The organism is Lysobacter sp. DMC104 (assembly GCF_056313665.1).
On record NZ_JBQUZW010000009.1, the window covers coordinates 115,344 to 169,265 of the forward strand.

58 protein-coding genes (2 of these 58 running past the window's edge) are annotated in these 53,922 nt (G+C 71.0%); 26 read left to right on the forward strand and 32 right to left on the reverse strand.

The window, feature by feature from the left end:
* Positions 1 to 70, reverse strand: the 5' portion of a protein-coding gene (locus ACT53R_RS12805) for a hypothetical protein (RefSeq protein ID WP_476172272.1). The gene continues 707 nt to the left of window position 1, outside the view; only the first 70 of its 777 coding nucleotides appear in the window; the start codon lies at positions 68 to 70; the stop codon falls past the left edge of the window.
* Positions 71 to 201: 131 nt separating this feature from the next.
* On the opposite strand from ACT53R_RS12805, the gene ACT53R_RS12810 reads away from it, so the two are divergent.
* From ACT53R_RS12810 to ACT53R_RS12820, 3 genes are read left to right on the forward strand one after another with little or no spacing between them, the layout of a single operon-like run.
* The gene (locus ACT53R_RS12810) at positions 202 to 1,203 is read left to right on the forward strand and encodes a threonine ammonia-lyase (RefSeq protein ID WP_476172273.1); all 1,002 of its coding nucleotides are present in this window, start codon (positions 202 to 204) and stop codon (positions 1,201 to 1,203) included.
* Positions 1,204 to 1,226: 23 nt separating this feature from the next.
* On the forward strand, positions 1,227 to 1,892 hold the full coding sequence (locus tag ACT53R_RS12815; protein ID WP_476172361.1) for a YdcF family protein: 666 nt from the start codon (positions 1,227 to 1,229) through the stop codon (positions 1,890 to 1,892).
* On the forward strand, positions 1,889 to 2,317 hold the full coding sequence (locus ACT53R_RS12820; RefSeq protein WP_476172274.1) for a nuclear transport factor 2 family protein: 429 nt from the start codon (positions 1,889 to 1,891) through the stop codon (positions 2,315 to 2,317). The genes ACT53R_RS12815 and ACT53R_RS12820 overlap by 4 nt, the downstream gene beginning before the upstream one ends.
* Positions 2,318 to 2,335: 18 nt before the next feature.
* Here ACT53R_RS12820 and ACT53R_RS12825 read toward each other — a convergent pair whose 3' ends face one another.
* From ACT53R_RS12825 to bioB, 9 genes are all read right to left on the reverse strand, one after another.
* On the reverse strand, positions 2,336 to 2,539 hold the full coding sequence (locus tag ACT53R_RS12825) for a hypothetical protein (RefSeq protein WP_476172275.1): 204 nt from the start codon (positions 2,537 to 2,539) through the stop codon (positions 2,336 to 2,338).
* Complete coding sequence (locus ACT53R_RS12830) at positions 2,536 to 2,925, reverse strand: MAPEG family protein (RefSeq protein WP_476172276.1); 390 nt, start codon at positions 2,923 to 2,925, stop codon at positions 2,536 to 2,538. Before ACT53R_RS12830 ends, ACT53R_RS12825 begins: the two co-directional genes overlap by 4 nt.
* 27 nt (positions 2,926 to 2,952) lie before the next feature.
* Positions 2,953 to 3,153: a hypothetical protein gene (locus ACT53R_RS12835; protein ID WP_476172277.1), complete on the reverse strand. Its 201-nt coding sequence runs from the start codon at positions 3,151 to 3,153 to the stop codon at positions 2,953 to 2,955.
* Positions 3,154 to 3,231: 78 nt separating this feature from the next.
* A complete protein-coding gene (bioC, locus tag ACT53R_RS12840) occupies positions 3,232 to 4,170 on the reverse strand; it encodes a malonyl-ACP O-methyltransferase BioC (protein WP_476172278.1) in 939 nt (312 codons plus the stop codon).
* Between the two features lie 4 nt (positions 4,171 to 4,174).
* Entirely contained in the window at positions 4,175 to 4,579 is a 405-nt protein-coding gene (locus tag ACT53R_RS12845; RefSeq protein WP_476172279.1) for a hypothetical protein, read from the reverse strand.
* Complete coding sequence (gene bioH / locus ACT53R_RS12850) at positions 4,573 to 5,370, reverse strand: pimeloyl-ACP methyl ester esterase BioH (RefSeq protein ID WP_476172362.1); 798 nt, start codon at positions 5,368 to 5,370, stop codon at positions 4,573 to 4,575. Before bioH ends, ACT53R_RS12845 begins: the two co-directional genes overlap by 7 nt.
* Before the next feature lie 8 nt (positions 5,371 to 5,378).
* Complete coding sequence (locus ACT53R_RS12855) at positions 5,379 to 5,750, reverse strand: DUF7079 family protein (RefSeq protein WP_476172280.1); 372 nt, start codon at positions 5,748 to 5,750, stop codon at positions 5,379 to 5,381.
* 14 nt (positions 5,751 to 5,764) lie between these two features.
* The gene (gene bioF / locus ACT53R_RS12860) at positions 5,765 to 6,973 is read right to left on the reverse strand and encodes an 8-amino-7-oxononanoate synthase (RefSeq protein WP_476172281.1); all 1,209 of its coding nucleotides are present in this window, start codon (positions 6,971 to 6,973) and stop codon (positions 5,765 to 5,767) included.
* 14 nt (positions 6,974 to 6,987) lie between these two features.
* Positions 6,988 to 8,040 carry a biotin synthase BioB gene (bioB, locus tag ACT53R_RS12865; protein ID WP_476172282.1) on the reverse strand — a complete coding sequence of 351 codons (1,053 nt, stop codon included), beginning with the start codon at positions 8,038 to 8,040 and terminating at the stop codon, positions 6,988 to 6,990.
* A gap of 49 nt (positions 8,041 to 8,089) precedes the next feature.
* Here bioB and ACT53R_RS12870 point away from each other — a divergent pair, with 49 nt between their 5' ends.
* On the forward strand, positions 8,090 to 8,857 hold the full coding sequence (locus ACT53R_RS12870) for a double zinc ribbon domain-containing protein (protein WP_476172283.1): 768 nt from the start codon (positions 8,090 to 8,092) through the stop codon (positions 8,855 to 8,857).
* A 119-nt stretch (positions 8,858 to 8,976) separates the two neighbouring features.
* Here the strand turns inward: ACT53R_RS12870 and ACT53R_RS12875 are convergent, their stop codons facing one another.
* Positions 8,977 to 9,261, reverse strand: a complete 285-nt coding sequence (locus tag ACT53R_RS12875; protein ID WP_476172284.1) for a DUF2782 domain-containing protein — start codon at positions 9,259 to 9,261, stop codon at positions 8,977 to 8,979.
* A 95-nt stretch (positions 9,262 to 9,356) separates the two neighbouring features.
* Here ACT53R_RS12875 and polA point away from each other — a divergent pair, with 95 nt between their 5' ends.
* Both polA and ACT53R_RS12885 read left to right on the forward strand, forming a co-directional pair.
* Positions 9,357 to 12,143, forward strand: coding sequence for a DNA polymerase I (polA, locus tag ACT53R_RS12880; protein WP_476172285.1), 2,787 nt, complete (start codon positions 9,357 to 9,359; stop codon positions 12,141 to 12,143).
* A 577-nt stretch (positions 12,144 to 12,720) separates the two neighbouring features.
* Entirely contained in the window at positions 12,721 to 13,200 is a 480-nt protein-coding gene (locus ACT53R_RS12885; protein ID WP_476172286.1) for a DUF421 domain-containing protein, read from the forward strand.
* A gap of 34 nt (positions 13,201 to 13,234) precedes the next feature.
* On the opposite strand, the gene hemF is transcribed toward ACT53R_RS12885, so the two are convergent.
* The 3 genes from hemF to ACT53R_RS12900 all read right to left on the reverse strand — a co-directional run bounded on the left by hemF (position 13,235) and on the right by ACT53R_RS12900 (position 17,140).
* Positions 13,235 to 14,161 (reverse strand): oxygen-dependent coproporphyrinogen oxidase, encoded by a 927-nt coding sequence (gene hemF, locus ACT53R_RS12890; protein WP_476172287.1) that lies wholly within the window; start codon positions 14,159 to 14,161, stop codon positions 13,235 to 13,237.
* A gap of 146 nt (positions 14,162 to 14,307) precedes the next feature.
* A complete protein-coding gene (gene uvrD / locus ACT53R_RS12895; protein WP_476172288.1) occupies positions 14,308 to 16,488 on the reverse strand; it encodes a DNA helicase II in 2,181 nt (726 codons plus the stop codon).
* 61 nt (positions 16,489 to 16,549) lie between these two features.
* On the reverse strand, positions 16,550 to 17,140 hold the full coding sequence (locus tag ACT53R_RS12900) for a TIGR00645 family protein (protein WP_476172289.1): 591 nt from the start codon (positions 17,138 to 17,140) through the stop codon (positions 16,550 to 16,552).
* Between the two features lie 147 nt (positions 17,141 to 17,287).
* Between ACT53R_RS12900 and ACT53R_RS12905 the strand changes: the two genes are divergently transcribed.
* The 4 genes from ACT53R_RS12905 to ACT53R_RS12920 all read left to right on the forward strand — a co-directional run bounded on the left by ACT53R_RS12905 (position 17,288) and on the right by ACT53R_RS12920 (position 21,884).
* Positions 17,288 to 17,989 carry a glutathione binding-like protein gene (locus tag ACT53R_RS12905; protein ID WP_476172290.1) on the forward strand — a complete coding sequence of 234 codons (702 nt, stop codon included), beginning with the start codon at positions 17,288 to 17,290 and terminating at the stop codon, positions 17,987 to 17,989.
* 139 nt (positions 17,990 to 18,128) lie between these two features.
* Entirely contained in the window at positions 18,129 to 20,396 is a 2,268-nt protein-coding gene (locus tag ACT53R_RS12910; RefSeq protein ID WP_476172291.1) for a S9 family peptidase, read from the forward strand.
* A 156-nt stretch (positions 20,397 to 20,552) separates the two neighbouring features.
* The gene (locus ACT53R_RS12915) at positions 20,553 to 20,954 is read left to right on the forward strand and encodes a Coa1/Tim21 domain-containing protein (RefSeq protein ID WP_476172292.1); all 402 of its coding nucleotides are present in this window, start codon (positions 20,553 to 20,555) and stop codon (positions 20,952 to 20,954) included.
* Between the two features lie 90 nt (positions 20,955 to 21,044).
* Positions 21,045 to 21,884 carry a transglutaminase-like domain-containing protein gene (locus ACT53R_RS12920; protein ID WP_476172293.1) on the forward strand — a complete coding sequence of 280 codons (840 nt, stop codon included), beginning with the start codon at positions 21,045 to 21,047 and terminating at the stop codon, positions 21,882 to 21,884.
* Positions 21,885 to 21,950: 66 nt separating this feature from the next.
* Here the strand turns inward: ACT53R_RS12920 and ACT53R_RS12925 are convergent, their stop codons facing one another.
* Complete coding sequence (locus tag ACT53R_RS12925) at positions 21,951 to 22,628, reverse strand: hypothetical protein (RefSeq protein ID WP_476172294.1); 678 nt, start codon at positions 22,626 to 22,628, stop codon at positions 21,951 to 21,953.
* 266 nt (positions 22,629 to 22,894) lie between these two features.
* On the opposite strand from ACT53R_RS12925, the gene ACT53R_RS12930 reads away from it, so the two are divergent.
* Positions 22,895 to 24,685 carry a DUF885 domain-containing protein gene (locus ACT53R_RS12930; protein ID WP_476172295.1) on the forward strand — a complete coding sequence of 597 codons (1,791 nt, stop codon included), beginning with the start codon at positions 22,895 to 22,897 and terminating at the stop codon, positions 24,683 to 24,685.
* 12 nt (positions 24,686 to 24,697) lie between these two features.
* On the opposite strand, the gene ACT53R_RS12935 is transcribed toward ACT53R_RS12930, so the two are convergent.
* Positions 24,698 to 26,152, reverse strand: a complete 1,455-nt coding sequence (locus ACT53R_RS12935; RefSeq protein ID WP_476172296.1) for a S8 family peptidase — start codon at positions 26,150 to 26,152, stop codon at positions 24,698 to 24,700.
* 134 nt (positions 26,153 to 26,286) lie between these two features.
* Here ACT53R_RS12935 and ACT53R_RS12940 point away from each other — a divergent pair, with 134 nt between their 5' ends.
* Positions 26,287 to 27,333 carry a hypothetical protein gene (locus ACT53R_RS12940; RefSeq protein ID WP_476172297.1) on the forward strand — a complete coding sequence of 349 codons (1,047 nt, stop codon included), beginning with the start codon at positions 26,287 to 26,289 and terminating at the stop codon, positions 27,331 to 27,333.
* 39 nt (positions 27,334 to 27,372) lie between these two features.
* On the opposite strand, the gene ACT53R_RS12945 is transcribed toward ACT53R_RS12940, so the two are convergent.
* On the reverse strand, positions 27,373 to 28,056 hold the full coding sequence (locus ACT53R_RS12945) for a YdcF family protein (protein WP_476172298.1): 684 nt from the start codon (positions 28,054 to 28,056) through the stop codon (positions 27,373 to 27,375).
* Between the two features lie 210 nt (positions 28,057 to 28,266).
* On the opposite strand from ACT53R_RS12945, the gene ACT53R_RS12950 reads away from it, so the two are divergent.
* From ACT53R_RS12950 to ACT53R_RS12970, 5 genes are all read left to right on the forward strand, one after another.
* Positions 28,267 to 29,481 (forward strand): beta-ketoacyl-[acyl-carrier-protein] synthase family protein, encoded by a 1,215-nt coding sequence (locus ACT53R_RS12950; protein WP_476172299.1) that lies wholly within the window; start codon positions 28,267 to 28,269, stop codon positions 29,479 to 29,481.
* Complete coding sequence (locus ACT53R_RS12955; RefSeq protein ID WP_476172300.1) at positions 29,478 to 30,260, forward strand: beta-ketoacyl synthase chain length factor; 783 nt, start codon at positions 29,478 to 29,480, stop codon at positions 30,258 to 30,260. The genes ACT53R_RS12950 and ACT53R_RS12955 overlap by 4 nt, the downstream gene beginning before the upstream one ends.
* Entirely contained in the window at positions 30,253 to 31,059 is an 807-nt protein-coding gene (locus tag ACT53R_RS12960) for a glycosyltransferase family 2 protein (RefSeq protein ID WP_476172301.1), read from the forward strand. Before ACT53R_RS12955 ends, ACT53R_RS12960 begins: the two co-directional genes overlap by 8 nt.
* Positions 31,060 to 31,190: 131 nt before the next feature.
* Positions 31,191 to 32,837 (forward strand): NAD(P)/FAD-dependent oxidoreductase, encoded by a 1,647-nt coding sequence (locus ACT53R_RS12965; protein ID WP_476172302.1) that lies wholly within the window; start codon positions 31,191 to 31,193, stop codon positions 32,835 to 32,837.
* A 28-nt stretch (positions 32,838 to 32,865) separates the two neighbouring features.
* Positions 32,866 to 33,243, forward strand: coding sequence for a cupin domain-containing protein (locus ACT53R_RS12970; RefSeq protein WP_476172303.1), 378 nt, complete (start codon positions 32,866 to 32,868; stop codon positions 33,241 to 33,243).
* Between the two features lie 75 nt (positions 33,244 to 33,318).
* Here the strand turns inward: ACT53R_RS12970 and ACT53R_RS12975 are convergent, their stop codons facing one another.
* The 11 genes from ACT53R_RS12975 to ACT53R_RS13025 form a co-directional block, all read right to left on the reverse strand.
* Positions 33,319 to 33,945, reverse strand: coding sequence for a hypothetical protein (locus ACT53R_RS12975; protein WP_476172304.1), 627 nt, complete (start codon positions 33,943 to 33,945; stop codon positions 33,319 to 33,321).
* A gap of 41 nt (positions 33,946 to 33,986) precedes the next feature.
* Complete coding sequence (gene fabG, locus ACT53R_RS12980; RefSeq protein WP_476172305.1) at positions 33,987 to 34,721, reverse strand: 3-oxoacyl-ACP reductase FabG; 735 nt, start codon at positions 34,719 to 34,721, stop codon at positions 33,987 to 33,989.
* A 333-nt stretch (positions 34,722 to 35,054) separates the two neighbouring features.
* Positions 35,055 to 35,324, reverse strand: coding sequence for a hypothetical protein (locus ACT53R_RS12985; RefSeq protein WP_476172306.1), 270 nt, complete (start codon positions 35,322 to 35,324; stop codon positions 35,055 to 35,057).
* Between the two features lie 27 nt (positions 35,325 to 35,351).
* Positions 35,352 to 35,780 (reverse strand): hotdog family protein, encoded by a 429-nt coding sequence (locus tag ACT53R_RS12990; RefSeq protein ID WP_476172307.1) that lies wholly within the window; start codon positions 35,778 to 35,780, stop codon positions 35,352 to 35,354.
* A 55-nt stretch (positions 35,781 to 35,835) separates the two neighbouring features.
* Positions 35,836 to 38,178: an MMPL family transporter gene (locus ACT53R_RS12995; protein WP_476172308.1), complete on the reverse strand. Its 2,343-nt coding sequence runs from the start codon at positions 38,176 to 38,178 to the stop codon at positions 35,836 to 35,838.
* Between the two features lie 148 nt (positions 38,179 to 38,326).
* Positions 38,327 to 38,977: a LolA-related protein gene (locus tag ACT53R_RS13000; protein ID WP_476172309.1), complete on the reverse strand. Its 651-nt coding sequence runs from the start codon at positions 38,975 to 38,977 to the stop codon at positions 38,327 to 38,329.
* Positions 38,977 to 39,888, reverse strand: coding sequence for an LpxL/LpxP family acyltransferase (locus tag ACT53R_RS13005; protein ID WP_476172310.1), 912 nt, complete (start codon positions 39,886 to 39,888; stop codon positions 38,977 to 38,979). The genes ACT53R_RS13000 and ACT53R_RS13005 overlap by 1 nt, the downstream gene beginning before the upstream one ends.
* Entirely contained in the window at positions 39,885 to 40,181 is a 297-nt protein-coding gene (locus ACT53R_RS13010) for an ApeI family dehydratase (RefSeq protein ID WP_476172311.1), read from the reverse strand. Before ACT53R_RS13010 ends, ACT53R_RS13005 begins: the two co-directional genes overlap by 4 nt.
* A complete protein-coding gene (locus ACT53R_RS13015) occupies positions 40,178 to 40,954 on the reverse strand; it encodes a lysophospholipid acyltransferase family protein (RefSeq protein WP_476172312.1) in 777 nt (258 codons plus the stop codon). The genes ACT53R_RS13010 and ACT53R_RS13015 overlap by 4 nt, the downstream gene beginning before the upstream one ends.
* A 51-nt stretch (positions 40,955 to 41,005) precedes the next feature.
* Positions 41,006 to 41,716, reverse strand: coding sequence for a COG4648 family protein (locus ACT53R_RS13020; RefSeq protein WP_476172313.1), 711 nt, complete (start codon positions 41,714 to 41,716; stop codon positions 41,006 to 41,008).
* Positions 41,713 to 41,982, reverse strand: a complete 270-nt coding sequence (locus tag ACT53R_RS13025) for a phosphopantetheine-binding protein (RefSeq protein ID WP_476172314.1) — start codon at positions 41,980 to 41,982, stop codon at positions 41,713 to 41,715. Before ACT53R_RS13025 ends, ACT53R_RS13020 begins: the two co-directional genes overlap by 4 nt.
* Before the next feature lie 229 nt (positions 41,983 to 42,211).
* Here ACT53R_RS13025 and ACT53R_RS13030 point away from each other — a divergent pair, with 229 nt between their 5' ends.
* From ACT53R_RS13030 to ACT53R_RS13045, 4 genes are all read left to right on the forward strand, one after another.
* A complete protein-coding gene (locus tag ACT53R_RS13030) occupies positions 42,212 to 43,645 on the forward strand; it encodes an NAD(P)/FAD-dependent oxidoreductase (RefSeq protein ID WP_476172363.1) in 1,434 nt (477 codons plus the stop codon).
* On the forward strand, positions 43,642 to 44,664 hold the full coding sequence (locus ACT53R_RS13035; protein ID WP_476172315.1) for a chorismate transformation FkbO/Hyg5 family protein: 1,023 nt from the start codon (positions 43,642 to 43,644) through the stop codon (positions 44,662 to 44,664). Before ACT53R_RS13030 ends, ACT53R_RS13035 begins: the two co-directional genes overlap by 4 nt.
* A gap of 199 nt (positions 44,665 to 44,863) precedes the next feature.
* Positions 44,864 to 45,112, forward strand: a complete 249-nt coding sequence (locus tag ACT53R_RS13040) for a hypothetical protein (protein WP_476172316.1) — start codon at positions 44,864 to 44,866, stop codon at positions 45,110 to 45,112.
* 44 nt (positions 45,113 to 45,156) lie between these two features.
* On the forward strand, positions 45,157 to 45,648 hold the full coding sequence (locus tag ACT53R_RS13045; protein ID WP_476172317.1) for a hypothetical protein: 492 nt from the start codon (positions 45,157 to 45,159) through the stop codon (positions 45,646 to 45,648).
* 134 nt (positions 45,649 to 45,782) lie between these two features.
* Here ACT53R_RS13045 and ACT53R_RS13050 read toward each other — a convergent pair whose 3' ends face one another.
* Both ACT53R_RS13050 and ACT53R_RS13055 read right to left on the reverse strand, forming a co-directional pair.
* Positions 45,783 to 47,423 (reverse strand): ATP-binding cassette domain-containing protein, encoded by a 1,641-nt coding sequence (locus tag ACT53R_RS13050; RefSeq protein WP_476172318.1) that lies wholly within the window; start codon positions 47,421 to 47,423, stop codon positions 45,783 to 45,785.
* A 208-nt stretch (positions 47,424 to 47,631) separates the two neighbouring features.
* Entirely contained in the window at positions 47,632 to 48,489 is an 858-nt protein-coding gene (locus tag ACT53R_RS13055) for an ABC transporter permease (RefSeq protein ID WP_476172319.1), read from the reverse strand.
* A gap of 660 nt (positions 48,490 to 49,149) precedes the next feature.
* Here ACT53R_RS13055 and hemB point away from each other — a divergent pair.
* The 5 genes from hemB (at position 49,150) to ACT53R_RS13080 (ending at position 52,346) form a co-directional block, all read left to right on the forward strand.
* Positions 49,150 to 50,142, forward strand: a complete 993-nt coding sequence (gene hemB / locus ACT53R_RS13060; protein WP_476172320.1) for a porphobilinogen synthase — start codon at positions 49,150 to 49,152, stop codon at positions 50,140 to 50,142.
* Positions 50,143 to 50,308: 166 nt separating this feature from the next.
* On the forward strand, positions 50,309 to 51,151 hold the full coding sequence (gene aroE, locus ACT53R_RS13065) for a shikimate dehydrogenase (protein WP_476172321.1): 843 nt from the start codon (positions 50,309 to 50,311) through the stop codon (positions 51,149 to 51,151).
* A 4-nt stretch (positions 51,152 to 51,155) separates the two neighbouring features.
* Complete coding sequence (locus ACT53R_RS13070; RefSeq protein ID WP_476172322.1) at positions 51,156 to 51,506, forward strand: hypothetical protein; 351 nt, start codon at positions 51,156 to 51,158, stop codon at positions 51,504 to 51,506.
* A 7-nt stretch (positions 51,507 to 51,513) separates the two neighbouring features.
* Positions 51,514 to 51,798 carry a hypothetical protein gene (locus ACT53R_RS13075; RefSeq protein WP_476172323.1) on the forward strand — a complete coding sequence of 95 codons (285 nt, stop codon included), beginning with the start codon at positions 51,514 to 51,516 and terminating at the stop codon, positions 51,796 to 51,798.
* A 29-nt stretch (positions 51,799 to 51,827) separates the two neighbouring features.
* The gene (locus ACT53R_RS13080) at positions 51,828 to 52,346 is read left to right on the forward strand and encodes a carbapenem self-resistance protein CarG family protein (RefSeq protein ID WP_476172324.1); all 519 of its coding nucleotides are present in this window, start codon (positions 51,828 to 51,830) and stop codon (positions 52,344 to 52,346) included.
* A 27-nt stretch (positions 52,347 to 52,373) separates the two neighbouring features.
* Here ACT53R_RS13080 and ACT53R_RS13085 read toward each other — a convergent pair whose 3' ends face one another.
* Together ACT53R_RS13085 and ACT53R_RS13090 are read right to left on the reverse strand one after the other, a co-directional pair.
* Entirely contained in the window at positions 52,374 to 53,021 is a 648-nt protein-coding gene (locus ACT53R_RS13085) for a hypothetical protein (protein ID WP_476172325.1), read from the reverse strand.
* 110 nt (positions 53,022 to 53,131) lie between these two features.
* Positions 53,132 to 53,922, reverse strand: the 3' portion of a protein-coding gene (locus ACT53R_RS13090) for an alpha/beta hydrolase (protein WP_476172326.1). The gene runs 241 nt beyond the window's last position; 791 of the gene's 1,032 nt are visible here — the last part of the coding sequence; the start codon falls outside the window, past its right edge; its stop codon occupies positions 53,132 to 53,134.

The following is a 53,922-nucleotide window of genomic DNA, read 5'->3' on the forward strand; positions in this document are numbered from 1 at the left end:
AAGTGTAGGAACTGACGCAACCGGTCAGAATCAGTGCGGAGAACGTCGCAAGCAGACCAAGACGAGACATCGCTTACCCCTGTGGCGCGTGGGCGAAGTGCGGGCTGCCCGATGCAGGCAGCATCCTCCGCACGGTTTGAACCCGTCCTTAAAGGTACCCGGCCCGGCGGAGCACCGCGACCTGCCTGATACGATGTCGCGATGAACGCCGCCGTCCCCACGACGTCCGCCGACGTGTCCACCGTCCCCGCCCTGCCCGGTTTCGCCGATGTCCTCGCGGCGGCCGCGCGGATCGCGCCGCACGCGCATCGCACGCCGGTGCTGCGCTCGCACTCGCTGGACGCGATCGCCGGCTGCGACCTGCACTTCAAATGCGAGAACTTCCAGCGCGTCGGCGCCTTCAAGTTCCGCGGCGCCTGCAACGCGGTGCTGGCGCTTTCCGACGCCGCCGCGGCACGCGGCATCGTCACCCAGAGTTCCGGCAACCACGGCGCGGCCGTGGCGCTGGCCAGCCGCCTGCGCGGCGTGCCGGCCACCGTGGTCGTGCCCGAAGGCGCGCCGGCGGTGAAGCTGGCCGGCATCGCCGGGTTCGGCGCGCGCATCCTCCGCTGCGCGCCGAACATGGCCGCGCGCGAGGCCGCGGCGGCGCAGGCACTGGCCGACACCGGCGGCCATCTGGTGCATCCGTTCGACGACGCCGACGTGATCGCCGGCCAGGGCACCGCCGCCCTCGAGCTGCTGCATGAAGCCGGCGACCTCGACGCGCTGCTGACGCCCGTCGGCGGCGGCGGCCTGCTCTCGGGGTGCGCGCTGGTCGCGAAGACGGTGCGGCCGGAGATTGCCGTGTTCGGTGCCGAACCCGCGGGCGCCGACGATGGCGCCGCGTCGCTGCGCGAAGGCCGCTGCATCACCGACCGCACCGCGCGCACCGTCTGCGACGGCCTGCGCGGGCACCTCGCGCCGCGCACGCTGGCGCTGCTGCAGCGCCATGTCGACGGCATCCTCGTCGTCGACGATGCCGACACGCTCGCCGCGATGCGGCTGCTGTGGGAGCGGCTGAAGATCGTGGTGGAACCGTCATCGGCGATCGCCTTCGCCGCGGTGCTCAAGCATCCGGAGCGCTTCGCCGGCCGCCGCGTCGGCCTCGTGCTCACCGGCGGCAACGTCGATCTCGACACCCTGCCGTGGCAGGCGACGGCGTGAGCCGGAGCGCACCGCCGCCGCTGATCCAGCGCGCCTCCGGTCGTCGCCGGCGTCGCGGCGGCCTCTGGCGCTGGCTGCGCCGTCTGCTGTTGCTGGCGCTGCTGTGGCTGTGCGGCGTTGCGCTGTACATCCTGCACGTCGGCGGCCGCGACGACGCCGCGCGCGACGACGTGCGCGCCGACGCGATCATCGTGCTCGGCGCCGCCGCCTACGACGCACGGCCGTCGCCGGTGTTCGAGGAACGCCTGCGTCACGGCATCGCGCTCTACAAGCGCGGACTCGCGCCGACGCTGATCTTCACCGGCGGCTTCGGCGGCACCGGCGCACGCTTCGCCGAATCGCAGGTCGGGCGTCGTTACGCGCTGCGCCAGGGCGTGCCCGACCGCGCGATCCTGATCGAGACCGCGTCGCACAACACCCGCGAGAACCTGCGCCAGGCCGCCGCGCTGATGGCACCGCGCAAACTCACGCACGCGATCGTGGTCAGCGATCCGCTGCACCTCTCTCGCGCGCTGCGGCTGTGCGAGGACATCGGCATCTCATGCCTGGGCTCGCCCACGCCGACCACGCGCTACCGCAGCTTCGCCACGCGCTGGCGATTCCTGCTCAACGAAGTGTATTTCTTCCACCGCGACGCGGCCGAACGCCTGCTCGCCCGCATCGACGCCTCCCGGAGCCCCGCGCCATGATCATCGACGGCACCCGCGCGCACGATCGCGCCACCACCCTCGTCCTCGACTACTACGCCGCCTTCAACCGCGGCGACCGCGACGCGATGCTGGCGCTGCTGACCGACGACGTCGCCCACGATCTCAACCAGGGCCCGCGCGAGACCGGCCGCGACGCGTTCGTCGCATTCATGGCGCGCATGGACCGCTGCTACCGCGAACAGCTGCGCGACATCGTGGTGATGGCCTCGCCCGACGGGACGCGCGCCGCCGCAGAGTACGTCGTCCACGGCGAATATCTCGTCGACGACGAGGGCCTGCCGCCGGCGAACGGCCAGACCTACGTGCTGCCCGGCGGCGCCTTCTTCGACCTGCGTGACGGCAAGATCGCGCGGGTGACGAACTACTACAACCTGCAGGACTGGATCGCGCAGGTCGGCGGCTGATCCACCGACCGCATCGGCTCAAAGGAAGGAAAGCGCCGCGCAGCGTACACGCGGCGACGCGAACAGACCGAGCCACAGCGCGAGCAGCGTCAGCGCGCCCGTGATCACGCGCACGAAGATCGGCAGATCGTCGAACTGCATCACGATCATCACCGCGGCGGCGAGCAGCCACAGCAGCGTCGCAATGGCCACGACCACGGGTTTCGGCGTGGGGTCGCTCATGCGCGCAGCACCTGCACCCACAACCCGAGCACGCACAGGAAGTTCAGCATGAAGACGAGCCCGCGCAGGCGGACGTTCGTCGTCAGGATCTGCACCATCGAATGCAGGATGCGGCCGGCGATGAAACCCCACGCCAGCGCGATCGACACGCCGTCGACCGGGCCGCGGAGTAGCAGCAGGCAAGCGACGTGGAAGAACAGCGGCCACTCGAACTGGTTGGAGAGGTTCGCGCTGATCCGCGGTTCCCACCGCGCCCACGGATTGCTGCCGTCGGTGCGCCGGCCGATGCCCCAGATCGCCGGCGCACGCGCGACGGTGAGCAGCGCGTAGAGGCACGCCGCCAGCGCGACGTGCGCGGCCATCGGCAGGAGCAGGGGCTGCGTCATCTCATGCTCCGCGAGTCCGGAACGGCGTCAGCCCGGGCCCGGCGGCGCGGCCGGACCGTCTGTCTTGCCCTTGCCGCGACCCAGCAGTTCCAGCGCGCCCTTGCCGATCCAGTACAGGCCGAGGCCGTCGAAGATCACGTTGAAGACGCTGAAGTCGCCGAAGAAGATCGATTGGTGACGGAACAGACCGATCGCGATGATCAGCGCTCCCCAGAACAGATTGCCCATGCGGTTCTCCGAAGTCGGCGCCGGTGTGCGCCGACGGCGACAGCCTAGCGGAATCGGCGATGTCGCGTCGAAACCGTCTCAGTCGCCGCGCCGCCGCACCGGGATCGCGCCGGCGGGGAAGCGGGCGACGTCCTCGCCGCCTTCGCGGATCGGCACGCCGTGGTCGGGCGCCCAGGCGATGGCGGTGATGACCTCCCACGTCGCGGGCAGACGATCATGCGTGCGGAAAGCGTCGTAGGCCGCGGCCGCGGCGGCGAAACGCGTCTTGCCGGTGAGCGTGTGGCGGCGCGCGTCGAGCGCGTTGGTCGCGCCGATCGCGCGCAGTTCGCGCATCAGTGCGGGCAGGTCGTCGTAAGTGGTGACCAGTTCGTCGCGGTCGAGCACGGGATTGCGGAAACCCGCACCGATCAGCGCGTCGCCGAACTGCGCGATCGACGCGAACGGGCTGACGTGCGGCGCCGCCGCATCGGCCGTCGCGAATGCGCTGCGCAACTCGAACAGCGTGTCGGGACCGAACGTCGACACGACGAGCATGCCGCCGGGTTTCAGCACGCGGCGGAAGCCGGCGAACACCGCGGGCAGGTCCTCGACCCATTGCAGGCAGAGGTTCGAGAACAGCAGGTCGACCGAATGATCGGCCAGCGGCAGCGCGCGCGCGTCGGCGCAGAGGCGCGCGGGGATGGCCGCGGCACCCGGCAGCAGGCGCGCGAGCGTGCGCGCGAGACCGCCGCCGGTGTCGGCCTGCGATTGCAGCATCGACAGCGACAGGTCGAGCGCGAGCACGCGCGCCTTCGGCCAGCGCCGCTGCATCGCGCGCGCGCCGCTGCCCGGCCCACAGCCGAGATCGACGACGACCGCCGGTGACTGCGCGTCGGCGGCGCGACCTTCGGCGTAGTAGTCCAGCGCTTCGAACAACCGTGCCTCGATCTCGTGCTGCAGCTTCGCGGCATCGGTATAGCTCGACGAAGCACGCGAGAACGCGCGGCGGACCTGGCGGGCATCGAACAACGGGGACATCGGCTCAACCTTCCATGAAACGCAGCCGCGGCCTGCGCACGCCGGCCAGCACGGCGCGCACCGCGGCGCTGGCGACATGATCCTCGATGCACAGGCGCACCGGCTCGCCGGAGCAGGCCGCGCGCAGTCGTGCGAACAGGGAGCGACGTGCACCGTGCAGTACGTACGCGAGGAACGCCGACCAGAATTCGACTGCCAGCCCGGGCTCGGTGTGCGCGATGCGCACGAGGTCGGTCACGATCGCATCCGGCGGCAACGGCGGCGCGCCGGCACGCTGCACATCGTCGCCGACGGCCAGCAACAGCTGCTGCCCGGCGCGGGAACGCCAGGCGATCACGTTGGCGACCGGCAGCGCCGCGATGCCGTCGCCGGCCTGCCACTGGGTGACGCGGGCGTCGATGGTCAGCATGCCGTGCGCTCCACCGCCTCATCGCCGAGGAACGCACGTAACGCGGCGTCGACCTCGTCGACATGGGTCAGGAACGGCGCATGGCCCGCGTGTTCGACCTGCACGAAACGCGCCGTCGCGTGGCCGGCGACGTCGATCGCCGTGGCCGCGTCGCGCAGCGCGCGCGGGTCGACGAGGCGGTCGCGACGGCCGGCGACCCACAGGCTCGGCACGTGCAGCGTGTCCAGCAGCGGGCGCTGGTCGACCGTTTCCAGCAGGTGCAGGCCGTCGACCAGCACCCGCGCCGCGGGCTCGCCGCGGGCGAAGAGTTCGCTCCGCAGCGCGCGCAGTTCGTCCTTCGCGTGATCGGAGCCGAAGGCTTCCAGCGCGACGAAGCGATCGAGCGTGGCGCGGTAGTCGTCGGCGAGACCACGCGCGAAGTCGCGGAAGATCTCCGCCGACACGCCGAAGCGCCAGCCGTCGCCGCGCACGAAGCGCGGGCTGGCGCACAGCATGACCAGTGTCGGCACGCGCGCGGGATCGCGCGCCGCGGCGTGCAGCGCGAACATGCCGCCCAGCGACCAGCCCAGCCACGGCGCGACCGGCACGCGCGCGGACAACGCGTCGAACACGGCGTCGAAATCGAGCGGCGTGGCGTCGTCGCGGCTCAGGCCGTGACCGGGCAGGTCGACCAGATGCAGCGTGTGGCGCGCGCGCAGGCGTTCGACCAGCGGCGCGAACACGCCGCCGTGCATCGCCCAGCCGTGGATCAGCACCAGCGGCGGACCTTCGCCGCAGGTGGCGATGTGCAGCGCGTCGCTCATGCCGGTGCGGCACCCGTGCGCAAGGCCGTGATCTTCGCCGCGACCGCGGCCCACTGCGCGTCGATGTCGCTGCGGAACCAGTGCGCGATGCCGCGGCGACGGCGACCGCCGCGGGCGCGGATGCGCTCGACCAGCCAGGCTTCGTCGAACGCGTCCCACACGCCGGCGGGCGCCATGAGGTTGGTGAACAGCACCGGATGCACGTCGTGCATCAGCATCGCGTGGAGCTCGTCGAGATCGAACGGCGACGCGGCGAGCGTGGCCGCGATCGCGTCGTGGAAATGCTCGACCTCGGTGTCGAGATACAGCTCGGACAGCGCGATCCAGACCGGGATGCACGCCGCGTCGTCGTCCGCCCTGTGCGCCACGACCACCGCCCGGCTCACGCCACCGCGGCCCCGGAATGGCCGAAGCCCATCTCGACGGCATCACGCGCCCAGCACAGCGCTTCGATCAGCGCGTCGACCTCGGCCTGCGTGTGCAACGACGACAGGGTGATGCGCAGCCGCGAGCGGCCGTCGGGCACGGTCGGCGGGCGGATCGACGGCACCCAGTAGCCCTGGGCTTCGAGCGCGGTCGACAGCGCCAGCGCGCGCTTCTCGTCACCGCACATCACCGGCTGGATCGGGGTGTTCGACGCCACCAGCGGCAGGTCGCGGAACAGCGCCTGCTGGCGGAAATGCGCGACCAGGCTTTGCAGCTTCTCGCGGCGCCAGTGGTCGCGGCGGGCCAGCTTCACCGCAGCCAGCGACGACGCGGCCTGCGCCGGCGGCAGCGCAGTGGTGTAGAGGTACGGGCGCGCGGTTTCGGCGAGGTGGCCGATGATGTCGTCGCTACCCAGCACGACCGCGCCGTAGCCGCCCAGCGCCTTGCCGAGCGTGGCCAGTTGCAGGGTCGAGGCGATCTCGAGACCGGCCTCGGCCACGCAGCCGCGGCCTTCGGGGCCGACGACACCCACGCCGTGCGCGTCGTCGACGTACAGCAGCGCGTGCTGCACCTTCGCCACCAGCGACAGCTCGCGCAGCGGGGCAACGTCGCCGTCCATGCTGAACACGCCGTCGGTGACCAGCATCGCCGCGCCATCGGGCACGGTACGCAGCTGGCGCAGCGCGCCTTCGGCATCGACGTGCGGATAGCGGCGCAGCTTGCAGCCGGCGAGGCGCGCGCCGTCGATCAGGCTGGCGTGGTTGAGCCGATCCTGGACGCAGACGTCTTCCTCCGACAGGAGCGCCTGCATCACGCCGAGGTTGGCGAGGTAGCCGCTGCCGAACAGCAGCGCACGCGGCGCGCCCAGCCAGTCGGCGAGCTCCTTCTCCAGCGCGTCGTGGTGCGCGTGGTGGCCGCAGACCAGGTGCGAGGCGCCGGCGCCGACGCCGTCGCGCGCGGCGCTGGATTGCAGTGCATCGACCACGCCGAACTGCTGCGCGAGGCCGAGGTAGTCGTTGCCGGCGAAGTTGACCAGCCAGCGGCCGTCGACCTCGCAGCGCACGCCGTCGCGGCGGGTGACCGTGCGCCGCTGGCGCTCGCGTCCCTGCATCGTGCGTTGCACGCGGGCGGCGAGGATGCGTTCGGTGAGGCGCGGGCGGGTCATGGCGGGACGCTCGGTCAGGCGGCGCGGATGCAGGGTGGACCGTCGGGCGGCGGCGAACCGGCGTCGACGATGTCCGCATGGAAGGTGTTCGGGGCTTCGACCAGCGGCATCGGCTTCAGGCCGAGGCGCGCGAACAGCGCGAGGTCGCGCTCGGTGTCCGGGTTGCCGGTGGTCAGCAGCTTCTCGCCGTAGAAGATGGAGTTGGCGCCGGCGAGGAAGCACAGCGCCTGCAGCTCGTCGCTCATGGTCTCGCGGCCGGCAGACAGCCGCACCATCGACTTCGGCATCAGCAGGCGGGCGACCGCGATCGTGCGGACGAACTCGAAGGCGTCCAGCTCGGCGGTGCCGTGCAGCGGGGTGCCGGCGACCTGCACCAGCCGGTTGATCGGCACCGAGTCCGGGTGCGCCGGCAGGTTGGCCAGCGTCTGCAGCAGGCCCGCCCTTTGGGAACGTGTTTCGCCCATGCCGACGATGCCGCCGCAGCAGGTCTTCATGCCGACGTCGCGGACGCGCGCCAGCGTGTCGAGACGGTCCTGGTACTCGCGGGTGCGGATGACCTCGTCGTAGAACTCCGGCGCGGTGTCCAGGTTGTGGTTGTAGTAGTCCAGGCCGGCGTCCTTGAGCGCCGCCGCCTGGGTGTCGCTGAGCATGCCGAGGGTGGCGCAGGTCTCCAGCCCCAGCGCCTTCACCTCGCGGATCATCTCGGCGACCTTCGGGATGTCACGGTCCTTCGGCGAGCGCCACGCGGCGCCCATGCAGAAGCGCGAGGCGCCGGCGGCGCGGGCCTGGCGGGCCTTCTCGACCACCGCGTCGGTGTCCATCAGCTTCGTGGCGTCGACGCCGGTGTGGTAGCGCTGCGCCTGCGGGCAGTAGCCGCAGTCCTCGGGGCAGCCGCCGGTCTTCACCGACAGCAGCGTGCTGACCTGGACTTCGCTGGGATCGAAATGCTGGCGGTGGAGGTCGCCGGCCTTCTGCAGCAGCACCGGGAACGGCAGGTCGAACAGCGCTTCCACCTCGGCTCGGGTCCAGTCGTGGCGCGGGACGGCGGAAACACTGACAACAGGCATCGGAAATCCCTGACGGATGCGGCGAAGGAGAACGGGCAGTCTGGAAAGCATGCCCAGCCCTGTCAACCGCCCTGTTTTCCGCCTCGTCCCTGCCGGTGCCCCGGCCCGGGTCGTCGGTCTGGCCGCCGCCCTCGCCCGCCGGTGGTGGCCAGCGCACTGCCTAGTGTGCCGGGAGGCCGTCGAAACGGCCGGCATCGACCTCTGCGCCGCCTGCCGCCGGGCACTGCCCTGGCAGCGCCACGCCTGCCCGCGCTGCGCGCTGCCGCTGGGCGCCCCGGCGCCCGCCTGCGGGACCTGCCTGCGTCGGCCACCGCCGGTGACGGAGACCCGGGCGGTGTTCCGCTACGAGCCGCCGCTGGACCGGCTGCTGCCGCGCCTCAAGTTCCACGACGATCTCGCCGCCGGCCGGCTCTGCGCCGGGCTGATGGCCGACGTTCTGGCCGGCGCGCTCGCCGGCGCTCCGCGCCCGGACGCGCTGGTCCCGTTGCCATTGCACCGGGTGCGGCTGCGCAGCCGCGGCTTCGACCAGACTCTGGAACTCGCCCGGCCGCTGGCCCGGACCCTCGCCCTGCCCCTGCGCGACGACCTGCTGGTCCGCGCCCGCGCCACCGCCCCGCAGTCGCGGCTGGACGCCGCCGCCCGCCGCCGCAACCTGCGCGGGGCCTTCACGGTCCGCACCGCCGGGCCGCTGCCGGCGCACGTCGCGCTGATCGACGACGTGATGACCACCGGCGCGACCCTCCACGCGGCCGCGGACGCGCTGCTGCGGGCGGGTGTCGCCCGGGTGGATGCGTGGGTGTGTGCGCGGGTGGCGTGAACGATGGCGCGAACGGCGGGGTCAACCGCGACGCATGCGGCGAGCCGCGGGAAGGGGTCGATCGGAGAACACCGCCGTCCTCGACGAACCGGCCGACGGGCAAGGCCGGTCGCGCGCATTCACCACTTGAACAGTTCGAAATACACCGTCGGCGCGTTGCGGTCGTGGTCGATGCGGCCGTCGCCGTTGCGGTCGTACAGGAAGTAGGCCGGACCGTGCTTGGGCTTCACCTGCACCATGCGCAGCTGGCCGGCGACGCGGTATTCGGTGATGGCGTCGCCGTTGTCCATGACGCGCTCGGAGGCGACGGCGTCGGGCGGGATGGCGGCATCGGCCTGCGGCGCGGGCGTGGTGGCACAGCCGCCCAGCGCGAGCAGCAGGACGAAGGGAAGGATGGCGCGCATGGCGGGCTCCGCATCGGGGGAACCTCGATCATACGCCCGCGCGGTGACGCACCGGCGCGACCGCACGCACGGAACCACGGGGGTAGAATCGCCCGATGACACGTCTCGTCCTCATCGATGGTTCTTCCTATCTTTTCCGCGCGTTCCACGCGCTGCCGCCGCTGACCAACGCGCAGGGCGAGCCCACCGGCGCACTGTTCGGCGTGGTCAACATGCTGCGCGGCCACCTGAAGGAAAAGCCCGAACACCTCGCGTTCGTCGTCGACGCTTCCGGTCCGACCTTCCGCGACGATCTCGATCCGCAGTACAAGGCCAATCGTCCGCCGATGCCCGACGAGTTGCGCGCGCAGATCGAGCCGATGCTGGAAATCGTGCAGGCGCTGGGCATCCCGATCCTGCGCGTGCCGGGCGTGGAAGCCGACGACGTGATCGGCACGCTGGCCGTGCAGGGCGCGGCGCAGGGCCTCGCAGTCACCATCTCCACCGGCGACAAGGATTTCGCGCAGCTCGTGCGCCAGTTGGACAACGGCGCGGGCATCGCGCTCGTGAACACGATGACCGGCAGCCGCATGGCCGACGACACGGCGGTGATCGACAAATTCGGCGTGCGCGCCGACCAGGTGATCGACCTGCTGTCGCTGATGGGCGACAGCGTCGACAACATCCCCGGCGTCGAGAAGTGCGGGCCGAAGACCGCGGCCAAGTGGCTGGGCGAGTACGGCACGCTGGAGAACGTCATCGCGAACGCCGACGCCATCAAGGGCAAGATCGGCGAGAACCTGCGCGCCGCGCTGCCGCGGCTGCCGCTGAACCGGCAGCTGGCGACGATCAAGCTCGATGTCGCACTCGACCAAGGCCCCGCGGACCTCGCGCTGCGCGCGCAGCATGTCGAGGACCTGCGCCGGCTCTATGCCCGCTACGGCTTCAACCAGGCGCTGAAGGACCTCGACGGCGGCAACGGCGCCTCCGCGCCCGTGGCGGACGATTCGCGCGGCGGCCTGCGCAGCACGCAGGCGGGCTACGCACGCAGCGCGCCGAGCGACGCGGAAACGCCCGATCCTTCGCTGTCCGCGCCCGGCACCTACGAGACCGTGTCGACGCCGGAACAGCTGGCCACGTGGATCGAACGCCTGACCGCCGCCGCCGAATTCGCCTTCGACACCGAGACCGACGCCCTCGACGCGATGCGCGCGAACCTCGTCGGCCTGAGCTTCTCCACCGAACCCGGCAACGGCGGCTACGTGCCGGTCGGCCACACCTATCCCGGTGCGCCGGCGCAGCTCGACATGCGCGAGACGCTCGACGCGCTGCGCCCGCTGCTGGAAAGCCCGACGCACCGCAAGCTCGGCCAGCACGGCAAGTACGACCTGCACGTGCTGCGTCGCCACGGCGTGGACGTGACCGGCTACCACGACGACACCATGCTGGAGAGCTTCGTCTGGAATGCCAGCGCCAGCCGCCACGACATGGACACGCTGGCGAAGCGCTACCTCGGCTACGACACCATCAAGTTCGAGGACGTCGCCGGCAAGGGTGCGAAGCAGATCGCGTTCTCCGACGTCGCCATCGACGACGCCACCCGCTACGCCGCCGAGGACGCCGACATCACCCTGCGCCTGCATCGCGTGCTGTCGGCGAAGCTGTCGGGCGAGCCGGCGCTGGAGAAGGTCTACCGCGAGATCGAGATGCCGCTGGTGCCGGTGCTCACGCGGATGGAGGCCAACGGCGTGCTGATCGACGCCGACGAACTGCGCCGGCAGAGCGCCGAACTGTCGCGGCGCATGCTCACCGCGCAGAAGCACGCGACCGAACTCGCGGGCCGCACCTTCAACCTCGATTCGCCGAAGCAATTGCAGGCGCTGCTGTTCGACGAGCTGAAGCTGCCGGCGCTGGTGAAGACGCCGACCGGCCAACCGTCGACGAACGAGGAAGCGCTGGAGGCGATCGCCGACCAGCACGAACTGCCGCGCATCATCCTCGAATACCGCGGCCTGGCGAAGCTGCGCAGCACCTACACCGACAAGCTGCCGGAGATGATCAATCCCGACACCGGCCGCGTGCACACCAGCTACCACCAGGCCGGCGCCGCGACCGGACGGCTGTCGTCGAACGACCCGAACCTGCAGAACATCCCGATCCGCACCGACGACGGCCGCCGCATCCGCAAGGCCTTCATCGCGCCACCGGGCCGCAAGCTGGTGGCCTGCGACTATTCGCAGATCGAACTGCGGATCATGGCGCACCTGTCCGAGGACGCCGGCCTGCTGCGCGCGTTCGCCGCCGGCGACGACATCCACCGCGCCACCGCGGCGGAAGTGTTCGGCAAGCCGCTGGCCGAGGTCAGCGGCAACGAGCGCCGCGCCGCGAAGGCGATCAACTTCGGCCTGATGTACGGCATGAGCGCGTTCGGCCTGGCGCGCCAGCTCGGCGTGTCGCGCGGCGAGGCGCAGGACTACATCGCGCTGTACTTCAGCCGCTATCCGGGCGTGCGCGACTTCATGGAGCGCACGCGGAAGGAGGCGCACGAGCGCGGCTACGTCGAGACCGTGTTCGGCCGTCGCCTGTACCTGGACAACATCAATGCCCGCAACCAGGGCCTGCGCGCCGGCGCCGAACGCGCGGCGATCAACGCGCCGATGCAGGGCACCGCGGCCGACATCATCAAGCGCGCGATGATCGCCATCGACGCGTGGATCCTGCCGTACGACGCACGGGCGCGCATGCTGATGCAGGTGCACGACGAACTGGTGTTCGAGTGCGACGCCGGGTTCGTCGACACGCTGATCCCGGAAGTCACCGCGCGCATGGCCGCGGCCGCCGAACTGCGGGTGCCGCTGGTGATCGATTCCGGCGTCGGCGACAACTGGGACGAGGCGCACTGACCGGTTGTGGGCGGATGCGCGCGGCCGGCGTGCATGCGTGGGCGGAATTGAACGTCGTCGAGGTCGCTCGGCGATCTCCGTCACGGATCGATTGCCGCCTTCGACGCGACCGTGCGCACCGTCACGGAGATCAGCCGCGACTGCGGCCATCACCGATCGGAATGCCGCGTTCCACGCGCGGCAACATGTTGCGATGCGTTGCGCCCCGCACGGTGCGAGAGACATCGCCGCACCTCCGGGAAAGGCATGACTTCCGGCATGCCATCCTGTCGGTTCTGACAGGTTTTTCAGGGGTTTTCGGCGAAAAATGAACGGCCGATGCACCCGGAATGAATCCGTCCTGAATTCGTCCGGACACGTATCGGAATCTTTACGAACTCGGGCGCGCAGTCGTGGTCAACTATCTCGCGACGGATGCAACGTCCGTCGCCGCCACCCTCTCCCCTGGGGTGGCCCCCGGAACGTAAGACTCTCCCCAAGTCCCGTTCCCCAGCCCCGCCGGTTCCCCCGCCTGCGGGGCTTTTTATTTGTGTTGGCCAACGCCAGACTGCGCGCGTCGCCGCCCGGGGTTCCGCCGATGTCCAGCGTGTTCGCACTGTCCGCACCGTGGTGGGTGTTCGCGTTCCGCGCCGCGGCGGTCTACCTGATGGTGATGGTGTTGGTGCGCGTCTCCGGCAAGCGCGCGGTCGGCCAGTTCACGCCGTTCGACCTGGTGCTGCTGATCCTCATCGGCAACGCGGTGCAGAACGGGCTCAACGGCGGCGACAACTCGCTGACCGGTGCCGCGGTGCTCGCGGGCTGCCTGATCGCACTGAACTACCTCGCCGCATTCCTGTCGGCGAGGCTGCCATGGGCGAGGCGCCTGATCGAAGGTGATCCCGTGGTGCTCGCTCGCGACGGCCACATCTTCCGCGACGTGCTTCGCCGCGAACTGGTGAGCAAGGCCGATTTCAGCGAGGCCATGCGCGAAGCCGGTTGCAGCGAGCCCGAGCACATCCGTCTCGCGATCCTCGAAACCAACGGCCGCATCAGCATCGCGCTGAAGGACGACGACTGATCCGCGCGATCACCGTGTCGCGCGGAAGCCGGCTTCAGGCGAGTTCGGACAGCCAATCGCGCGGACGCAGGTAGTCGAGCAGGCGCGCTTCGTCGCTGCCCGCCTCCGGCGCGTAGCCGTATTCCCAGCGCACCAGCGGCGGCAGGCTCATCAGGATCGACTCGGTGCGGCCGCCCGATTGCAGGCCGAACAGCGTGCCGCGGTCGAACACGAGGTTGAACTCGACGTAGCGCCCGCGCCGGTAGAGCTGGAACTGGCGCTCGCGCTCGCCGTACGGCATCTCGCGGCGCTGCGCGACGATCGGCAGGTAGGCGTCGAGGAAACCGTCGCCGACCGCACGCTGATAGGCGAAGTCGCGCTCGAAATCCTCGTGCAAGTCGTCGAAGAACAGGCCGCCGACGCCGCGGGTCTCGTCGCGATGCTTCAGGAAGAAGTACTCGTCGCACCAGCGCTTGTGCGCGTCGTAGCGCGCCTGACCGCCGAACGGCTCGCACAGCGCGCGCGCGGTGCGGTGCCAGTGCAGCACGTCCTCGTCGACCGGATAGAACGGCGTGAGGTCGAAGCCGCCGCCGAACCACCAGGCGACGGTCTCGCCGTCCTTGAACGCACGGAAGTGGCGCACGTTGGCGTGCGTGGTCGGGATATGCGGGTTGCGCGGGTGGAACACCAGCGACACCCCGACCGCGCGCCACGAGGCGCCCGCGAGTTCGGGCCGCGCCGCAGTCGCCGACGGCGGCAGTTTCGTGCCGGACACATCGGAGAAGCCGATGCCGGCCTGCTCGAACACCGCCCCGTCGCGCAGCACCCGCGTGCGCCCACCGCCGCCCTCGGCGCGCTGCCACAGGTCTTCCTTGAACGTCGCCGCACCGTCGGCGCCCTCGATCGCGGCGCAGATCATGTCCTGCAACCCGGTCAGGTAGTCGCGGACGCGGAGGAAATCGGGATCGGTGGTGTCGGTCATGGGCGGTCACTCATGGCGGAGCGGTGTCGTAGGGCGGGCCCTGGCCCGCCATTGCGGCGTTTCCGTTCGCACCGCACATGCGGCGGAACGGTGTCGAGCATTGTGCGGCACACCGGAAGCGTTGCAATGGCGGGCCAGGGCCCGCCTTACGCGGGCTGCAGGTTCGCGTACGCCAGCACCAGCCACTTGCTGCCGGCATCGTCGAAGTTGACCTGCACGCGGGCATGGGCGCCGCTGCCTTCGATGTCGGTGACGACGCCGGTGCCGAACTTCGCGTGGCTCACGTTCTGGCCGAGGCGCAGGCCGGGCGTTTCCTGCAGCGAGGCATGGCCCCAGTCGCGGCGCGGCTGGGCCTGGTACATCGGCCGCGCGACCTGGATCTTCGGCCGCACCTCGTGGATCAGCGCCGACGGGATCTCGCGCAGGAAGCGCGACGGCAGGCCGTACATGTCCTGGCCGTGCAGGCGGCGCGCCTCGGCGTAGGTCAGCACCAGCTTCTGGCGCGCGCGGGTGATGCCGACGTAGGCGAGGCGGCGTTCTTCCTCCAGCCGGCCCGATTCCTCGATCGACTTGTTGTTCGGGAACAGGCCCTCCTCCACGCCCACGAGGAACACCAGCGGGAATTCCAGGCCCTTGGCGCTGTGCAGCGTCATCAGCTGCACGCCGTCCTCGCCGGCCTCGGTCTGGCCTTCGCCGGCTTCCAGCGCGGCGTAGGCGAGGAACGCGACCAGCTCGGTCAGTGCGGCGGATTCCTCGTCGTCGCCGCGCACGAAGCGCGACGCCACCGACACCAGTTCGTCGAGGTTGTCGGTACGCGAATCGAGCGAGCCCTTCGACTGCTGCTCGTAGTGGTCGCGCAGGCCGGAACGCGCCAGCGCGTGGTCGATCTTGTCCTTCAGCGGCAGGTCGACGGTTTCCTCGCCGATCGCGTGGACCAGCTGCTGGAAGCCGGCGAGCGCGTTGCGGGCGCGCGCCGGCAGGCCGTCGCCGGAGGCGATGCGCGCCGCCGACTGCCACAGCGACACGCGCTCGACACGCGCGAGCCGGCGCACTTCGTCCAGCGTGCGCTCGCCGATGCCGCGCGTCGGCGTGTTCACCGCACGCTCGAAGGCCGCGTCGTCGTCGCGGTTGGCGATCAGCCGCAGGTAGGCCAGCGTGTCCTTGATTTCGGCGCGCTCGAAGAAGCGCATGCCGCCGTAGACGCGGAACGGGATCTGCTCGCCCAGCAGCGTTTCTTCGAACGCGCGCGACTGCGCGTTGCTGCGATAGAGGATCGCGCATTCGCCGTGGCTGCCGCCGTCGCGCACCCACTGGCGGATGCGCTCGACGACGAAGCGCGCCTCGTCGATCTCGTTGAACGCGGCGTAGAGGTCGATCGCCTCGCCTTCGCCGCTGTCGGTCCACAGCTGCTTGCCCAGGCGCGAGGGATTGTGCGCGATGACCGCGTTGGCGGCACTGAGGATGTTGGCGCTGGAGCGGTAGTTCTGTTCGAGGCGGATGGTCACCGCGCCCGGGTAGTCGCGCAGGAAGCGCTGCACATTCTCGACCTTCGCGCCGCGCCAGCCGTAGATGGCCTGGTCGTCGTCGCCGACCACGAACACCTGGCCGCTGTCGCCGGCGAGCAGGCGCACGAACGCGTACTGCAGCGTGTTGGTGTCCTGGAACTCGTCGATCAGCAGCTGCTGGAAGCGGTGGCGATAGTGCTGCAGCAGCGCCGGATGGTCGCGCAGCAGTTCGTGTGCGCGCAGCAGGATTTCGGCGAAATCGACGAGGCCCGCCTGTTCGCAGCGCTCCTGGTACAGCGTGTAGGCGCGCAGCATGACGCTGGCCCATTCGTCACGCTCGGGCTGGATGTGCTGCGGCCGGCGGCCTTCGTCCTTCTGCGCGTTGATCCACCACGCGATCTGCCGCGGCGGGAAGCGCGCCTCGTCCAGTTCCAGCGCCTGCACCACGCGCTTGACCAGCCGCAGCTGGTCGTCGCTGTCGAGGATCTGGAAGCCTTCCGGCAGCTTCGCGTCCTGCCAGTGCAGGCGCAGCAGCCGGTGCGCAAGGCCGTGGAAGGTACCGATCCACATGCCGCGCGTGCCCTGCGGCAGCAGCACGTCGGCGCGGTGGCGCATCTCGCCCGCGGCCTTGTTGGTGAAGGTCACCGCGAAGATGCCGTGCATCGGCACGCCGTGCACCTCGTGCAGCCAGGCGATGCGATGGGTGAGCACGCGGGTCTTGCCGGAACCGGCGCCGGCCAGCACGAGCTGGTGGCCGGGACCGGCGCTGACCGCCTCGCGCTGTGCGGCGTTCAGGCCGTCGAGCAGGTGGGAAACATCCATCGCCGCATTTTACGCGATGGCGGCGGATTCCCGCGGCGCGAACTGCCGGGAAGCGCGCGGATCAGTGGGAGCCGTGCTTCTGCCCGGCGAGGGTCATCAGCCGGTCGGTCCAGGCGATGCCGATCGCCGACAGGATGAACAGGCCGTGGATGATCGCCTGCCACATCACGCCGGTGGCGGTGACCTTGGCGCACAGCGCCGCTGCCTGTTGCAGGGCGGGGGTGCACAGCGGCAGGCCCAGTTGCCCGGCCTCGATGAAGCTCTTGAGCAGATGGATGGACGAGATGCCGATGATCGCCATCGCCAGCTTCACCTTCAGCACGCTGGCGTTGACGTGGCTCAGCCATTCCGGCTGGTCGGGATGGCCTTCGAGGTTCATGCGCGAGACGAAGGTCTCGTAGCCGCCCACGATCACCATCACCAGCAGGTTGGAGATCATCACCACGTCGATCAAGCCCAGCACGATCAGCATGATCCCCTGCTCGCTGAGCGTGTTGGCGTCGTGGATGAGGTGCCACAGCTCCTTGAGGAACAGGAACACGTACACGCCCTGGGCGACGATGAGGCCGAGATACAGCGGCAGCTGCAACCAGCGCGAACTGAAGATGAGCGCGGGCAGCGGGCCGAGGCGGACGTTCTGGGAATCGGACATGGCGGCATCGAGGTCGAGGGCGCGGATAGCCTACCGACGGCGACCGGTCGCGCCAACTCGTGCGGAATGCAGTGTCCCGGTGCCGCCGCCGTCGGCATCGCGACGCGCGCCTAGACTGGCCGCCCGCCCCTCGCCACGGATGCCGTCATGATCGATCTGCACTACTGGCCCACGCCGAACGGCCACAAGGTCACGCTGCTGCTGGAGGAACTGGCCGAGGTCGGTGCACCGCTGGCGTACACGATCCAGCCGGTGAACATCGGCGCCGGCGAGCAGTTCAAGCCGGAGTTCCTGGCGATCGCGCCGAACAACCGCATGCCCGCCATCGTCGATCACGCGCCCGCCGACGGCGGCGCGCCGGTGAGCGTGTTCGAATCGGGCGCGATCTTGCTGTACCTCGCCGAGAAGACCGGCCGCTTCCTGCCCGCCGACCTGCGCGGCCGCACCGAAACGCTGGAATGGCTGTTCTGGCAGATGGCTGGCCTCGGTCCGATGACCGGTCAGTACGGCCATTTCAACGTCTACGCGCCGGAGAAGATCGCCTACGCGATCGACCGCTACACCCGCGAGGCGCAGCGCCTGCTCGGCGTGCTCGACAAGCGCCTCGCCGGCCGCGCGTTCCTGGTCGGCGACGCCTACACCATTGCCGACATGGCCTGCTATCCGTGGATCAGCCCGTACCGCACGGCACCGATCGACCTCGAACCGTATCCCGAGGTGCGGCGCTGGCAGGCGTCGATCGCCGCGCGACCGGCGACCGCGCGCGCCTACGCGATCACGCAGCGGGTGAACCCCGACGCCGGCAAGCCGCTGACCGACGAGCAGCGCAAGGCGCTGTTCGGCCGCTGATCGCGCACCACTTCGCTCTACCGGGCATAGGCTCCGGAGACGACACAGCGGCGCTGTGCTCCGCTCGACCAGAGCCCGGGACAGGCGGGCGGCCCACGTTGCGGCTAAGCTGCGGACCTGCCGCACTCCGGGTTCCGCCATGCGCCTCTCCGCCTGCCTGCTCGCCTTCATGCTCGCCACCACCTCCGCTCTCGCCGCGCCGTCCACGCCTCCGCCGCCGCAGCGGCTCACGCTCGACGCCATCACCGGCGACGCCCCGCTGTCGGGGCCGACGCTGCTGAAACCGCAGATCGCGCCGGACGGCTCGCGCATCACCTTCCTGCGCGGCAAGGAGAGCGACCGCAACAAGCTGGACCTGTGGGCCTACGACGTCGCCTCCGGCGAGGTCGCGCGGCTGGTGGACAGCAGCGACGTGTTGCCCGGCGAGGAAGTGCTGAGCGACGCCGAAAAGGCCCGCCGCGAGCGCCAGCGCACCTCGGCGCTGTCGGGCATCGTCGATTACCAGTGGTCGCCCGACGGCAGGACGCTGCTGTTCCCGCTCGGCGGCGAGCTGTACCTGTACGACCTGTCGAAGTCAGGCAAGGCCGCGGTGCGCAAGCTGACCACGGGCACCGGCTTCGCCACCGATCCACGAGTGTCGCCGAAGGGCGGGTTCGTCAGCTTCATCCGCGACCGCGACCTGTGGACGATCGACCTCGCGACCGGCGCCGAGATCCGCCTGACCCGCGACGCCAGCGACACCGTCGGCAACGGCGTCGCCGAGTTCGTCGCCGACGAGGAGATGGATCGCCACACTGGCTACTGGTGGGCGCCGGACGATTCGGCGATCGCGTTCACGCGCATCGACGAATCGAAGGTGCCGGTGCAGAAGCGCTACGAGGTCTACCCCGACCGCACCGACGTGGTCGAGCAGCGCTACCCCGCCGCCGGTGACACCAACGTGGCCATCCGGCTGGCGACGATCGCGCCGAAGGACGGCGCGCAACCGCAGTGGATCGACCTCGGTGCCGACGAGGACATCTACCTCGCCCGCGTCGTCTGGCGCGACCCGCAGCACCTCACCTTCCTGCGCCAGTCGCGCGACCAGCGCAAGCTCGAACTGATCGAAGCCGACCTCACCGGCGGCAGGCAGCGCACGCTGGTCACCGAGACCGCGAAGACCTGGGTACCGCTGCACGACGGCCTGCGCTTCCTGAAGGACGGCCGCTTCCTGTGGATCAGCGAGCGCAGCGGCTTCGAGCACCTGTACCTCGCCAGTGCCGACGGCAAGTCGATGAAGCCGCTGACCCGCGGCGACTGGCCGGTGGACGCGCTGCTGGCGGTCGACGAGGCGAAGGGCCTGGTCTACTTCAGCGCCGGCCGCACCGCCGACGGCAAGGCCGATGCGCGCCAGTCGCAGCTGCACGTCGTGCCGCTGGCCGGCGGCGCGATCCGCACGCTGTCGACCGAGCCGGGCATGCACGCGGCCAGCTTCGCGAAGAACGCCAGCGTCTACGTCGACAGCTGGTCGAACGCGCACACGCCGCCGCAGATCGCGCTGCACCGCGCCGACGGCAGCTTCGTCGCGAACCTGGTCGACAACGACCCGGCAAAGCCCGGGCATCCCTACGCGAAATACCTCGCCGCGCAGCGCCCGGTCGAGTTCGGCACGCTCGTCGCCGCCGACGGAAAGACGCCGCTGCACTACGGGCTCATCAAGCCGGCGGACTTCGATCCGGCCAAGCGCTATCCGGTCGTCGTCTACGTCTACGGCGGCCCCGCCGCGCAGACCGTCACCGACAGCTGGCCCGGCCGCGGCGATCATTTCTTCAACCAGTACCTCGCGCAGCAGGGCTACGTGGTGTTCACGCTCGACAACCGCGGCACGCCGCGGCGCGGCGCGGCGTTCGGCGGCGCGCTGTACGGGAAGCAGGGCACGGTCGAAGTCGACGACCAGCACGCCGGCATCGCATGGCTGCGCGCGCAGCCGTGGGTGGACCCGGCACGCATCGGCGTCTACGGCTGGTCCAACGGCGGCTACATGACACTGATGCTGCTGGCGAAGCGGCCCGACGACTACGCCTGCGGCGTCGCCGGCGCGCCGGTCACCGACTGGGCGCTGTACGACACGCACTACACCGAGCGCTACATGGACCTGCCGAAGGACAACGCCGGCGGCTATCGCGAGGCCAGCGTGTTCTCGCACGTCGCCGGCCTCCGCCCGAACGCGCTGCTGCTGATCCACGGCATGGCCGACGACAACGTGCTGTTCCTCAACTCCACGAAGCTGATCAGTGTCCTGCAGAAGCAGGGCCTGCCGTTCCAGCTGATGACCTACCCCGGCGCCAAGCACGGCCTGCGCGGCAGCGACGCGCTGCATCGCTACCGCACGACGGAGGCGTTCCTGGATCGCTGCCTGAGGCCCTGAGTCGCCCGCACACCGGAAAGGAATCCCGCGATCATGCAACCGCCACCCCTGCCGCCGTCCGCGCCGCCGCCGTTGCCGCCACCGCCCCCGCGGTCCGGACTGTCGCCCGAACCGCCGCTCCTGCAGACGCCCCAGCGCCAGCGCCCGGGCTGGGTCGTGCCGGTCGCCGTGGTGTGCCTCGGCGCCGCCGCGATCGCCGCATATCCGCTGCTGCGCGGTTTCGTGAGCCTCAACCGCATGATGGGACAGACCTCGGCGGACTCGGATGCGGCCTACGCGCAGGCCAGGGCCGCGCTCGACGCATCGCCCGTGGCGCGCGCGCAATTGGGAACCCCGATGCGATTCGAGGCGCATGGCAGCACGTTCGAATTCCCCGGGCCGGATGGCCGGTACACGCGCGGCACACTGGACTTCGTGGCCAAGGGCCCGAAGGGCACGGGCGACGTCGAGGCCAACGTCGATCTTCGCGACGGCCGCTGGCAGCTCGTGCATCTGACCCTGACCATGCAGGGACAGGCGCCGGTCGACGTGGTGGCGGGCGGGGAAAGCGTGCGCTGATTCCGCACGCGACGCCGCGCAACCGGGTCGACGGACCCCGTCCCGCGTTCCCGCGCGTTGTCCCGTGACACGTCCCACGGGAATATCGCCATGCGCCGCCACTCGTCGCTGTCCCTCGCCCTGCTCGGCGCACTGCTCGCGGTCGGTCCCGCGATCGCCGCCGAGGGGGTGCCGACGCCGAGCGCCGAAGACGCGCGCGCCTTCCTGCAGAGTCTGCTGACCCCGTCGCCGTACCGGCTGCCGCCCGCGGCGCTCACAGGCGAGATCCGCTACCGGCTGCGATTCGCGACCCGACCCGGCACGCAGCTGCCGGTGACCGGCGAGCAGCGGGCACGGGTCGAGGCCGATGCCGTCCTCGTCTCGGTCTGCACCGACTGCGGCGACGAACCCGCGCCGTCACCCGAGACGCTGCAGCGCTACCTGCGCCCGAACGCGTGGGTGCGCAGCGACGATCGCGCCGTGCGCGCATTCGCCCGCGCCAACGCGCGCGGACTGTCGGTGCGCACGCGCATGCAGACGCTCACCGCCGCGGTGCGCGCGCACATGACCGGGCCGATCGACTTCCGCCACTACGACGATGCCGCGACCGCGCTGCGAAACCGCGGCGGCGACTGCACCGAATTCGCGGTGCTGCTGGCCGCCGGCGCCCGCGCGCTGGGCATCCCGACGCGCGTCGTGCACGGGATCAGCTATTCGGGCCGGATGAGCGGCGTGCCGCACGTGTTCGCACCGCATGCGTGGGTGCAGGCCTGGGACGGCACGCGCTGGACCAGCTACGACGCCGCGCTGGGCCGCTTCGACGCCGGGCACATCGCGCTGATGATCGGCGACGGCGATCCCGGCCTCGCCGCCACGCTCAACGGCACGATCCGCGACCTGCGCGTGGTCGATGCGATCGGCGTCCGCCACCGCGCGGCCGGCGACGATTGAAGGCCCCGCACGCGACGACGCCGGCCCGATGCGATCCGGGCCGGCGTCACGGGGCACACGACTGGATCAGCGATCGCCGCCGTCGGTGATCATCGGCAGTTCGGCGACGGTGTCGTCCGTGTCGATCCACGCCACCGCCGCGGGATCGGTCACGCCGCCCACGATCAGCACGGAATCATCGATCGCCGGCAGCTCGGGCACGCTCGTGTCCTCGGGCGCCGCGGCATCCTGCGGATCGTTCACCGCGCCGATCACCAACACGCCGTCGAGGTCGCGCGGTGCCTCGTGGCGGATGCGGCTGCCGGTCGACGGCTGCACCGGCAGCACGGGGACGGTGGTGTCTTCGGGCGCCGCGGCGTCCTGCGGATCGTTCACCGCGCCGATCACCAGCACGCCGTCGAGATCGCGCGGCGCCTCGTGACGGATGCGGGTGCCGGTGGACGGCGTGGCCTCAGCGCTGGCCGCCGGTGCGGCGGTGGGCGGATCGGCGGCGAACACGCCGGCGCTCGCCGTCGCGACGACCAGGCTGACCGCGATCGTGGCGCCGAGGCCGGCACGCCGCGGCGCGCGATACGACACGCACAGCGGGCCGGCAGCGGCCGCGAACAGCGCGCGGCGGGCGTCGGCGTCGAGCGCGTCGAGGCAGTGCACGTCGCGATCGCAGTGGCTGCAATGGCCGTCGATGGCGCGCTGTTCGGCGGGATCGAGGGGACAGGGGGTGTCGATGCGGGGCACGATGGCCATGGGCGGCTCCTCTTTGCGTGGTCGGGAAGGATGGGCGATCGCGGCATGGCCACCGCCCATCCATCGCCAACGCGCGGTTGCGCCACACGGGGTTGCACGGGTCTCAGGCCCTGCGCCGCCCCGTCGGCACACTGGCAGACCGTGACGTCCGCGGTGTGCGCTGCCCGCGTGACGCCCACCGCATGACCTTCGACGCATGACCTTCGACGGTGGGCGCGCCCGCCGCCGGGGCGTAGCGTTCCCGCACCTCCGTGGAGATTCGCCCGATGAAACCGACCCTGCTCGCCGCCGCGCTCGCCGGCGCCCTCGCTGTCGCGCTGTCCGCCCAGGCGGCCACGCCCGCCCCTGCCGCCGCCGCGCGTCCCGTGCCGGCCTGGGTGGCGACCAGCAACGCCGACGCCCGCATCCTGCTCGATGCCCAGCTGCGCTTCCAGCCCGAATCCGCCACGTTCTTCGGCGTGCCCGGCTACGACGACAAGGTCGCCGACCTCGGCCCCGACGTCGGCGCGCGCACCCGCAAGGTGCTGGACGAGGCCCGCGCCGCGCTGCGCCAGAAACTGCAGGTCGAACGCGACCCGAACGTGCGCCAGGACCTGGAGATCATGATCGGCGCCGCGACCGACACGATCGAGGCCAGCGAAGTCAACGAACGCATGGTGCTGCCGTTCATCGACGCGCCGCAGCTGGTGTTCGGCGGCATGAGCGGCCTGCTCTCCGACCAGGTGCCGGCCGATCGCCGCGCCCATGCCGTCGCGCGCCTGAAGGCCTACGTCGGCCAGGCGCCCGGCACCACGCCGATCATGGTCCAGGCGCGCCAGCGCTACGAGGAACGCGTCGGCAACGCCGCGCTGCTGCGGCCGTCGAAGCTGGAAGTCGAGCAGGCGCTGAACAATGCCGAGACCTACGCCGCCGGCATCCGCAAGCTGTTCGCGAAGTACAAGCTCAAGGGCGGCGACGCCGCGCTGAAGGCCCTCGACACGCAGACCGCCGAGTTCCTGGCCTGGGCGCGCGGCACCGTGCTACCGCAGGCGCGCACCGAGACCCAGCTGCCGCGCGAACTCTACGCGCTGCAGCTCAAGCAGGTCGGCATCGACATCCCGCCGGAGACGCTGATCCAGCGCGCCCGCCTCGAATTCATGGAGACGCGCGCGACGATGCAGCAGCTCGCGCCGGTGGTGGCCAAGGCCAAGGGCATCGACGCGACCGACTACCGCGCGGTGATTCGCGCGTTGAAGAAGGACACGATCCCCAACGACAAGCTCGAGGCGCGCTATCGCGAAGTGATCGACGCGATCGACCCGATCATCCGCCGCGAGCGCATCGTCGACGTGCCGCAGCGGCCGATGATCATGCGCCTGGGCACCGAGGCCGAGAACGCGCAGCAGCCCGCGCCGCACTTCCTGCCGGCGCCGCTGATCGGCAACACCGGCCAGCAGGGCCAGTTCGTGCTGCCGCTGGCCAACCCGGCCGCCGGCGACGCCGACCAGTACGACGACTTCAACTTCCCGTCGGTGGCGTGGACGCTGTCCGCGCACGAAGGCCGCCCCGGCCACGAACTGCAGTTCACCGCGATGGTCGAGCGCGGCGTGTCGCTGGCGCGCACGCTGTTCGCCTTCAACTCGGTGAACGTCGAGGGCTGGGCGCTGTACGCCGAGGCCGAGATGGTGCCGTACGAACCGCTGGACGGGCAGTTGATCGCGCTGCAGTTCCGGCTGATGCGCGCCGCGCGCGCGATGCTCGACCCGATGCTCAACCTCGGCATGATCGACCGCGCCCGCGCCGAGAAGGTGCTGATGGAAGACGTGGGCCTGTCGAAGGCGATGGCGCGGCAGGAACTCGACCGCTACACCTTCAACGCCCCGGGCCAGGCGGGCAGCTATTTCTACGGCTACTCGCGCCTGCTGGAACTGCGCGCCGAGACCGAGCTGGCGCTGGGCGACAAGTTCGACCGGCTGGCCTTCAACAACTTCGTGATCGACCAGGGCATGCTGCCGCCGGACCTGCTGGCGAAGGCCGTGCGCGAGACCTTCATCCCGGCGCAGAAGGCGAAGCCCTGAGCGAGGCGCGCCTCACCCGCCGCCGGTCGGAGGCCAAACCGGCGGCGGGAGTTTCGGCTGCGAACCGCGCAGCGGGATCGGCGCGAAGATCGACGGATCGAGCAATCGCAGCGCATCGCGGCAATCGAGGAACGGATACTGGCGATTGACCGCCGGATCGGCGATGCGCTGCGTCGACAGCGTCATCGCGTCCATGCGCTGCGCGACCGTGGACGCCGGCACCGCCTGCTTCAGCGCCACCGCGCAGGCCGCGACCATCGGCGCCGCCTGCGAGGTGCCACCGAAACTCGATGTGCCGCCATTGAAGCCCGGCGCCCGCACGAACGCACCGGCCGCGAACAGGTCGGTGGTCGCGCTGCGGTTCGAGAAGCAGGCGAGCTGCTTCGGCGCGGTCGAGGTCTCGGTGCAACCGAGGAAGGTGACCGCACCGCCGCTGAAATCCCACGTCGCGCCGGTCGACACCACGCCATGCAGGCAGGCAGGCGCACTCATCGCGTTCGCGTTGCCCTGGTTGCCGGCCGACGATGTCACCACCGCGCCCAGCGCGTTGAGGTTGGCGACCGCGACCGCCAGTGCCTGCGTCCACGCGGCGCCGTTGTCGCAGTCACCCGCGAACAGCGCATCGGTGCCGATGCTGAGGTTCACCGCATCGACGTCCGGATGCTGTGCCGCCAACCAGTCCAGCGCCGACAGTGCATCGGCGGTCGTGGAGAACCGGCCGTTGCGATCGAGCATCTTCACCGCCACCAGCGACAGCGCCGGCAGCGCGCCGCGCGGGGCGACCGTGCCGTCGCCGCCGATGATGCCGGCGACGTTGGTGCCGTGGCCCTGGTCGTCTTCGGCCGCGCCCGCCCCGGACTGCGTCGCGGCGCCGTTCGGGCAGCAGTTGGCCGCGCAGTAGCACTGCTGGCCGACGATGCGGCCGCGGAAATCGGCGTGGTCGGTGTCGATGCCCGAGTCGACGATCGCGACCTTCATGCCGCTGCCGGAGAAGCCGAGTTCCGGCAGCTGGTGCATCTGGTTGAGCACGGTGGATTCGTCGGGCGCCGACGCCATGCCGCCAGCAGCATCGACATCCACCCGCAGCACGCGCGGATCGCGCGCCAGTGCGGCGAGCGTGCGCGGATCGGCGTCCACGACGACCGCCGGGATGCGCTCGAACCGGCGCAGCACGCGCACCTGCGACCGCCGCGGCAGCGCCGACAGCACGCGATCGACCTGCGCCCGCGCCTTCGGGTGCAGCACCGGGCGCGGCTCGGCTTCGGTGCTGCGCTTCGGCGCCGCGTCGGGCGACAGCGCCGGCACCGCCACCTGCGGGCGCAGCATGACCAGCACGCGCACGCGGCCTTCGACGGCGGCCCGGCGCACGGCGGTGTCGGCGAATTTCGCGCCCGCGGCGCATGCGGGCGACGCCGCGAACAGGCACAGCATCGCGGAGAAGAAGACGATCGGAAGGCATCGGCGCATGGGCGTTCTCCGTTCGAGGCGCGACCAGGGGCGCAGCATGCCATGCACGATGCCACCCTGCCCGTGCCATCGGCATATTGACCCATCGCGGCACCGACGCCAGAGTGCCCGCTCCACTCACAAGGAGGTGTGTCATGGGCGTCCTCGTCCCGCTGCAAATCGATCCGAACAACGCCGATCGTTTCTCGAACATCCCGGCCTTCGTCGACAGCCTGTTCGACCCCGACGTCCGCACACTCGCGCCGGCGCAGGCCGCAGTCGATGCCGGCGACGCCAATTTCCTCTACTGCGACGACAACAGCGCCTCGCTGATCCTGCAGAGCTGGCTGGCCGCGTGGCAGCATTCGGTCGGCGACGACTACGACGCGCACGCCTACAACCGGTGCCCGTCCAGCGACCGCACCGTCATCGCGTTCCTCGCCAGCTACATCAAGTCGCACAGCCTCAGCATGGCGGTACCGGATCTCGACGCCACCAACCAGTACTACACCATCGATGGCCATTCGCTGCGCCAGTTCAAGAACAACGGCTACAGCTGGCGGCCGTTCCTCAACAGTGCCGGGCACTGGAACTACGGCGAGATCTACAGCAGCGATCCGCTGCGGCTGAGCAACGGCAGCTATTCGGACGACACCGTCGTGTCGTTCCTCTACCACTTCCTGCGCGGCGCGCATTTCGTGGTGGCGTCCACCGACGGCGACCAGTCCAACGGCGACGGCTTCAACACCTTCCTCGATTCGTTCGTGGACGCCTGCACCTGCCAGTCGACGGTGTCCAGCCACTACGCCGACCACGTCAACCTGACCTGCCAGACGTATCCGCCGATCAGCGGCGAAAGCGAACCCACCACCAATTCGCCGCTGGTCATCGCCTGCATGTCCGGCGACACCACCGTCAACTACACCGACGATCACCAGAACAGCTTCTTCCAGCACGAAGGCTGGCCGGCGCAAGGCCTCACCGGCGGCGACCGCCACATGGACGACTACGACAACCACAAGGCGACGCTGTGGAACTTCTCGACCTACGGCGGCTGCGCCTACAGCGAGAAACGCTGCGCCCCGCTGTTCCTCGGCCGCAGCACCTTCAGCCTGACCCTGCACAGCGACACGAAGATGCCGCACTACGACGGCGCCCGCACCAAGCAGGGGTGGATGCAGACCGACCTGATGACGTACTGAGGCTGCGTGCCCCCCCGCGGCATCCGCCGCGGGGTCGCCTCACCGCATCCGCTCGACCATCCGGCGGTGGCCGATGAGGCGGGCGTAGCGGCTGCCGAGGTCGATCCAGCAGACGTAGGCGGCTTCGCCGGCGAGGCGCCAGAGCATGGTCGGGGTGAGGCGCAGCGCGGGTTCGGCGGCGCACAGTTCCCAGTCGAAGCCGAGCTGGCGGGCGAACAGGGCGCAGCGGGCGAGGTGATAGCGGCTGCTCAGCAGGGTGACACGGCCGCGGTGTGCGTCGGCGGCGAGCAGGCTGCGCGCGTTGCGCAGGTTCTGCAGGGTGTCGCGCGAGGTCTTCTCCAGCCGCAGCGGCGCGTCGACGGACACGCCTTCGGCCAGCAGCGCCTCGCGGGCGACGTCGGCCTCGGCCGGATGCCCGGGCGCGCTGCCGCCGAGCAGCACGATCGCGCGCGGCGGCCGCGTGCGCCACACGTCGGCGGCGCGGGCCACGCGTGCGGCGAAATCGGCGTCGAGACGTCCGCCCGGCGCGTGCTTGCCGAACAGCAGCAGGGTGTCGCCGCGTTCGGGCTGCGTGGGCGCGCGCCGTGCGATCCGCACGACGTGGGCGAAATACCCGACGTACACCAGCCCCGCGCTGAGCACGCACACGGCGCCGGCCACGACGCCGGCGTGCAGCACGTCGCGGTCGAACAGCAGGCGGCGGCGGTGATCGAGGCGGGTCATGGACGACGCGGCATCGGCATGGGTTTGGCAGGGGATCGGCGTGGCAGGGCCCCGGGCCACGGCGGACAGGCGGCCAGAATAGCGCGATGCCGTGGTCACCATGACCCGGCCACCATGACCCGACCGCTATAATCCGGGTCTTCTCCGAACACGGGCGACGCGGTGTCCCTTTCCGCAGCGACGGCTCCTGCCGCGATCCTCCCCTCCCCGATGACGCCCCTCGCGATCCGCGCGTACACCGCCACCAGCGCGCTGGGCCACGGCCGCGACGCCCAGGCGGATGCGCTGCGCCACCGCCGCAGCGGCCTGCGCCGCAACGACTTCGGCAGCGGCGCCACCGCCGGGGCGCGGCTCGACACCTGGATCGGTCGCGTCGACGGCATCGAGGACGTGCGCCTGCCGGCCGAACTTGCCGCGCTCGATTGCCGCAACAACCGCCTCGCCTGGCTCGCGTTCCATCAGGACGGGCTGCCCGACGCCGTCGCCGCGCTGCGTGCGCGCCACGGCGCCGAACGCGTCGCGGTGGTGATCGGCACTTCGACCGCCAGCATCGGCGCCAGCGAAGAGGCGTACACGCGCCTCGACGGCGACGCGTTCCCGGCCGACCTGCGCGCGCCGCTGCTGCACACGCCGCATTCGCCCGGGCATTTCGTGCAGCGCATCACCGGCCTGCGCGGGCCGTGCGTGACCGTCGCGACCGCGTGCTCGTCCAGCGCGAAGGTGTTCGCGCAGGCGGCGCGGCTGATCCATGCCGGGCTCGTCGACGCCGCGCTGGTCGGCGGCATCGACACGCTGTGCGGCAGCGTGCTGTTCGGCTTCAACGCGCTCGGCCTCGTGTCGACGCGCCGCTGTCTGCCGTTCGACGCGCGCCGCGACGGCCTCAACCTCGGCGAAGCCGGCGGCTACGCGATCCTCGAACGCCTCGCCGACAGCGAATCCGCGCCGCTGCGGCTGTGCGGCTACGGCGAAAGCAGCGACGCGCACCACATGTCGACGCCGCATCCCGAAGGCCTCGGCGCGCGGCTGGCGATGCGCGATGCGCTCGCGCGCGCCGGCATCGCGGGCAACGCGGTCGGCTACCTCAACCTGCACGGCACCGCGACACCCGCGAACGACAGCGTCGAGGCCGCTGCGGTCGCGGCGCTGTTCCCGGCGTCGCTGCACGCGAGTTCGACCAAGGGCTGGACCGGCCACACGCTGGGCGCGGCGGGCATCGTCGAATCGGTGTTCGCGCTGCTGGCACTCGAACGCGGCCTGCAGCCCGGCATGCTCGGCGACGACGCCGGCGGCGACGCGCAGCCCGACGCCGCCTGCGGCCCGCAGATCCGCTTCGACAACGCCGAACGCCGCATCGATTACGCGATGAACAACTCCTTCGGCTTCGGCGGCAACAACTGCTCGCTGGTGTTCGGGGGCGCGGCATGAGCACGCTCGTCGCCCGCATCGAGGCCGTGGCGTTCTGGGCGAACGGCCTGCCGTCGTGGGACGCCGCGCGGGCGTTCGTCGCCGATGCCACGCTGCCGGACGCCGCGCCGGCGAAGCCGTCGCCGCAGCTGCTGCCGCCGAACGAGCGCCGCCGCGCGCCGGAATCCGTCGCGGTGGCGCTGGAGGTCGCACTCGCCGCCTGCCACGCCGCCGGCCGCGATCCGGCATCGCTGCCGTCGGTGTTCGCCTCGACCCACGGCGACCTGCCGATCACCGACTACATGTGCGCCACACTTGCGACGGACCCGCGCGCGATCTCGCCGACGAAATTCCACAACTCGGTGCACAACGCCGCCGCCGGCTACTGGACCATCGGCGCCGGCTGCACCCGCGCCGCGACCGCACTGACGGCGTGGGACGCGAGCTTCGCCGAAGGGTTGATCGAAGCGCTGGCGCAGCTGGCCGAAGGCGCCGACGCGGTGCTGCTGGTCGGCTACGACACCGGCGCGGTCGGGCCGCTGCGGTCGATCCATCCGGTCGACGGCCTGCTCGGCGGCGCGCTGGTGCTCGCGCGCGACGACGGCACGCCCGGCCCGCGCCTGCGGGCGATGCTGATCGACGCCGAGGCCGACGCGCCGGGCGCGCTCGGTGCACGCTGCGCGACGAATCCGATGGCGCCGATGCTGCCGCTGTTCGACGCGCTCGCCGCCGGCGCCGCGACCGCGACGCTGCACGCCGGCCCGGGCCGCGCGCTGCGCCTGGAGCTGGTGCATGACTGAGCCCGTCGCCTTCGACCGCGGCAACGTCGTCGTCGTGATCCCGGCGCTGAACGAGGCGCTGCGCATCCGCGACGTTGTCGAAGGCGCGCTCGCCGGATGCGATCGCGTGATCGTGATCGACGACGGTTCCGACGACGGCACCGCGGAGAAGATCGCCGATCTGCCGGTGACGCTGCTGCGCCACGACAAGCGCATGGGCAAGGGCGCGAGCCTGCGCGACGGCTTCCGCGAAGCGCTGCGCCTGGGCGCGGCCGCGGTGCTGACGATGGACGGCGACGGCCAGCACCTGGCCGCCGACATCCCGCGCCTGATCGCCGCCGCCAACCGCCATCCGCAGTGCATCGTCGTCGGCGCGCGCCTGCGCAAGCGCGCGCAGCAACCGACGTATCGCCGCCTCGCCAACGAATTCGGTGACTGGGGCATCGCCTGGGGCTGCGGCTACCGCATCGCCGACACGCAGAGCGGCCAGCGCCTGTACCCGGCCGCGGTCGCCGCGCTGGACGACGTGCCCGGCGAGGACTTCGTGTTCGAGGCGCAGATCCTGATCAGCGCCGCGCGCCGCCTCGGCATGGGCGTGGTGTCGGTGCCGATCGAATCGCGCTACGCCGGCGCCGGCGCGGTCGAGAAATTCCGCAAGAGCCACTTCCGCCCGCTGCACGACCTGTGGCGCATCACCTCGCACGTCGTCGTGCAGGTGTGGCGCTACGGCCACGTGATCCGCGAATACCGCCGCACCCGCGCCACGCGGCCGGTGATCGAGGATCCCAGCGGCGAATTCGCGACCCGATCGCGCGGGTAGTCCGATGCGCGATCCGCAACCCGACGCCCCCTCCCCAACCCTCCCCCGCACGAGGGGGAGGGAGATTCGCGCGCAGCGCGAATGGGTGGCGAAGACTGTCAGCCCTTGAGTCAGGACACGACCCCGGCACCATGCACGTCACTGCCTCCACCAACGCCTCCACACACGACGTCATCGTCCTCGGCGGCGGCCTCGCCGGGCTCACGCTCGCGCTGCAGCTGAAGCAGCAGGACCCCGCGATCGACGTGCTGGTGCTGGAGCGCCGCGCGCATCCGGTGCCGGAGGCCGCGCACAAGGTCGGCGAGTCGACGGTGGAGATCGGCGCGCACTACTTCGCCAACGTGCTCGGCCTGCGCGAGCACCTGGAGCGCGAGCACATCCGCAAGTTCGGCTTCCGCTTCTTCTTCAGCGACGGCCGCCGCGACGTCGACCGCTGCACCGAACTGGGCGTGAGCCGGATCCTGCCGACGCCGTCGTGGCAGATCGACCGCGGCCGCTTCGAGAATTTCCTCGGCGAGGAAGCGCGCCGCCGCGGCGTGCGCTTCGTCGACGGCGCCGTCGTGCGCGGCATCGAGCTGCGCGACGGCGACGCCGCGCACACGATCACCTGGGAACACGACGGCGCGACACATGTCGCCGACGCGCGCTGGGTGGTCGATGCCAGCGGCCGCGCGGGGCTGATCAAGCGCAAGCTCGATCTCGCCGTGCACGAGGTCCACGACGTCAATGCGGTGTGGTGGCGCGTCGACGGTGTCATCGACCCGATGGACTGGTCGGACGATCCGACGTGGCGCGCGCGCTGCACGCCGCCGGACCGCTGGCGCTCGACCAACCATCTGTGCGGCCCGGGCTACTGGTTCTGGATGATCCCGCTGTCGTCAGGCGCGCATTCGCTGGGCATCGTCTGCGATGCGGGCACGCATCCGCTGGAGACGATGAACACCCACGAGAAGGCGATGGCCTGGCTGCGCACGCACCAGCCGCGCGTCGCCGAGGCGCTGGATCGCCCGGAACACAAGTTGCAGGACTTCCTGTTCCTGCGCCATTTCTCCTACGGCTGCAAGCGCGTGTTCAGCGGTGATCGCTGGGCGCTGACCGGCGAAGCCGGCGTGTTCCTCGACCCGTTCTATTCGCCGGGCAGCGACTACATCGGCATCTCCAACACGCTGGTCTGCGACCTGATCCGTCGCGAGCGCGCGGGCGAACCGTTCGCGCCGTATGCCGAGATCTACCAGCAGCTGTACTTCGGGTTCTTCGAGAACACGATGACGCTGTACCGTGGCCAGTACGCACTGTTCGGCGACGCGCAGGTAATGCCGGTCAAGGTGATCTGGGACTACACCTACTACTGGGCGCTGCTGGCGCCGCTGGTGTGCGGCGACAAGCTCACCGAAGTCTCGCTGCTGGGCCGCCTGCGCCCGCAGTTCGAACGCGGCCGCGCGCTCAACCTCGCGGTGCAGGCGCTGCTGCGCGCGTGGGGCGAAGCGAACCTCGCCGCCGGCACGCCGGATGCAGCGACGCTCGACGGCCGCCTGCTCGACCAGTACGACATCGACTGGTTCCACGAAATGAACCGCGCGCTGCACGACACGCTCGACAACGCGGCCTTCCAGCAGCGGATCCGCGACAACGTCGCGCGCATGGACGCGCTGGCGGCGGAACTCCTGCAGCGCGCGCGCGCGGCGCATCCGCGGATCGACGACGGCGGGCTGGCGGCGCTGCTCAATGCCGTGCCCGAGGCGCCGTCGCTGGCGCCGGCGTGGTACGCGGCGGCATGACCCGCATCCCTTCACCGGAGCTTTCGCCATGACCGACGCCATCGATCCACGCGCCATCGCCGCCGGCCTCGCCGAACTGTGGTCGCCGCGCGTGGTCGCCGAAGTCGACGACCACTACGTCAAGGTCGCGAAGGTGCACGGCGTGCTCGACTGGCACCGCCACGCCGACGAGGACGAACTCTTCCTCGTGCTGCAGGGCCGCCTGCGGCTGGACCTCGAAGGCGGCGACGCGGTCGTGCTGGAACCGGGCACCTTCCACGTCGTGCCGAAGGGCGTGCTGCACCAGCCCGTGGCCGAAGACGAATGCCTGCTCATGCTGTTCGAACGCAAGGCCACGCGCCACACCGGCGAGACCGTCACCGCGCACACCCGCTCGATCGAGGACCAGCTGCGTCCGCTCGATTGACCGGCCAGCAACGCGGACCGGACAGGAAAAGGGCCGCGCGATGCGGCCCTTTCCGTCTTCCCGGATCGCGCTGCGTCAGCGCTTCTCCGCATCCTCCGGCGCGTCCTCGTGACCCGGCGCCACCGCCATCGGGCCGCCGACGGGCGTCGCGTAGTTGCTGCGCAGGTACTCGGCGACCATCGCCGAGGTGCGGATCATCATGTGCTTGTCCATCGCGCCGAAGGTGTAGGTGGCGCTGAAGGCATTGGCGTGCTGGTAGAACTGCGGCGTGGCGATCGTCTCGCCCGTGGCGGCATCGGTGAACGTCACTTTGAGCAGCACGCCGGAACCGCCGGCGAACGCGCCGCCGAAGAAGCGCTTGCCGCCGGTGATGAAGCGCACGTAGGCGATCTCGGGCACGATCTTCAACGTCCGCGGCGCGGCGCCCGCTGGCTTCGCGTTCCATTCCGCGACCACCGGGTTCGCGCGCTCGTCGAGGTTCTCCTGCAAGTGCCGCCGGGCTTCCTCGTTGGCCTTCTGTCCGGCCCATGGCGCACCCATCGCGATCGGCGCCAGCTCGAAGCGCTGGTACGTGTTCAGCGCCACCGACGGCGGCGGATTGCGGGCGTCGTCGGCGATGTCCGGAGCCGGGACCTTCTCGCCCGCGAATGCGGCGGACGACATCGCAAGCAAGGACAGCAGCAACGCGAAACGTTTGAACATGATGGACTCCTCCGAAACCACATGGATGTGACGATGACCGCTCAGGTCATCCCGCCGTCGACGCCGATCACCTGGCCGTTGACGTAACTGGCACCGTCGCTGCACAGGAACGCGATCACCGCGGCGACTTCCTCCGGCCGGCCGGCGCGTCCGGCGGGCACCATCTGCTTGATGTGCTCCGGCGAGAACGCTTCATCCGCCATGCGGCCGGCGATCGCGCCGGGCGCGACGACATTCGCGGTGATCCCGCGGCTGCCCATCTCGCGCGCGAGCGATTTCGTCGCGCCGTGCAGTGCAGCCTTCGCGGCGGCGTAGTTGGCCTGGCCGCGGTTGCCGAGCACCGCCGCCACCGACGACACGCTGACGATGCGGCCCCAGCGCTTGCGCGCCATCGGCAGCAGCAGCGGCTGGGTGACGTGGAAGAAGCCGTGCAGCGACACGTCGACGACGCGCTTCCACTGCTCGTCGCGCAGGCCCGCCATCGGACCGTCGTCGTGGATGCCGGCGTTGTTGACGACGATCTGGATCGTGCCCGCTTCGAGCAGCGTCGCCATCACCGCGCGCGTGGCGTCGCCGTCGGCCACGTCGAAGGCAACGGCCTCGGCGCTGCCGCCGTCGGCGACGATCGCGTCGCGCACCGCTTCGGCACGCGCGAGGTTGGCGTTGGCGTGGACGATGACGTGCGCGCCCTGCGCCGCGAGCGCGCGGCAGATCGCGCCACCGAGATCGCCGCTGCCGCCGGTGACGAGGGCGCGTCGGAGCAAGGGATCGGACATGCGGGTGTTCTCCTGATTCGGCATCGTGTGTCAGCGCGTCATTCTGTCATCCCGAGCGCAGCGAGGGATCTGCTTTCGCTCCTGCAAGCCAATGCAAAGCAGGTCCCTCGCTGCGCTAGGTATGACAACGGAAAGGAAGGCGCGGGGCGGAAGTCGCGACCATCTCCGCCGGCAGGAGCGTCGCGCAGTCTCTGGCAAGCAACGCGAGAACGCGGCGGGCTTGGGGTGGAAGATGCGGACGTTGTCCAGGTTCGGCGTCGCGTTGCGATGCGTCATCGCGGATCCGATGACGATCATGGGCATCGGGGCATGCGCGCCGGGTCTCGACGCCGCTCACCAGCGCCAGCCGAATTGGCTGGCCAATCCCCACGCGATCGCGACCAGCACGCCAAGCCCTACGCCGCAAACCACGAAGGCTTCTCCCGCGCCGGAGTCGTCGTACTCGCGGAACCCGACGTGGGGGAATCGACCGAACGTCAGCACGCGCACGATGGGCCAGCCGATGGACCACGCGACCTCCAGGAACAGGAAATCCCACGCCAGCCACAGCAGGAACCGGGCCAGCAGGAACAGCGGTCTCGCCAGGAGTTCAAGGAAGTCCATGTCGGCCTCGCAGCGTCGAGCGTATGTTCAATTCTGCAGCATCACCGCCGCGCGCCCTTCGGCGAGCAGCGTGCCGGCGTGGAAGAGGCGGAAGGCGTACTGCTGGCTCGTCGCGCTGTCGGCGAGCAGTTCGGCCTCGCCTTCGAGGTCGCCGGGCAGGTCGTCGATGCGGGTCACATGCAGGCGCACGTCGCGCAGCGCGACGAGGAAGCCGACCTTCGGCGCACCGCCGGCCGCGGCGCCGCGCAGGCCGCCGTGCACGGCCATCGCCTGCGCGCCGTACTCGCACAAGTGGATCGCGCGCAGGCGGCCGTCGCTGCGCAGCGGATGCGCGGGATCGCGATGGCCGGCGCTGCGCAAGCGGATGCGCGCGTCGTCCCACTCGGTCACCGCATCCCACAGGCACATCGCGCCCTGGTGCGGAATCATCGCGAGGATCGCGTCACGCCCGATCATGCGCATGCCTTTGTAGGAGCGCCGGAAGGCGCGACCGATCGTTGCCGGACATGGATCATGCCGATGCGCTCACGGATTCTGCCGTCGGATGCCGCGCAATCAGCAACGCGAGCAGGAAATTGAAGCCGACACCCAGCGTGACGGTCACGCCGATCGCGCGCAGCACCGGGATGGTCGACAGCGCGAGCAGGAAGAACACGAGGAACGTCATCAGGCTGCACACGATCAGCGCGTGGAAGGTGCGCAGCTGGTCTTCGAGGTCGTCGCCGGCGTGCTCGAAGAACAACGCGTAGTCGAGGCCAAGACCGGCGGCGAGGATCAGCGCGACGAGGTGGAACAGCGTCAGTTCGACGCCGCAGGCGCGCAGCACCGCGAGGATGATCAGCGTGGTCAGCACCATCGGCAGCAGCACGCGGGCGACGCGGCGCGGCGTGCGCAGCGCGGCCCACACCGTCGCGGCGAGCAGCAGCGCGGCGATGCCGAGCGCGAACAGCACGCGCTCGCGGTAGGCGACCACCAGCGATTCGGATGCGGTCTTGAGGTCCAGCAGTTCGACGCCATCGCGTCCGGCGACCGCGGCGGCGACGCGCGCGGGGTCATCGAGGCCGGTCATCGACACCAGCGCCACCGCGCCGTGGCCCTTGTCGATCAGCAGCCCGTCGACGCGCGTGGCCAGCGGCGTGCCGGCGAGGTCGCGCGCGGTCAGCGGCTTTGCGGTGCGCGCGGTGTCGGCATCGCGCAGGAAATCCTCGAACGCATCGCTGCGGAACGGCGTGGCCGCGACCGCTTCGTCGAGCGCGGCGCGCAGCGCGTCGGGCGCAGGCAGTTTCACCTGGCGCGCGCGCTGCGTGGCGGCACTGGGCAGCACCTTCGCGGCGCTGTCGTAGCCGGCGATCGTGCGCTGCGCGACCAGCGCGTCGAGCGTGGCGTGCAGCGCTTCGGTGCGGCGCAGCGCGGTCTCGGCATCGGGCGCACGCACGGCGAGCAGCCAGCGCACGTCGGGCGCACCGAGCGCACTGCGCAGGTGCGCGTCCTGCGCCAGCGCCTCGGGGCGCACGGGCGTGAGCTTCGACAGGTCGTTCTGCCAGAACGGGCCGGGCGCGAACGCGAGCGTGGCGAACCCGACGACCGCGAGCGTCGCCAGCGCCCAGCGCGGCGGCCGCGGCAGGCGTTCGACCGCGGACCACAGCCGGCGCAGGCGCGCGGAATCGGCGAGATCGCGGGGCGCGGGATCGATCAGCGCCGGCAGCAGCAGGCGCGTGGTCGCGGCGGCGACCAGCAGCCCGGCGATGGTGAACACCGCGAGCTGGCGCAGGCCTTCGACGCCGGAGAACAGGAAGGTGACGTAGGCGATGCAGGTGGACGCCACGCCGGTGGCGAGCGTCGGCCAGATCGCGCGCGCGTTGTCCCGTGGCGACACGCCGGCGCGCTGGTGGCTGAAGAGGTGGATCGGATAGTCCTGCACCACGCCGATCAGGGTGAAGCCGAACGCGACGGTGATGCCGTGCACGCCCGGGAACAGCAGCGCGACCGCGCCGAGGCCGGCGAGACCGGCGCTGGCCAGCGGCAGCACGCCGAACAGCGGCGTGCGCCAGCTGCGGTAGGCGAACAGCAGCAGCAGGATCAGCCCGAGCGTGTCGACGCTGCCGATCCAGTTCGCCTCGCGCTGCGTGCGCCCGCCGATCTCCACCGAGAACGCGCCGGGGCCGGTGAGCACGAGCCGCGACGCACTGCCGCCGCGCGCCTGCGCGAACGCGGCCTGCACCGCGTCGACCGCGGCCTGCTGGCCGCTGGGATCGAAGCCCGCGGCGCGCGTCTCCACGGCGAGCAGCGCTTCGCGGCCGGATGCATCGAACCACACGCCGTGCAGCCGCTGCGGCGAGGCCGCGCCCTGCAGCGCCTCGGCGACGTGCAGCGTCTCCAGCGTCGGATCGGACGGCAGCAGCGGTTCGATCAGGCCGGCCGCAGGCGAGCCGAGGTCCTGCACGCGCGCATCGAGTTCGTCGCGCAGGAACGCGGCGTCGAAGCGCTGCGCGTCGAGCGTCGGCGACAGCAGGTAGCGGTACGGCTTCAGGCGATCGGGGATCGCCGCCAGCGGATCGCCGCCGCCGTTGGCGACGAAGGTGAAGCGGTCGTCGGCGGATAGCGTCGCCGCGACCGCCTGCGACTGCGCGGCCAGCGTCTCGGCATCGGCGCCCGAGATCGACAGCAGCAGCAGGCGCGAACCGGGGCCTTCGCCGAGTTCGTCGAGCAGCAGCGTCTGCGCCGGCGTTTCGGCCGAAGGCATGAACTTGCGCAGGTCGCCGCTGACGTGCAGCCGCTGCGAGATCGCGTAGCCGACGCCGGCGAGCACCGCCAGCCAGACCAGCGCGAGCACGGTGCGGCGTGTGGCGGTCATGCGGCGATCTCCGTCATCTCTGTCATCCCGAGCCGAAGGTGAGGGACCTGCTTTTCCATGGCCGCGTCGTGAACGCAACAGCAGGTCCCTCGCTGCGCTCGGGATGACAAAGAAAAGCGGGACGACATCGACGAGCGGCAATCAGGCCTCATCGCGCCCCCGTCCGGCACAGCGTCTCCAGCGCCTTCGCGTCGCTGTCGGGTTTCGCGGCCTGCGCGGCGCTGGCGAGCAGCGTGCGCTGGAGGTCGCCCTTCGCAGGGCGGGTCTCGATGCAGCGCAGTTCGGCGCCCTGCCCGTACAGCACGATGTCGCGGACACGGGCGGCCAGCGCCTTGTCCTTCGGCGCCAGCGTCAGCGTCCAGCGTTCGCGGGTGCCGTCGGCGCGCAGGGTGTAGGTGCGCTCGATGCCCGCACGGTCGCCGGCGAGCAGCGCGCCGAAGCTCGACTGCAGGCCGGCCAGTTCCGGCACGCGCGCCAGCGAGAACGTGCGCGGCGGCTTGCCGTCGCGGGCGATGGTGGCTTCGCCGGCGCGCAGCGTGGTGGTCTCGCGGTACGGGCTGCGCACCTCGCGCACCAGCGTGTCGGCGTCGGGCCGGCGGTATTCGCCGCTCAGGCGCAGCGGCGCCTTCAGCAGCGGCGAACCACGCAGTTCCACGAACGCGGTGTGCACCGGTGCCGGACGCGCCAGCGCGGCGAGGATCCAGCCGCTGTCGATGCCCTGCGCGGCGGCGACGGGACCGGCGATGCCGGTGACGCAAACCAGCAGGGCGCTAACGAGGCGCGATCGGGCGGCAGGCATCAGTCGCGGCTCCAGAAGTCGTAGAAATTGAACCAGTTGTACGGGGCGCTGCGGGCGACAGCTTCCAGCCGCGCGGCGTAGCGCCGGATCAGCTGCGCCAGCGCTTCCGCACGTTGCGGCCGCGGGATGTCGACCGCGTCGCTGAAGTTCTCGAACAGCAGCTCGTAGCGGTTGCCGCCGCGGTACAGGCCGAAGGCGAGCGTCACCGGCGCCTTCAGCGCGGCCGCGATCAGCCACGGTGCCACCGGGAAGCGTGCGTCCTCGCCGAAGAACGGCGCCGCCACGGTCTGGCCGCCGGGATGCGCGCGGTCGATCAGCAGCGCCACCAGCGCACCGTCCTGCACCGCCTGCTGGATCGACAGCATCAGCGCGGGGCCGTCCTGCGCGGCGTCGATGATCGTCGCCGCCATGCCCGGGTTGAGGTTGTCGAGCAGCTGCGTGAGCGCCGGGTTGTGGCCTTTGTCGAGCACCACGCGGATGGTGTATTCGGGGCGCCGCTGCGACAGCACGCGCAGCACCTCGAAGCTGCCCAGGTGCGAGCCGAACAGCAGCATGCCGCGACCGAGGTCGAGATGCGCGTGAAGCTCGTCGAGGCCGCGCACGGTGACGTCGAAGCGGCGATCGAGGCAGGCGGCGCCGTCGCCGAGCAGGAACACGCGGTCGAGGATGGTCGCGGCGAAGGTGTGGATGTGGCGGCCCACCTGCCACAGCGACGCCGGCCGGCCCTGCACGCGGGTCAGCCAGGCGCGCGAGGCGAGGCGTTCGGGCGCACGCCGCAGCACGAAGTACAGGGTGATCGGATACAGCAGCAGGCGGGCGACGGCGCGGCCGCCGTAACGGCCGATGCTGCGGATCAGCCACAGCGCGAAACGGCCGCCGCCCTCGGGGCGGGCCTTCCAGTCGGTGCTCACGCCTGCACCTCGCCGGTGGCGACCGGCGCGTCGCCGCACAGCACGCGGAAGCGCCAGCGCGGCGCGCCGTCGGCGGCCGGCGCCAGCGCGTCCAGTTCGATCCGCGCGGTCTCGCCCGGCAGCAGCGGCCGCACGAACTTCACCTGCGGCAGGCGCAGCGGGCCGAGCTCGGTGCCTCGCGTGCGCTCGATCGCCGCCAGCACGTGGTCGAGCACGACCACGCCCGGCACGACCGGGCGGCCGGGGAAGTGCCCGGGCAGCGCGGGATGATCGGCCGGCACCGTGAAGATCACGACGTCTGCCCGTGCAGGGCGATGACGGCGTCGCGGGCCTCGCGCGCCAGCGACGCGCGGTCGCGGCCGGCGGCGGGCAGCGGCGTACCGAAGCGCACCGCGATCCGGCCCGGGCGCACCCGGAACAGGCCCCGCGCCGGCAGCACGTCGCCGGCCCCGACGATCGCCACCGGCAGCACGTCCACGCCGGCCTCGATCGCGGTCTGGAACGCGCCGCCCTTGAACGCCGCGATACGGCCGTCGCGGCTGCGGGTGCCTTCGGGAAAGACGCACAGCGTGGCGCCCCGGCGCAGCAGCGTCGCCCCGCCGTCGACCAGGTGCGCGCCGGCATCGCGGCCGCGGCGATCGACGAACAGCATGCCCATGGCGCGGGCGTAGCGGCCGAGGAACGGCACCCGCGCCATCTCCGCCTTCAGCACGAAGCGCAGCGGCACCGGTACCGCGCGGAACAGCGCGCAGACGTCGATCACCGACGCGTGGTTGGCGACGAGGACGTACGGCTTCGACCAGTCGATCGCGTCCTCACCCTCCACCGACAGCCGCGCGCCGGCGCCGCCGAGCAGGCCCGGCGCCCAGATCCGCGCCGCCATCCGCAGCGGCAGGCGCGGGCCGCCGGACACCACGCGCACGACCAGCGCGATCGCGATCCAGAACGCGGTGTGCACCAGCGTGAACCCCAGTTGCAGTCCGTTGCAGATCGCCCACGGCACGGCCGTCAGCACCGAGGTGGCGCGGCGTTCGCGGAAGTCGTAGCGGGCGTCGACCGTGGACATGCGGGCGGGTTCTCCGGGGAATGCAGGGGGCGATGACGGGATCGGGCGGCGTCAGCGCACCGCCCCGACGTCGTCGGAACGGAAGAAGTCGCGCCAGAAGGCCGGCCCCAGCGCCGCCAGCCGGCGCACGAACTCGCCGAACGTCTTGTACGGCCGCACCGGGAACCGGCGCCGGCGGATCTGGTATTCGACCAGCGCGAACCCGCCGAGCAGGCCGTAGTTGGCGACGTTGGCGATGAACGACCACTGGCCCTCGGTCACCGTGAACGGCGCGGCGATGCCGGCGTGCGCGAGCAGGCCGTCGGGCACCGCCACCAGCGCCAGCACCAGGTTGATCGCGGCCAGCAGCCACAGCATCAGCCCCCAGCCGAGGGTGACGCGGCGGGTGTAGCGCAGGTACTCCGGCGCCAGCGCGTCCGGCGTGGTGGCGTAGATCGCGGCCACCACCTTGCGGATCAGCGGCACGCGCCCGGGGCGCAGGCTGCGCAGGAACCACGTGCCGATCAGCGCGGTGAAGGCCGGCGGCACCAGCAGCAGCGCGGTCAGCGCGAAGTCGCCGCGGGCCAGCCCCGCCAGCGCCAGCGCCGTGCCCGCCGCGGCCAGCCACGCGCCCGCACGCCGGGCGACCAGGCCTTCGATGAGCACCAGCAGCGCGAGGTCGACCAGCGCGACCAGCGCGAGCGTCGTCGATTCCCGCGCCCCGGCCAGGTGCGCCAGCACGACGTAGGCCGGCAGCAACAGCAGCCTGAGGGCGGCGGTCACACGGTCCTGTGCTGTTCGACGTGGGCCGACAGCGCGCGCAGCGAGCCGAAGATCCGGCGGTTGTCGTCGTTGTCCGAACGCAGCTGGAAGCCGTACTTCTTGCTGATCGCCAGCGACAGTTCGAGCGCGTCGATCGAATCCAGGCCCAGCCCGGCGCCGAACAGCGGCGCCTCGGGGTCGATGCCGGCGGCTTCGACGCCGTCCAGGTTCAGGCTCTCGACCAGCAGGTCCGCCAGTTCACGTTCGGCGGCAGTCAGTTCAGACATGGGCAACACATCCACAATTCGCGGCACGGGGAGACTGCGACGCGCGGGCCCGCGCGAGGCGATTCGGTGCACTCGCTCCGGAGTGCGGACGGCTTCCGTGGGGGGCGGCGCGCCGGAGCCTGTGCGCCGCCCGGGTCCGGACGGCAGCGGCGTGCCAAGCGTTATCATGCCAGCCTCGGACCCCAACCAGAAGAACATGACCGTCCCATCCGGAAAGGTCGCCGACAGTATGGCGGCCTCCGCTCCGCCATCGGTGTCCCTGGCCTGCGACGTCCTGATCATCGGTGGCGGCCCTGCCGGAAGCACTGCGGCGATCACCCTGGCCCGGGCCGGCCGACGGGTGCTGATGCTGGAGAAGGACCGTCATCCGCGGTTCCACATCGGCGAATCGCTGCTGCCGATGAACCTGCCGATCCTCGACCGCCTCGGCGTGCTCGACCGGGTGGCCGCCATCGGCGTGCGCAAGGTCGGCGCGGACTTCCCGCTGCCCTCGGACCGCGCGGGCGACACCCACGTGTTCCGCTTCGACCACTCGCTGACCCCCGGCTGCACCCACGCCTTCCAGGTGCGCCGCGACCAGTTCGACACCGTGCTGTTCGAGGCCGCCCGCGAGGCCGGCGCCGACGCCCGCGACGGCGTGGCGGTGACCGCGGTCGACTTCGATCCCGACGGCCGCCCGCGCCGGGCCTGCGCCCGCGCCGCCGACGGCACCGAGTTCGCGATCACGATGGACTACCTGATCGACGCCAGCGGCCGCGACACGTTCCTGGGCAACCGGCTGAAGACCAAGCGGCGCAATCCCAGGCACCAGTCGGCGGCGCTGTTCAGCCATTTCCGCGGCGTCGCGCGGCGCGACGGCGAACACGCCGGCAACATCACCATCGAACGCTTCGCGCACGGCTGGGTGTGGCTGATCCCGCTGCCCGACGACGTGATGAGCATCGGCGCGGTGTGTTCCCCCGACTACCTCAAACAGCGCCGCGGCGACGGCGCGGCGTTCCTGGTCGACACCCTGCGCGGCATGCCGACGGTGTGGGCGCGCATGGCCGGCGCCGAGCGCGTGGCGCCGGTCCACGCCACCGGCAACTATTCGTACGTCTCCACCCGCATGTGCGGCCCCGGCTGGACCAAGGTGGGCGACGCCTACGCCTTCATCGACCCGATCTTTTCCTCCGGCGTGTATCTGGCGATGCACAGCGCCGAGCGCGCCGCCACCATGGTCGACGCCGCGCTGCGCACGCCCACGCGCGAAGCCGCGCTGCAGAAGGCGATGGCCCGCGGCTTCGATCGCGGCCTGAAGGAATTCTCCTGGTTCATCTACCGCTTCACCACACCGGTGATGCGCCACCTGTTCGCCAACCCGCGCAACGTCTGGCAGATCGAACAGGCGGTGATCTCGATGCTGGCCGGCGACGTGTTCGACAACCCCGCCGTCGTGCGCCGGCTGCGCGCGTTCCGGCTGATCTACCTGATCACCGCCGCCGGCATGGCGCCGACGACCCTGCGCGCCTGGTGGCAGCGCCGGCGCCAGCGCCGTGCGGGCTTCAGCGGCGAAACGCTGCAGCACGACCCCGGCCTTGCCATGACGGCGGCCGACGCTCCTTCCCCGACGACGGCCGCCGGGACGGCGCCGTTGCCGGACCGTGCCCGGACCCCTGCATGAGCCGTCCCCTGCAACACCCGCCCGTCGCGCTGTCGGTGGACTACCTGCAGGCGGCGTCGCCCGCGGCGTTGCTGGGCGCGGACACGCTGGCCGTGTTCGGCTTTGGCGACCATGCGCCCGACTGCGACGACCCGCGCTACCTGCGGGTGCCGCTCCAACCGTGGGGCGTGGCGCCGTTCGAGCACTGGCGCAGCGCCGGCCCGGTCGACTGCGGCCGCGACGGCGACCCCGAACGCGGCATCGTGCGCTGGGCCAGCGACGGCCACCTGACCTTCGGCGCGATCGAGATCGACGAAGCGCCGGGCGACCACCCGGACCACAGCGACATCAGCGACGCCGCCGAGCGCGCCTACCGGCGGATGGTCGAGTTCGTCGACGGCAGCCGCACCCCGCACCTGCTGCGGATGTGGAACTACCTCGACGCCATCACCCTCGGCGACGGCGACGCCGAGCGCTACCGCCGCTTCTGCGTCGGCCGCGCCCGCGGGCTGGGCACGTTCGACACCACCGAACTGCCGGCCGCGACCGCGATCGGCCGCTGCGACGGCAAGCGCACGCTGCAGGTCTACTGGCTGTCGGCCGACCGCCGCGGCACGCCGGTGGAGAACCCACGCCAGGTCAGCGCCTACAAGTACCCGCGCCAGTACGGTCCGCAGTCGCCCAGCTTCGCCCGCGCCATGCTGCCGCCGCCGGGCAGCGCCATGCCGCTGCTGCTGTCGGGCACCGCCAGCGTGGTCGGCCACGCCTCGCAGCACACCGGCGAACTGCTGAAGCAGATCAGCGAGACCTTCGCCAACTTCGACGCCCTGCTCGGCGAAGCCCGCCGCCACCAGCCGTCGCTGCCGGCCGGCTTCGGCAGCGGCACCCGGCTGAAGGTCTACGTGCGCGACGCCGCCGACCTGCCCACCGTCGCGCAGGCGCTGGACGACCGCTTCGGCACCAGCGTCCCGCGCGTGCTGCTGCACGCCGCCATCTGCCGTCGCGAGCTGGCGGTGGAGATCGACGGCGTGCATGCGTAGGGCGGGCTTCAGCCCGCCATCGCAACCTCACTGATCAAGGTCGCAATGATCGAAGCCACCAGATTGACGGACGGTGCAATCGGACATATCGCAATGGCGGGCCAGGGCCCGCCCTACGACACTTGAATCCTGAGCATTGCGCAGTCATCTTCCGGTCGCCGGCCGCGCGTCCGCGGCCTTTCCCGAGGGGAACCGCGCCATGGGTCTGATCAGCCTGCTCTGGGGCATCGTCGCGATGCTGCTGATGTTCATCGGCCTGATCCCGCTGCTGGGCTGGCTCAACTGGTTCTGGATCCCCTTCGCCGGCATCGGCGCCATCATCGCCGCGCTCGGCGTGCTGTTCGGCAAGAGCGGCAAGAACGGCCGCGCCAAGGCCGGCCTGATCCTCAACGGCATCGTCATCGCCGTCGCGCTGGTGCGACTGAGCTTGGGTGGCGGGATCATCTGATCCTGCGGCACGTTGGTCGTTCACGCGCTGCCGAGGCCCCCCCGATGACGATTCAATACCGCCCGGAACGCGACATCACGCCCGCGTTCCTTCGGCGCGTCCATGGCTGGATTCGGGAAAACCGCGAAGTGCTGGTCGTGCTGCGCTACCTCTGCGGAGCCGGCAGCCGGGATTTCGCGCTGATCGATTCGGCCGAAGCATTCGATCAACTGGTGCGGATCTGCGCGATCGGCACGGACATCATCGTTTTCAGGGACCCCCAACTACCGCTCCGCGGCGTGGTCGATGATGCTTTCATGGCTGCAGCACAAGGCGTCATGGAAAACGTGGACGAATACATGCTCGTGGTGTTGGATTCGCAGCGGCCGGGAGACCTGCGACTGCGCGGAACATCGGACAGCGCCAATCACCTGATGGAAGATCTCCTGGACCTGCGCGGCGAATCCGTCGCCTTTGGACCTTGCCCGGCCTATTGGGAGGCGGACAACAGCGCGATGATCTCGGCATCGAAGGGCGGCATCGACGGCCCCCGGTAGCTGCACGGCGCCAAGTTCCACCGTTCTTGCCTTTCCATCTCTTTGTAGGAGCGACGTGAGTCGCGACCGGAAAGCTTCCCCGCAGGTCATGTCGCTGTCCCTGAAACCGCGCGCGGTCGCGACTCACGTCGCTCCTACAAAGCGCCTTCGCGCGGCATCTGCCGCGCCGCCACCAGCGCCTGCGTATGCGCATGCTTCGGCTGCGCCAGCACCTGCGCGGCATCGCCGAGTTCGACGATCTTCCCCGCTTCCAGCACCGCGATGCGTTCGGCCACCGCGGCCGCGGCGGCAAGATCGTGGGTGACGAACAGCAGCGCGAGGCCGCGTTCGCGCTTGAGCCGCGCCAGCAGGTCGAGCACGCCGCGGCGGTGGTGCGCGTCGAGCGCCGACACCGCTTCGTCGCAGACCAGCAGGTCGGGATCGCAGGCCAGCGCGCGGGCGATCGCGACGCGCTGGCGCTGGCCGCCGGAGAGCTGGTGCGGCCAGCGCGTCGCCAGCGCCGGGTCGAGTCCGACCGCGACGAGCAGTTCGCGCGCCTTCGCCGCGCGCGACGCAGCATCGCCGATCGCGTGGATGCGCAGCGGCTCGGCGACGAGGTCGGCGACGCGCATGCGCGGATCGAGCGAGGCATAAGGGTCCTGGAACACCACGCCGATGCGCCGGCGGCGATCGCGCAGCGCGCGACCGGTCAGCGCGGTGAAGTCCTCGCCATCCAGCCACACGCGGCCCTGCGCGCCGCGCAGCAGGCGCAGCAGCGCACGGCCGAGCGTGCTCTTGCCGCTGCCGCTCTCGCCCAGCAGCGCCAGGCCTTCGCCGCGATGCAGCACGAGCGCGACATCGTCCAGCGCCGGCCGCGGCGCGCGCGGGTAGTGCATGGTCATGCCTTCGGCGCGGAGCAGCGGCGGCGGATCGCTTTCCGTCGTCATCCCGAGCCGCAGGCGAGGGACCTGCTGTTGCGATCCGGACCCATCAAGAAAAGCAGGTCCCTCGCCTGCGGCTCGGGATGACAAGGGGTTGTCGGTGCGCGTCGGCAGCCGATCCGCTTCCAGCAGCTCGCGCGTGTACGCCTGCGCCGGCGCATCGAACACGCTGCGCGTCGGGCCGCGTTCGACCACCGCACCGCGACGCAGCACCAGCACCGCGTCGGCGTAGGCGCCGACCAGTGGCAGGTCGTGGCTGATCAGCATCAGGCCGAGGCCGTCCTCGCGACGCAGCGCATCGAGCAGGTCGAGCACCTCGCGGGCGATGCGCGCATCGAGCGCGGACGTCGGTTCGTCGGCGATCAGCAGCTTCGGCGCGCTGCACAGCGCCAGCGCGATCGCGATGCGCTGGCGCTGGCCGCCGGAGAACTGGTGCGGGAAGCGCGTCAGCGCGGCGTCGGGATCGGGCAGCTGCACGCGGGCGAGCAGCGCGCGCGCCTCCGCATCCGGGCGCCCGTGCGCGCGCAGGGTCTCGCGCAGCTGCGCGCCGACGCTGCGCAGCGGATGCAGCGACGCCAGCGGGTCCTGCGGCACCCAGCCCAGCACGCGGCCGCGCAGCGCGGCGTGCGCGCGGCTGCCGAGCGCGAACGTCGCGCCGTCGTGCACCTGCGTGCCGGTCGCGCGCAGGCTCGCGGGCAACAGGCCGAGCAGCGACAGCGCGGTGAGGCTCTTGCCGCTGCCGCTCTCGCCGACCACGCCGAGGCAACGGCCCGGCGCGAGATCGAGATCGAGCGGACCGAGCAGGCGACGCTCGCCGGCGAAGACCTCGAGGCCACGGAGCTGCAGCGTCGTCATCCGACCCCTCCCCAACCCTCCCCTTCGCTTCGCGAAAGGGAGGGGGCAAAGGCGTCGTGCACCGTCCGCCAGGCGCGCTGTACCCCTCCCCTTGCGCGCAGCGCAGGGGGAGGTCGGGAGGGGGTCGGACGGGGCATTGACGGCGAACGCTGGCCGCAGGCACGCGTCGTCGTGTCCTGGCGGCACAGCGCCTGCCCGATCGTGCCGCTCATGCCGCCGCCGATTCGGGTTCGGCCTCGGTGCGCGCATCACCGCGCACGTCGAGCCAGTCGCGCAGCGCATCGCCGAGGAACTGGAACGCGGCCAGCGTCGCGACCAGGAAGCCGGCCGGGAACAGCAGCGTCCACGGCGCGCTGTCGAGTTCCTGCACGCCTTCGGACAGCAGCGTGCCCCAGCTGGCGGACGGCTCGTCCACGCTCAGGCCGAGAAAGCCGAGAAAGCTCTCGACGAGGATCGCCTGCGGCAGGATCAGCCCCAGCGACACGAACGCCAGCGGCAGCAGGTTGGGCAGCGCATGCCAGCGCAGGCGCTGGCCGAAGCTGGCGCCCATCGCGGTCGCGGCCAGCAGGAACGGCTGCTCGCGCAGGCGCGCGGCCTCGGCGCGCATGATCCGCGCGAGGTCGATCCACACGTAGCCGCCGATCGCCGCCAGCAGCAGCGGCAGCGAGCGGTCGAACAGCGTGAGCAGCAGGATCACGATCAGCAGGAAGGGCAGCGCGCTGAACACGTCGAGCACGCGCAGCATGGCGCGCTCCACCGCGCCGCCGGCGAGGCCCGCGCTGGCGCCGAAACCCAGCCCCAGCGCCAGCGCGACCAGGCTGGACAGCAGCCCGACCGTGAGCGACAGCCGCCCGCCGGCCAGCGTGCGTGCGAGCACGTCGCGGCCGATGGCGTCGGTGCCGAACCAGTGCCCGGCCACGCCCGGCGCCACCGACAGCGCGTCCCAGTCGGGGCGGTGCGGATCGAACGCCAGCGCCAGCGGCCCCAGCCAGCACAGCAGCGCCAGCGCGGCGAGGAAGCCGAGGCAGGCACGGGCGAGCGGCGGCAGCGGGCGCGAAGGTCGCATCGGGGCATTGTAGGGATTCGCTCCCGGGCGGGTTCAGACAGGCCGCCCTGCCCCCCTTTCAAGAGGGCCCGGGCGGGAATGGGGCGAACGCCATGCACGGATCGTGGCTGCACGCGTCTCCCCGGGAACCCATCCCCACCCAAACCCTCCCCTTGAAGGGGAGGGCTTCCACCGTTGCATCACGCGCGAAGCGTCCATCGAGACCACACAGGGATTCACTCACACGCAGGTTCAGGCAGGCCGCTCTGCTCCCTCCCCTTCAAGGGGAGGGCCGGGGTGGGGATGGGGTCGACACCATGCACGAACCCTCGCTGCGCTCCCGCCGGGAACCCATCCCCACGCAAACCCTCCCCTTGAAGTCGAGGGCTTCCACTGCTGCATCACGCGCGAAGCGTCCATCGAGACAACACAGGGATTCGCTCCCAAGCAGGTTCAGGCAGGCCGCTCTGCTCCCTCCCCTTCAAGGGGAGGGATGGGGTGGGGATGGGGTGAACGCCATGCGCGACTCCTGCTGCACGTTTCCGCCGGGACCCCATCCCCGCCCGGACACTCCCCTTGACGTCGAGGGCTTTTCCTTCGGCAGCACGTGCGACGCAGCGTCGCGCCGGTGCATTGCGCGGGGTCAAACCCGGCCCGCAGGCCGGGCGTATCATGCGCGCCATGACCTATCCGATCACCCGCCTCCGCCGCATGCGCCGCAGCGAGTTCTCGCGCCGGCTCATGCGCGAACACGTGCTGACCGCGAACGATCTCATCTACCCGGTCTTCGTCCATGAACTGCCCGGCCGCGCGCCGGTGGGCTCGATGCCCGGCATCGAGCGCCTGTCGATCGACGAACTGCTGAAGGTCGGCGAACAGGCGTCCGAACTGCGCGTCCCCGCGCTGGCGCTGTTCGCGGTGACCGCGCCGGAGGCCAAGTCGCTCGACGGCGTCGCCGCGTGGGACGACGAGGGCCTGATGCAGCGCGCGGTGCGTGCGCTGAAGGCACGCTTCCCGGAGCTGGGCGTGATCACCGACGTCGCGCTGGACCCGTACACCAGCCACGGCCAGGACGGGCTGCTCGACGACACCGGCTACGTGGTCAACGACGAGACCGTCGAAGCGCTGGTGCAGCAGGCGCTGTCGCACGCCCGCGCCGGCGCCGACGTGGTCGCCCCCAGCGACATGATGGACGGCCGCATCGGCGCGATCCGCGAGGCACTGGAAGCCGCCGGCCACATCCACACCCGCATCCTCAGCTACGCCGCGAAGTACGCGAGCAGCTACTACGGCCCGTTCCGCGACGCGGTGGGTTCGGCCGGCGCGCTGGGCAAGGGCAACAAGTATTCGTACCAGATGGACCCGGCCAATTCCGACGAAGCCCTGCGCGAGGTCGCGCTGGACCTCGACGAGGGCGCGGACATGATCATGGTGAAGCCGGGCCTGCCGTACCTGGACATCGTGCGCCGGGTGAAGGACCGCTTCGGCGTGCCGACCTTCGCCTACCAGGTCAGCGGCGAGTACGCGATGCTCAAGGCCGCGGCGCAGAACGGCTGGCTCGACGAGCGCGCGTGCGCGCTGGAAGCGCTGGTCGCGTTCAAGCGCGCCGGCTGCGACGGCATCCTCACCTACTTCGCGCTCGACGCCGCGCGCTGGCTGCGCGAGGCGCATTGAGCGCAGCCGCGCCCGGCATCGATCCGCGGCCCGGCGACGCCGGGCGTGGATCGCGCACGGCGCCCGTGCATTCCGACACGGCGCCCGCCGTGTTCCGACGCGCTTCCCGCATGCTCGGCTACAGTCGGGCCTTCTCCCCGCTCGCTTCCACACGGACGCCGCTGCCATGACCAAACGCTACGCCGTCTTCGGACAACCCGTCCTCCATTCGCTCTCGCCGAAGATCCACCAGGCGTTCGCGAAACAGGCCGGCATCGAACTCGAATACACCGCGATCGAGATCGCGCCCGGCGATTTCGCGGCGGCGCTGTCGTCGTTCGCGAAGAGCGGCGGCCAGGGCGCCAACGTCACCCTGCCGCACAAGCAGCGCGCGGCCGAGCTGTGCAACCTGCTGAGCAAACGCGCGCAGCGCGCGGGCGCGGTGAACACCCTGATCCGCCACGACACCGGCTGGCTGGGCGACAACACCGACGGCGCCGGCCTGGTGCGCGATCTCACCGAGCGCCACGGTCTGGACCTGCGCGGCCGGCGCACGCTGCTGCTGGGCGCCGGCGGCGCCGCGCGCGGCGTCGCGCCGTCGCTGATGGACGCCGGCATCGGCGAGCTGTACGTCGTCAACCGCGACAGCGCCAAGGCCGACGCGCTGGTCGACCAGATCGGCGAACCGGCGCGCGTGCATTCGCGCTACCTCGACGACCTCGGCACGCTGGGCGAGTTCGACCTGATCCTCAACGCCACCTCCGCCACGCGCCACGGCGCGCTGCCGTCGCTGCCGATGTCGCTGGCGGCCTCGCGCACCGCCGCGGTCGACCTCAGCTACGGCGAGGCGGCGATTCCCTTCCTCGCATGGGCCCGCGCTGCCGGTGCGCGCGACGCCGTGGACGGCCTCGGCATGCTGGTCGAGCAGGCCGCGGAGAGCTTCTTCCTGTGGCATGGCGTGCGCCCGGACACTGCGCCGGTGTACGCCGAACTCGCCGCGCACCACGCCGCGCTGGTCACCGCGGACTGACGCCATGGGCAACGCCGGCGTCTGGCTCAACCTCCTCGGCTACGCCCTGCCCGGGCTGATCGGGCTGGGCATCGCGCTCGCGCTGCTGCTGGGCAGCGCCCGCCCCGGCCCCGGCCGGCGCATTGGACTGATCGGCGTCGGTCTGATGCTGGTCGCGTCCGTGCTGTCGATGGGCCTGGCGATCGCGCAGAACCTCATCGTGCTGGGCAACACGGACGGCGCGATGGCGATGTCGCGCAGCTTCGCCCTGATCGGCGTCGCCCACGTGCTGCTCAACGTGCTGTCGATGGCCGGCGTGGTCACGCTGGTGTGGGGCCTGTGCCGGCAGAGCCACGCCACGCCGCAGGCACGCTGAGGCGGCGATGGCGCGCAATCTCCATGCCATCGCCGATCGCGTCGAACGCGAAGCGCGTGCCCGGGCCGTGCTGACGGAAGGCTGGCCGTTCGCGACGGCAGCACTGACGTCCGCGGCGTGGTTCGTACTGACCGTCGTCGCCGTCAACGCGACGACGCTGCCGACGGTGACGCAGGTCTGGCTGCTGCTCGGGCTCTCGCCCATCCCCGCCACGCTGATCGAACTGCGCCACGTCCGCCGCCGACTGGAAGCCGCGCTGGTGCTGCTGGATCTCGCGCAGGGCGAGCGCTGACCCCTTTTCTTCATTGCCGGGAACCGACGATGCGTCTTGCTGCTGCCTGTCTGCTTTTCCTGCTGCCCACGTTCGCGCAGGCCGCCGCGCCCGTGTCGTTGCAGAACGGCATGAACCGCATCGACTTCACCGGCGACGGTCGCGCCGACCTCGTCGTGGTCGCGCATCGCGAGAACTTCAACGCCCACGGCTTCGAGGTGGTGACCTTCCACGTCGAGGACGGCGACACGCTGCTGCAGGTGCCGCTGTTCGACGGCGACGACGAACGCCAGTTCGCGACGATCAGCGGCGGCGCGGACTGCACGCTGCACGACCTGCGCCTGCTGCCCGGCAAGGCGGACGAGCCGATGACGCTGATCGTCGCCGACCGCGCGCTGGGCGACAGCTACGCCGACCCGAACACCGTCACCTTCACCTGGTACGCGCTGCGCACGAATGGCGATGTCGGCTATCCGCAGTTCCGCTTCGCGCGGACGCGCACCACGCAGGCAAAGACGCCGTTCTGCGATGTCGGCGACGCCTTCGACGCAACGTTCGGCAAGCGCTGAGCGGTCCCGAAGCGACAGCTTCCGGCGTCAACCGTCCTCCAGGATCACCTCGCCCTTCACCAGCCACGAAGCGCCGAACGCGAGGACCGCGGTCGATTCCAGCCAGAACACCGGGTCGAGACGGATCAGCGCGGGCACCGGACCGGCGAGCTTCACCGCGGCGATCCCGCCGATGCACGCGAGAATCACCACGCCGCAGACGGCATAGATGCGGTTGCGGGCGCGCTTTTCCGGCGTCATCGGCCTGGCCGGATCGGTGCTGCGGAACAGCACGAGGCAGAAGTAGGCGAGGATGAGGAACATCAGCGCCGCACTGACGTAGTGCGCGGTGCCGATCAGGCGCTCCGTGCCGATGGCGCCATCGCGGGCGGTGGGGAACAGCGCGACACCCAGTGCGAACACGCAGGCGAAGCTGCCGGCGAGGTCGTCGCGGCGGTCGTAGCCGCGATAGGTCATCAGGAACACCCCGATCGCGCACAGGCAGCCGACGAACACATCGCCCATCCGCGTGTAGTAGTAGTCGCTGATCGACGGCTCGATGCCGGCACCCTGCAGCCACCACTTCCCGATGAGCAACACGAAGGGCATGGCGAAGCCGATCGTGCCGATCGCCCGGCGCAGGCCGAGGTAGGACCAGACCAGTGCATCGCCGGAAACGGACGGTGTCGATGTCATGAGCGCGCTCCTTGCCGCGCCCCATGGCGCGTCTGTCCATGAAACGCGAATCCGGGCGACGTGCGGGCACCGCGGACCGCCGCGATGCCGATGCGATCCCGCGCTGTCGCTCAATGCCGCAGCAGCGCCGCCACCGTCGGGTCCAGCCGCGCAAGGAACGCCTCGACGCTGTCGGTGTAGTCGCCCGGCTCGCCCAGTTCCTTGTTGATCGCGCCGTGGTTCTTCGGCTGCGGCAGCATGTCCGCCATCACGCCCAGGCCACGGCTCTTCTCGACGTAGGCGCGGGCCTGGCCGCAGGGATCGTCCTTGCGCGTGGTCGAACACACGCCCAGCCACGGTCCCGCGCTGCGGTCGAGGCGGTGGTACGGCGAGGCGACGACCCACTGCGCCTCGGTCTCGCCGAACGCCTCGCGGTAGCGCGTCTTCAGGAACGGATAGACGTTCGGCATCTGCTTCACCACGTCGACCGCACCGGCATCCAGCGACACCGTGCCCAGCACCGGCTTCACGCCGTAGGTGCGGCGCAACGACGCGTCGGCGTTCACCAGCGACACCAGGTGCGCGCCGGCGGAATGTCCCATCAGGATGACCTTGGCCGGATCGGCGCCCCACTCGGCCGCGTGCGCCTGCACGAACGCGGTGGCGCGCGCGATCTCGCCGCCCTGCGCGTACGCGTCGGCGCCGTCGTCGACCATCGGATAGTTCACCGACACGAACACGAACCCCTTCGGCACCCAGCGCGCGATCTTGTTCGCGGTGACGCCGGACATCGCCTTGTCGCCGACGCACCAGCCGCCGCCATGGACCATCACGATCACCGGCGCGCCGCCGCGGACGGCCGTCTTCGGCAGGAAGACGTCGAGTTTCTCGCGCGCGGCCGGACCGTAGGCGACGTCGGCGC

What these genes read in the sequence shown, in the direction of transcription:
- ACT53R_RS12810 (WP_476172273.1), top strand. Translation starts at nt 202, where the DNA reads ATGAACGCCGCCGTCCCCACGACGTCCGCCGACGTGTCCACCGTCCCC.
- ACT53R_RS12820 (WP_476172274.1), top strand. Translation starts at nt 1,889, where the DNA reads ATGATCATCGACGGCACCCGCGCGCACGATCGCGCCACCACCCTCGTC.
- ACT53R_RS12825 (WP_476172275.1), bottom strand. Translation starts at nt 2,539, where the DNA reads ATGAGCGACCCCACGCCGAAACCCGTGGTCGTGGCCATTGCGACGCTG.
- ACT53R_RS12830 (WP_476172276.1), bottom strand. Translation starts at nt 2,925, where the DNA reads ATGACGCAGCCCCTGCTCCTGCCGATGGCCGCGCACGTCGCGCTGGCG.
- ACT53R_RS12835 (WP_476172277.1), bottom strand. Translation starts at nt 3,153, where the DNA reads ATGGGCAATCTGTTCTGGGGAGCGCTGATCATCGCGATCGGTCTGTTC.
- bioC (WP_476172278.1), bottom strand. Translation starts at nt 4,170, where the DNA reads ATGTCCCCGTTGTTCGATGCCCGCCAGGTCCGCCGCGCGTTCTCGCGT.
- ACT53R_RS12845 (WP_476172279.1), bottom strand. Translation starts at nt 4,579, where the DNA reads ATGCTGACCATCGACGCCCGCGTCACCCAGTGGCAGGCCGGCGACGGC.
- bioF (WP_476172281.1), bottom strand. Translation starts at nt 6,973, where the DNA reads ATGACCCGCCCGCGCCTCACCGAACGCATCCTCGCCGCCCGCGTGCAA.
- bioB (WP_476172282.1), bottom strand. Translation starts at nt 8,040, where the DNA reads ATGCCTGTTGTCAGTGTTTCCGCCGTCCCGCGCCACGACTGGACCCGA.
- ACT53R_RS12870 (WP_476172283.1), top strand. Translation starts at nt 8,090, where the DNA reads ATGCCCAGCCCTGTCAACCGCCCTGTTTTCCGCCTCGTCCCTGCCGGT.
- ACT53R_RS12875 (WP_476172284.1), bottom strand. Translation starts at nt 9,261, where the DNA reads ATGCGCGCCATCCTTCCCTTCGTCCTGCTGCTCGCGCTGGGCGGCTGT.
- polA (WP_476172285.1), top strand. Translation starts at nt 9,357, where the DNA reads ATGACACGTCTCGTCCTCATCGATGGTTCTTCCTATCTTTTCCGCGCG.
- ACT53R_RS12885 (WP_476172286.1), top strand. Translation starts at nt 12,721, where the DNA reads ATGTCCAGCGTGTTCGCACTGTCCGCACCGTGGTGGGTGTTCGCGTTC.
- hemF (WP_476172287.1), bottom strand. Translation starts at nt 14,161, where the DNA reads ATGACCGACACCACCGATCCCGATTTCCTCCGCGTCCGCGACTACCTG.
- uvrD (WP_476172288.1), bottom strand. Translation starts at nt 16,488, where the DNA reads ATGGATGTTTCCCACCTGCTCGACGGCCTGAACGCCGCACAGCGCGAG.
- ACT53R_RS12900 (WP_476172289.1), bottom strand. Translation starts at nt 17,140, where the DNA reads ATGTCCGATTCCCAGAACGTCCGCCTCGGCCCGCTGCCCGCGCTCATC.
- ACT53R_RS12905 (WP_476172290.1), top strand. Translation starts at nt 17,288, where the DNA reads ATGATCGATCTGCACTACTGGCCCACGCCGAACGGCCACAAGGTCACG.
- ACT53R_RS12910 (WP_476172291.1), top strand. Translation starts at nt 18,129, where the DNA reads ATGCGCCTCTCCGCCTGCCTGCTCGCCTTCATGCTCGCCACCACCTCC.
- ACT53R_RS12920 (WP_476172293.1), top strand. Translation starts at nt 21,045, where the DNA reads ATGCGCCGCCACTCGTCGCTGTCCCTCGCCCTGCTCGGCGCACTGCTC.
- ACT53R_RS12925 (WP_476172294.1), bottom strand. Translation starts at nt 22,628, where the DNA reads ATGGCCATCGTGCCCCGCATCGACACCCCCTGTCCCCTCGATCCCGCC.
- ACT53R_RS12930 (WP_476172295.1), top strand. Translation starts at nt 22,895, where the DNA reads ATGAAACCGACCCTGCTCGCCGCCGCGCTCGCCGGCGCCCTCGCTGTC.
- ACT53R_RS12935 (WP_476172296.1), bottom strand. Translation starts at nt 26,152, where the DNA reads ATGCGCCGATGCCTTCCGATCGTCTTCTTCTCCGCGATGCTGTGCCTG.
- ACT53R_RS12940 (WP_476172297.1), top strand. Translation starts at nt 26,287, where the DNA reads ATGGGCGTCCTCGTCCCGCTGCAAATCGATCCGAACAACGCCGATCGT.
- ACT53R_RS12945 (WP_476172298.1), bottom strand. Translation starts at nt 28,056, where the DNA reads ATGACCCGCCTCGATCACCGCCGCCGCCTGCTGTTCGACCGCGACGTG.
- ACT53R_RS12950 (WP_476172299.1), top strand. Translation starts at nt 28,267, where the DNA reads ATGACGCCCCTCGCGATCCGCGCGTACACCGCCACCAGCGCGCTGGGC.
- ACT53R_RS12955 (WP_476172300.1), top strand. Translation starts at nt 29,478, where the DNA reads ATGAGCACGCTCGTCGCCCGCATCGAGGCCGTGGCGTTCTGGGCGAAC.
- ACT53R_RS12960 (WP_476172301.1), top strand. Translation starts at nt 30,253, where the DNA reads ATGACTGAGCCCGTCGCCTTCGACCGCGGCAACGTCGTCGTCGTGATC.
- ACT53R_RS12965 (WP_476172302.1), top strand. Translation starts at nt 31,191, where the DNA reads ATGCACGTCACTGCCTCCACCAACGCCTCCACACACGACGTCATCGTC.
- ACT53R_RS12970 (WP_476172303.1), top strand. Translation starts at nt 32,866, where the DNA reads ATGACCGACGCCATCGATCCACGCGCCATCGCCGCCGGCCTCGCCGAA.
- ACT53R_RS12975 (WP_476172304.1), bottom strand. Translation starts at nt 33,945, where the DNA reads ATGTTCAAACGTTTCGCGTTGCTGCTGTCCTTGCTTGCGATGTCGTCC.
- fabG (WP_476172305.1), bottom strand. Translation starts at nt 34,721, where the DNA reads ATGTCCGATCCCTTGCTCCGACGCGCCCTCGTCACCGGCGGCAGCGGC.
- ACT53R_RS12985 (WP_476172306.1), bottom strand. Translation starts at nt 35,324, where the DNA reads ATGGACTTCCTTGAACTCCTGGCGAGACCGCTGTTCCTGCTGGCCCGG.
- ACT53R_RS12990 (WP_476172307.1), bottom strand. Translation starts at nt 35,780, where the DNA reads ATGATCGGGCGTGACGCGATCCTCGCGATGATTCCGCACCAGGGCGCG.
- ACT53R_RS12995 (WP_476172308.1), bottom strand. Translation starts at nt 38,178, where the DNA reads ATGACCGCCACACGCCGCACCGTGCTCGCGCTGGTCTGGCTGGCGGTG.
- ACT53R_RS13000 (WP_476172309.1), bottom strand. Translation starts at nt 38,977, where the DNA reads ATGCCTGCCGCCCGATCGCGCCTCGTTAGCGCCCTGCTGGTTTGCGTC.
- ACT53R_RS13015 (WP_476172312.1), bottom strand. Translation starts at nt 40,954, where the DNA reads ATGTCCACGGTCGACGCCCGCTACGACTTCCGCGAACGCCGCGCCACC.
- ACT53R_RS13025 (WP_476172314.1), bottom strand. Translation starts at nt 41,982, where the DNA reads ATGTCTGAACTGACTGCCGCCGAACGTGAACTGGCGGACCTGCTGGTC.
- ACT53R_RS13030 (WP_476172363.1), top strand. Translation starts at nt 42,212, where the DNA reads ATGGCGGCCTCCGCTCCGCCATCGGTGTCCCTGGCCTGCGACGTCCTG.
- ACT53R_RS13035 (WP_476172315.1), top strand. Translation starts at nt 43,642, where the DNA reads ATGAGCCGTCCCCTGCAACACCCGCCCGTCGCGCTGTCGGTGGACTAC.
- ACT53R_RS13040 (WP_476172316.1), top strand. Translation starts at nt 44,864, where the DNA reads ATGGGTCTGATCAGCCTGCTCTGGGGCATCGTCGCGATGCTGCTGATG.
- ACT53R_RS13045 (WP_476172317.1), top strand. Translation starts at nt 45,157, where the DNA reads ATGACGATTCAATACCGCCCGGAACGCGACATCACGCCCGCGTTCCTT.
- ACT53R_RS13050 (WP_476172318.1), bottom strand. Translation starts at nt 47,423, where the DNA reads ATGACGACGCTGCAGCTCCGTGGCCTCGAGGTCTTCGCCGGCGAGCGT.
- ACT53R_RS13055 (WP_476172319.1), bottom strand. Translation starts at nt 48,489, where the DNA reads ATGCGACCTTCGCGCCCGCTGCCGCCGCTCGCCCGTGCCTGCCTCGGC.
- hemB (WP_476172320.1), top strand. Translation starts at nt 49,150, where the DNA reads ATGACCTATCCGATCACCCGCCTCCGCCGCATGCGCCGCAGCGAGTTC.
- aroE (WP_476172321.1), top strand. Translation starts at nt 50,309, where the DNA reads ATGACCAAACGCTACGCCGTCTTCGGACAACCCGTCCTCCATTCGCTC.
- ACT53R_RS13070 (WP_476172322.1), top strand. Translation starts at nt 51,156, where the DNA reads ATGGGCAACGCCGGCGTCTGGCTCAACCTCCTCGGCTACGCCCTGCCC.
- ACT53R_RS13075 (WP_476172323.1), top strand. Translation starts at nt 51,514, where the DNA reads ATGGCGCGCAATCTCCATGCCATCGCCGATCGCGTCGAACGCGAAGCG.
- ACT53R_RS13080 (WP_476172324.1), top strand. Translation starts at nt 51,828, where the DNA reads ATGCGTCTTGCTGCTGCCTGTCTGCTTTTCCTGCTGCCCACGTTCGCG.
- ACT53R_RS13085 (WP_476172325.1), bottom strand. Translation starts at nt 53,021, where the DNA reads ATGACATCGACACCGTCCGTTTCCGGCGATGCACTGGTCTGGTCCTAC.